Here is a 57,019-nt window from a genome sequence, read left to right as displayed (position 1 = left end):
CCATCCGCTCGAAGGGCTATCAGTTCAGCAAGCACGCGTGGGATTGAGGCCGCGCGTGAGCGGACGAGCTGCGTAGCGCGCGGCCCGCGATGCCCGGCGCGCGCTCGGGGCTACTGCGCCCGTGCCGTACCGGTATCCGTATCCGGTCCGGCCTGCCATCCACCGCCGAGCGCCTTGTACAGCGCGACGAGATCGGTCGTCGTCTGCAACGCGCCCTGCTCGGCCTGCTGCCGGCCCTCCGACCATTGCCGATCGGCGTCCAGTACGTCGAGGAACGGCGACAAGCCCTTCCGGTATCGATCGCGCGCGAGGTCCAGCGCGCCCTGTTCGGCCCGCACCGCGTCGTCGAGCGCGGCCGCGCGCGCCTGATCGGTGCGGTACACGGCCAGCGCATTGTCGACGTCGCGCAGCGCGACGAGCACGGCTTGCCGGTAAGCGAGCGCCGCTTCGGCCTGGCGCGCCTGCGACAGCCGCAGGTTCGACACGAGCTGCCCGCCGGAGAAGATCGGCAGCGATACGGCCGGCCCGAACGCATAGAACAGGTGCGACCAGTGCGCGAGTTCGCGCACGTGCGATGCGCGCAGGCCGACCTGCCCGGTCAACGAGATGTCCGGATAGAACTGCGCGACCGCGACGCCGACGTCGGCGGTGGCCGCGTGCAGCTCGGCCTCCGCGCGACGGATGTCGGGGCGTCGGCGCGCGAGTGTCGACGGCAGGCCGACCGGCACGGTCGGCGGCACGTCCGGCAACGCGCGCGGCGCGTCGAGCCAGTCGTCGAGCGCGCCCGGCGCGCCGCCGACCAGATACGCGAGACCGTTGCGCAGCAGCACGATCTGCTGGTCGAACTGCGGCAGTTGCGCGCGGATCTGCGCGAGCCGCGCGTCGGCGCTGCGCACGTCGAGATCGCTCGCGAGACCGTGCGCGGCCTGCTCGCGCGTCAGGTCGACCAGTTCGCGCTGCGCGCGTTGCAGGTCGTCGGCCAGCGCGCGTTGCGCTTGCGCGCCCCGCAGTTGCAGATAGGTCTGCGCGACTTCGGCCTCGAGCGACAGCAGCGCATCGTCGCGGCCCGCGACCGCCGCGCGCGTCTGCGCGCCGGCCGCTTCGACCGAGCGGCGCACGCGCCCGAACAGGTCCAGCTCCCACGATGCGTCGAACCCGGCCTGCCACAGGTTGACCGGCGATTCGAGCGCATCGAGCGCGCCGCGCGCGCCTTGCTGCACGCTCTCGCCGGTGCCCGGCCCGAACCGGTCGAGCGGCGAGCCCGGCGCGCCGAGACGATCGACGCGCTGGTCGATGCCCTGCTCCTCGACGATGCCTTTCAGGCCGAGCTGCTCGCGCTGGTAGCTCGCGTTCGCGCGCACGTCCGGCAAGCCCTGTGCGGCAGCGGCCCGCACCTGCGCGCGCGCCTGCACGATGCGCAGCACGGCGGCCTGCACGTCGAGGTTGTCGTGCGCCGCGCGCTCGACGAGCTGGTCGAGCAGTGGATCGCCAAACGCGCGCCACCAGCGCGGATCGGGATCGGCGTCGACCGTCGGCGACGACCGTGCGGCGACGCCGGACGCGGGGGCGGCCGCCTGCCCGTCCGCCCGCATCGCATGCCAGGTGTCCGGGACGTCCGCTTGCGGCGGCTGGTAGTCGGGTCCGACGGTGCAGCCCGCGACGATCGCGCATCCCGCGAATAGCGTCACCGCGCGGCACACGATGGGGCGAATCAGGTGGCGGCGACGATTGTTCCGATGCATGCGCATGTCAATGCCCTCCCGCGCCGCCCGCGGCCTTCGCCGGCGAGAACAGGAACGTCAGCGGAATGCTGAACGCGCAAAACACCGCGAGGATCGCGAACACGTCGATATACGCGAGGATCGTCGCCTGCGCGATGAACGTCTCGTACAGCCGCCCGGTGGCCGTCTGCAGCGCGGATGACGGCGGCGCCCCCGTCAACGCGCCCACCGCGCGCGCGTTCTCCTGCAGCGCATCCTGGAAGTTCTGCGACAGCGTCGACATGTGCGTGGACAGATGCGCCATGCGCGCCTGCGTGCGCTCCCGGATCAGCGCGGTCGACACCGAGATGCCGATCGAGCCCGCGACGTTGCGGAACATCGTGAACAGCGCGGACGCGTCGTCGTTGAGCCGCTGCGGCACGGTCAGGTACGCGAGCGTCGTGATCGGCACGAACATGAAGCCGATCGCGAGCGACTGCGCGCAGCGGATCATCATCAGGTGCGTGTAGTCGATGTCGGGCACCAGCGTGCGTGAATAGATCAGCGAAACGCACAGCAGCACGAAGCCGAACCCGACCAGATAGCGCGTCTGCACGTGCGGCATCAGCCGGCTCACGAGCGGAATCTCGAGCGTGATCAGCAGCGCGCCGGGCGACAGCACGAGCCCCGCGAGCGTCGCCGTGTAGCCGAGCCGCTGCTGCGCGAGCTGCGGCACGATCACCGCGCTGCCGTACAGCACGGCCGCGAACGTCGCGATCGTCACGCAGCCGAGCGCGAAATTGCGGTCGCGCAGGCACGACAAGTCGACCACCGGCTTCTTCGTGCGCAGCAGCCACAGCGTCGCGCCGACCAGCCCGAGCGCGGACAGCACGGCGAAGACGCGGATGAAGTTCGAGCCGAACCAGTCCTCGTCCTCGCCGCGATCGAGCATCACCTGCAGGCAGCCGAGCCCGATCGCGATCAGCCCGATGCCGATGTAGTCGATGGAAATCCCGCGTTCGGCGCCGCGCCGCCACGGCGGATCCTCGACGAGCTGCATCACCGCGAGCACGGTCAGCGCGCCGATCGGCACGTTGAGCAGGAACACCCAGCGCCACGAGAAATGGTCGGTGATCCAGCCGCCGAGCGTCGGCCCGAGCACCGGCGCGACGACGATCGCGATCGCCGAGATCGAGAACGCGCGGTTGCGCTGCGCGGGCGGGAACGTATCGAGGATGATCGACTGCTGGTTCGGCTGCAGCCCGCCGCCGAACAGCCCCTGCAGCACGCGGAACACGATCAGTTCGCCGAGGTTGGTCGCGACGCCGCACAGGAACGAGCACACGGTGAACGCGGCGATGCACAGCAGGAAGTAGCGCTTGCGGCCGAGCAGGCGTCCGAGGAACCCCGAGATCGGCAGCACGATGCCGTTCGCGACCAGATACGACGTGAGCGTCCAGGTCGCCTCGTCGTAGCTCGCCGACATCGTGCCGGCGATGTGCGGCAGCGCGACGTTGACGATCGTCGTGTCGAGCACCTCCATGAACGCGGCGAGCGTGACGACGATCGCGATGAGCCACGGGTTCGCGGCGGGACGCCACGTGCCATCGGATGCGCCGCTGCGCTCGGGTGGCCGGTTCATCGGCGGGCCTCGTCAGGCAAGAACGGCATGCGGGTATCGGGCATCGGATCGCTCCGGTCGACACCGGTCGCGGCACGGCGGCCGGTCATTTCAGGTGGACGGTCGGCACGGCCGACAGGCCGAGACCGAGCGGCGGACGGTTCGGCAGCGGGCCGTCGAGCACGATCTTCACCGGCACGCGCTGCACGATCTTCACGAAATTGCCGGTCGCGTTCTCGGTCGGGAATGCGGAGAAGCGCGAGCCGCTGCCGAGCTGGATGCTGTCGACGTGGCCGTGCAGATCGAGATCGGGATACGCGTCGACCGACACGTCGACGCGGTCGCCGACGCGCATCCGCTCGAGCTGCGACTCCTTGAAATTCGCGGTGATCCACACGCGCGGCGTGACGATCGAGAAGATCGACGTGCCCGCTTGCAGGAACGAGCCCAGTTGCACGTTGCGCCGCGTGACCCAGCCGTCGGACGGCGCACGCATCTCGCAGTACGACAGGTTCAGGTTGGCCGTCTCGAGCTGCGCGCGCGCCTGCAGCACCTGCTGGCGGCGCTCCTCGACGGCCGTCTCGGCCTGCCGGATCTGCTGCGGCACGAGGCTCGCGGTGCGCGCCTGCGCCTGGGCCATCGCGACGTTCGCGTCGGCGGTCGCGCGCTGCGCGTCGGCCGCGTCGATCGCCTGCTGCGAGGTTGCGCGCGCATCGACCGCGCGCTGCCGTGCCTGCGCGGCGAGCGCCTGCCGGTACGCGGCTTCCGCGGATTCGATCTGCGCGCGCGCCTGCCGGTACTGGGCCGGATACTGCACGCGCGCGATGTCGAGCTGCACGCGCGCCGCATCGAGCTGCGCCTGCGCGAGACCGCGCTGCGCCTGCGCGGCGTCGACCTGTGCGCGGTAGTCGCGCGGATCGATCTCGACGAGCACGTCGCCGCGCCGCACGAACGTGTTGTCGTCGACCGCCAGCCGCGTCACGTAGCCGGACACGTGCGGCGCGACCGCGACCGCGTTGCCGTCGGTGTACGCATCGTCGGTGCTTTCCTGGTTGCGCGTCGCGAACCACCACACGAGCCCGCCGACGAGCAGCACGAACACCACCGCGCCGAGGATGATCAGCGGCTTCTTGCCGGGCCGCTTGCGTTCGCCTTCGCCGTTGTTGCCATCTCCGTCGCCGCCGGTGCGGCCGCCGCGATCGTCGTGCGGATGGTGGTCGCCGCCACCGCCGCCCGGCGCGTCGGTTGGCCGCTCGCCGTTGCCGCCCGGCGCGGCGCCCGGGCCGCCGGCGCCGGACTGGCCGTCGCCCGCCCGCGCGACGGCGGGCGGCCGGCGCTCGAACGCCGGCCACGGCACGCGCAGCGGCGTCGACGGTACGACGCCGGCCATCGCCGGCGCAAGCGCGTCCGGCGCGCCGGCGCCGTCCCGTCCGGGCGTCGACGCGCGCCGGAACGCGACGCCGAATCGCTGACGAACGGATAACGGGCACAAGATCGCATCGGGCATGAAACGGAGCTCCAGGCGGCGGGCGCGGGCGTCATTGCCCGCGCCGACCTCAAGCGCGCGATCAAGCAAACAGCGGGCCCGGCAACGGGCTGCGTTCGACCGCGGCACGCCCGATGCGCGCTGCGTACGCTTCAACCGCCCCGACAGGACGCTCGAACCATGACACGCTCGACCTCACTCGACACCGACACACGCGACGAAGATCGCGGCGACAGCACGCCCGGCCCCGAGGGCAAGCGCCGCGGCACGACCACGCCGCCGCCACGCAGCGCGCACGACCCCGCCGAAGGCAAGCCGGCCGGGAAGGAAAACGGCACGTCGCCGCATCGTCCGCCATCCGGCGAACACGGCCGCACGTGATCGCCGCGCCTCGCGCGGCCCGCCCGCCGTCCCGAAGGGGCCGCACCGGACGGCGGCAGAAATGACAAGCCGTTGAAAATTCGCGGGCGACGATCGACGCGTTCGCCCGAATCGTCCACACGCCGCCCCGCGCGACGGCGACGCAGGAACGCACGTTGCGGCACAGGCGCATGGATCTTTCAATCACCCACCCCCTGCCCTGCATGACGCTACGCGACCCGTCCGATTTCCCCGTCCGCGCGGTGCCGCTCGCGCCGCTGGCGAAGGAACGCGCCACGATCGTCTGCGTTCGCAACCGGCGCGTGCTGCTGGTCGCGCGCGGGCGATCGTCGCGCTGGACGCTGCCGGGCGGCGTGATCCGGCGCGGCGAATCGGCACTCGACGCCGCGCATCGCGAGCTTCGGGAGGAAACGGGACTTGTCGATCTCGAACTCGCGTATTTCTTCTACGTGGACGGCAGCGTGAAGCGCCATCACGTGTTCGTCGCGAGTCTGCCGCGCGGCGCGCACGCGTGCCCGGGCCGCGAAATCGAGCTGTGCCGCTGGGTCGGCATCGACGCGGTATCGCACTGGCCGGCGAGCGCGCCGACCCAGCGCATCATCCGTCAGTTCGCGGGCCTGTGCATCGCCAGCGGCTTGCAACCGGACGCGGTCACGCGCCTTTCGTCGTCTCGTTGAGCCCGGCGGCCGGCGACTGCGGATCGCGCGCGAGCCCTTGCGCGAAGACTTTCAGCCCTTCGAGCAGCGGCGTCAACGCATCCCACAGCGCCGCGTCGTGCAGCAGGCGATAGATGCCGCGCACGCCGGGCGCGACATGCTCGTGCTGCGCCGGCTGCCACGCGCCGACGTGATGCAGCGCGTCGGCCGCCGCGAACGCGGCGCGACCGAACTGTTCCGGCGGAATGCGCGACAGCGCCGTCACCAGCATCGCGAGATTCTGCATGCCGCTCTGCATGCCGGGCTTGTCGAGCGCGTCGACGAACGTGTCGGCGAGTCGCGCGTTCGCGCTGACGACCTCGTTCGCGAAGCGCAGGAAGCCGTGCCGATGCAGGCTGCCGAGCAGGTGTTCGAGCGCGTCGTGCGCGCCGGGCTCCGGATGCGGGGGCGTCGTATCGGGGGGCTGGCGGTCGGTCATGGGCTTGCTCCGGTTGAGGCGCCAGGCTGCCGCCGTACCGGCAGCCGTGCGTGCGCCGAATGCGTGTCGTACTCGTTCGCCGGCCCCCCGCCAGTGCGGGCAGCCGCGGCCGCGTCAGTGCGAATGACCGTCGGGCGACGCCTTGTATTCGCTGCGCGCGCCCATCGCGTCCTCGACGTGATGCACGCCGTGCAGCGCGGCGACGCCGTCGATCAGCGCCTGCCGTTCGGCCTCCTCGACCTGTCCGGTCAGGCACACGTTGCCGTGCTCGACGCTGACGTCGATGTCGCGCGGGCGACCGACGAGCCGGCCGAGCGCCGCACGCACGCGCTCGGCGACCTGCACGTCGTTCGCATCGCCCGCGAGCCAGTCGGCCCGCAGGCCGGCGATCGCGCCGCGCGCATGGTCGGCCGCACGCTTCACCTGCGTATTCGCGTAATCGGTGACGCCGTGCCGGCCCGCGGCCGCCTTGTCGCGCAGATAAGCGCGACGACGCCGGCCGGACGACGGATCGAGGAAGTACATCGCGGCCGCCCCGCAGGCGACGGCCACCGCAATATTCAACAGCGGATTCGAAGGAGTTCTGGAGTTCATGGAAGCACCATACGCAATACCCGGAACGACCGGGCTTCGTCTCGGTGTGCAGCACGTGCCGTTCCCCGCTGCAGGCAGCGCGTGCACGCGGTCGCGCCGCGACGCGGCGCCGGAAACGACAAGCGTTTGAAAAATCATCGGGCCGCGCATCGCTCGACCGGGAGACCGGAAGATCGGGAGATCCGACGATCAGGATTCGGACGGCGCGTCGGCCGTTTCCGCGCGCTTCCCGCCCGGCTCGTCCTCGCCGCGCTCGGCCGCGCGCTGCGCCATCTCGACGTAGGTCTGCGCCAACGCGCGCAATTCCTCCTCGGACGCATCCTCGATCCCGATCAGCCGGTCGCTCGCCGCGCGCGTGACCGCGAGCAGCTCGTCGAGCTTCAGATGCAACGCCACGCTGTCGCGGTTCTGGTTGCGCTGCAACAGGAACACCATCAGGAACGTGATGATCGTGGTGCCGGTATTGATCACGAGCTGCCACGCGTCGGAGTAGTGAAACAGCGGCCCGCTGACGAGCCACAGCACGGTGATGGCGACCGCGCTGCCGAATGCCACCGGCGAGCCGGCCCAGGTGGTCACGCCCGACGCAAAGCGTTCGAACGCGCGGGTGACGGTGTTCCCGGCCGGCCGGGAACCGGCGCCGGGCTCGCACGCCTTGTCGCGACGGCCGCTCGGGGGTTCGTGGGGTTCGCGCATGAAAGCCTCCGGATTCGATCGTTTGTTTGAATGCGCGCATGAGCCGCCTTGCCGCCCGCCGCGAACCGGTCGCAAGCTGGGGACTTGGGGTTCGGTCCCGTGTGCGCGCCGTCGAGACAAGCATCGCGCGTGCCCGGCCGCACGGCCCGCGCGGGGTTTACTGCGGCGTGTGCGTGTCCTCGTCGTCCGGGAAATAGCGCGTGTCGGTCAGTTGCGCGATGCCGTCGAGATCCGGAAAGATCGTCGCGATGCTCACGCCGACGCCGGCCAACTCCTGCCGGATCGTCGCGAACCGGCCGCCCGGCACGACGATCCGCATCAGGCGGCCGGCGAGGTCCGCGTCCTCGTCGAGCGGCACGAAGCGCTCGCCACGCGGGTCATAACGGTGGATCGTGAACCAGCCGTCCTGCGCGGTGATCCTCGGCATCACGTGACGCGGCCGGAACACCTTGGTGCGCGTGACCTCCAGCGGCGCGCGCCGTTCGGCGGCGGTCGCGATGTCGTCGGCGTCGTGCGACAGGCACCACACCACGCCGTCTCCGCCCGATTCGCTCGCGCGCCTGACCGCGAACCACAGCGCGGCCAGCGCGTTGCCGGACCAGTCGAGCAAGCGCGTGCGCATCCCGTGCTGCTGCGCGAGCGCGAGCCAGTCGCACGCATCGAGGTTCTGTCCGGGTTCGAGATGCGGCAGCGCGCGCCGCGTGAATTCGTCGAGCATCCGCGCTTCGACGTCGGGCGACGCGCGCTGCCGCGCAATACCCGGCACGAGCGGCCAGCCCGCGTTGCACTGGCCGCGAAACAGCCGCAGCGCCATCGTCTGCCGCTGCGCGCCGATCACGGCCATGTAGTCGGCCACGCTGTCGATCGCGCAATCTTCGGCCGCACGCTTATCGTCCATGCATCGTGCCTCCTGCCGCGGCTGCCCGTGCGCGCGGCCATTGCGTCGGCGCGGGTCCGGGATCGGCGCGTGCATCGCCGCTCGCCGGCCGCGGAACGGCCGGGACGGCCGGCTGCGTATCGCCCTGCGTATCTCCGTGTCGCATCGCGGTTCACCGCGTCGTGCCGTGCTCCCTCTGCCAGCGCTCCATCAGCGCGATCTCGTCGCGCTGCGCGGCGACGATCCGGCTCGCGAGCTGACGCAGCGTCGAGTCCTTGCCGTATTTGAGCTCGACCTGCGCCATGTCGATCGCGCCCTGATGATGCGGCGCCATGTGCGCGACGAAATCGCGGTCGGCGTCGCCCGTGTATGGCGCGCTGTCCATCGCTTCCATCATCTTGCGATCGGCGCGCTTGAACGCCTGCGTGGACGTGTCGGGCACGCTGGCGGGATTGGGAGGACGCAACTGTGCCGCCACGGGCAGCGCCGCTGCGCACGCGGCCAGCAACGCGCAGGCTGCACCGCGGCGTATGAACGAACGGTTGAATGCAGACATGTGACGATTCCTCGACAAGAAAGTGAACGGTTCGCGTGCGGCATCCTCGCTCGTCAGCACACGTCGTATCGGCCACAGGCGGGCAACCGATGTGCCCGACGCACGCAGCGCGGCACGTGCCTTGCGCGGCCGCCTCGCATCGGCTCATCCGGGACCAAGGAGAAACGGCATGGCGACAGTGGCGGATTTCATCGTCGAGCGGCTGTACGACTGGGGCGTGCGCCGCATCTACGGCTACCCGGGCGACGGCATCAACGGATTTTTCGGCGCGCTGAACCGCGCGGACGGCAAGATCGAATTCATCCAGGCGCGCCACGAGGAGATGGCGGCCTTCATGGCGTCCGCGCATGCAAAATTTACAGGCGAGCTCGGCGTATGCGTCGCGACGTCGGGCCCGGGCGCCGCGCACCTCGTGACGGGCCTCTACGACGCGCGGCTCGACCACATGCCGGTGCTCGCGATCGTCGGCCAGCAGGCGCGCGCGGCACTCGGCGGCCACTACCAGCAGGAAGTGGATCTTCCGGCGCTTTTCAAGGACGTTGCAGGCGCATTCGTTCAGCTTGCGACGGTGCCGGGCCAGGTGCGCCATCTGGTGGACCGCGCGGTGCGCACCGCGCTCGGCGCGCGCGCGGTCACCGCGCTCGTGCTGCCGAACGACCTGCAGGAACTCGACTACGCGCCGCCGAAACGCGCGCACGGCACCGTGCATTCGGGGGTCGGCTATACCGCGCCGAAAGTCGTGCCGTATGCGGACGACCTGCGACGCGCGGCCGACGTGCTCAACGCGGGCTCGAAAGTCGCGCTGCTGGTCGGCGCCGGCGCGCTGAAGGCGACCGACGAAGTGATCGCGGTAGCAGACAAGCTCGGCGCGGGTGCCGCGAAAGCACTGCTCGGCAAGGCCGCGCTGCCGGACGACCTGCCATGGGTCACCGGCTCGATCGGGCTGCTCGGCACCAAGCCGAGCTACGCGCTGATGACCGAATGCGACACGCTGCTGGTCGTCGGCTCCGGTTTTCCGTATTCGGAATTCCTGCCGAAGGAAGGCCAGGCGCGCGGCGTGCAGATCGACCTGAAGGCCGACATGCTGAGCCTGCGCTACCCGATGGAAGTCAATCTGGTCGGCGACAGCGCCGAGACGCTGCGCGCGCTGCTGCCGCTCTTGAACGAGCGGCGCGACACCGCGTGGCGCGACCGGATCGCGAAATGGAACCGCGACTGGCACGACACGCTCGCGGCGCGCGCGGCCGCGAAGGCGAGCGCCGGGCGCGGCGTGAATCCGCAGCGCGCGTTTACCGAGCTGTCGCCGCGCCTGCCCGACGACGTGATCCTGACGAGCGATTCGGGCTCCTGCGCGAACTGGTATGCGCGCGACCTGATGATGCGGCGCGGGATGATGGGCTCGCTGTCCGGCGGGCTCGCGTCGATGGGCGCCGCGGTGCCCTACGCGATCGCCGCGAAATTCGCGCATCCGGTGCGCCCGGTGATCGCGATGGTCGGCGACGGCGCGATGCAGATGAACAACATGGCCGAGCTGATCACCGTCGCGAAATACTGGCGCCAGTGGCCCGATCCGCGCTGGATCTGCATGGTGCTGAACAACGAGGACCTGAACCAGGTCACGTGGGAGCAGCGCGTGATGGAAGGCGACCCGAAGTTCGACGCGTCGCAGCAGATCCCGAACGTGCCGTACTACCGCTTCGCGACGCTGCTCGGCCTCAAGGGTATCTACGTCGACGATCCGGAACAGCTCGGCGCCGCGTGGGACGAAGCGCTCGCGTCCGACCGGCCGGTCGTGCTCGAAGTGAAGAGCGACCCGGAGGTGCCGCCGCTGCCGCCGCACGTGACGCTGCAGCAGGCGAAGCATTTCGCCGAAACGCTGGTGAGGGGCGACCCGCGCGAGGGCAACGTGATCGTCGAGACCGCGCGGCAGGTGTTGTCGGCCGTGCTGCCGGGCGACCACGGCGACAAGGCCGGCAAGGGCAGCAAGGACGGGAAAGGCGAATCGTAAGGCCGCGGGACGGCGCGACGTTCACGGTCGGTTCTGGCGTTTTGCGATGATGGCCGGCACGCCGCCGCTGTCGCTGTCGCGCCGTTCCGGAACTTGATCCGCACAGCAAACGACCTTCCGCCCGCCACACGCGCGCGTAAAAACGCGTCACTCGATTTACAAGCCGGCTGTGACGCACCGGCCGTTGCGCGCGGCATTCCGCACCCCCGCACGACTGCATACGTGCGAGCCGCGCGCGCACGAAACTTGCTCTGCCGCGAACGGTTGTCGTCACGCCGCCGAATGCGGCAAGGAGTCGCGTTGCTCGTCCCGCTGTCCAGGAACACGCGTCATATCGCATGCATCGCACCGTTCGCTTGGGCGGCCGCGCCGATCGTCGCGCGCGCGGCCGCCGAGCGTGCCGAGCCCGGCAATCCGGCCGCGCCGCTGCCGCTCGCGTACGTGATCCACGCGGCAGGCCCCGCCGCGCAGCCGGTCTTCGTGCTCGGCTGGGCGCTGCTCGCGCTGTGCTCGTTCGTGTGCGTCGCGATCGCGGTGCTGCTGCTGATCGCGCTGTTTCGTCGTCGCGCGCAGGCGGGCGGCGGCTACGGCAGCGGGCTGACGATCGTGACCGTGGGCACCGTGATCTCGATCCTGCTGCTGTTCGGCGCGCTCGTGTACATGCTGCGCGTGCTGGGCGCGATCGCGGCGCCGCCGCGTCCGCCCGCGCTGACGATCGTCGTCACCGCGCAAGACTGGTGGTGGGCCGTTCGTTATCCGGACGATGCGAACGGCCCGGGCTTCGTCACCGCGAACGAAATCCGTATTCCGGTGGGCGAGCCCGTCGCGATCGAACTGAAGAGCGCCGACGTGATCCATGCGTTCTGGGTGCCGCAACTCGCCGGCAAGACGCAGACGATTCCCGGCCAGACCAACCGCCAATGGCTGCAGGCCGACCGGCCGGGCATCTACCGCGGCCAATGCTCGCAATACTGCGGCGCGCAGCATGCGCACATGGCGTTCGAAGTCGTGGCCGAGCCGCCGGACGCGTTTCGTGCGTGGCTCGCCGCGCAGCGCCAACCGGCCCAGGCACCCACGGCGAGCGCCGGCGCCGAACGACGCGGCCAGCGCGTGTTCGCCGCGCGCTGCGCGGGCTGCCACGCGGTGCGCGGCACCGACGCGACGGGCGACGCGGGCCCCGATCTCACGCACGTCGGCACGCGCCGGCTGCTCGCGGCCGGCACGCTCGACAACACGCCGGACAACCTGCGCCGCTGGATCGCGCATGCGCAGCAAATCAAGCCGCAATCGCTGATGCCGTCGATCGCGCTCGCGCCGCGCGACGCCGACGATCTCTCCGCGTATCTCGCGACGCTGCACTGAACCGAGGATGCCGATGGCCATTGCCCGCGACACGCCCGCCCCGCTCAGCCGCGTACCCGATCTCGGCGACGCGCCGCCCGGTTCCGCGCACGAGCGCGCGCTGGCCGAGCTGTGGGAATCGGAACCCGGCTGGCGCGGCTGGCTCGGCACCGTCGATCACAAGCGCATCGGGCTGCGCTACATCGTCACCGCGTTCGCATTCCTGCTGCTCGGCGGCGTCGAGGCGCTCCTGATGCGCATCCAGCTCGCGCGGCCGAACGCGACGCTGCTCACGCCCGCGCAATACGATTCGCTGTTCACGATGCACGGCGTCACGATGATCTTCCTGTACGCGCTGCCCGTGCTGTCCGGCTTCGCGAACTATCTGTGGCCGCTGATGCTCGGCTCCCGCGACATGGCGTTTCCGCGGCTGAACGCGTTCTCGTACTGGGCGTTCCTGTTCGCCGGGCTGTTCCTGTACGCGAGCTTTCCGCTCGGCGCGGTGCCGGACGGCGGCTGGTTCAACTACGTGCCGCTCACGTCGCTCGACTACAGCGCCGGCGCGAACATCGACATCTACGCGCTCGGGATGATCCTGCTCGGCATCTCGACGACCGGCGGCGCCGCGAACTTCGTCGTCACGTTGCTGCGGATGCGCGCGCACGGCATGTCGATCGACCGGGTGCCGATCATCGTGTGGGGCACGCTGACCGCGTCGGTCGCGAACCTCGTCGCGGTGCCGTCGGTGAGCCTCGCGTTCCTGCTGCTGTGGCTCGACCGCAATGCCGGCACGCATTTCTTCGACGTCGCGCACGGCGGCCGTCCGCTGTTGTGGCAGCACCTGTTCTGGATGTTCGCGCATCCGTGGGTCTACGTGGTCGTGCTGCCGGCAATGGGGATCGTGTCGGACGCGCTGCCGACCTTCTGCCGACGCCCGCTCGTCGCATACGAGGCCGTCGCGGTATCGACGGTGGCGACGATGCTGATCGGCTTCGAGGTGTGGGTGCACCACATGTTCGCGACGGGCATCGCGCCGCTCGCGCTCGCGTTCTTCGGCGCCGCGAGCATGCTGATCTCGATTCCGAGCGCGGTCGCGGTGTTCGCATGGATCGCGACGATCTGGACCGGCCGCCCCGTGTTCCGCACGCCGTTCCTGTATTTCGCGGGCTTCGTGCTGATGTTCGTGGTCGGCGGCGTGTCCGGCGTGATGACCGCGGCCGTGCCGCTCGACTGGCAGCTCACCGATACGTACTTCGTCGTCGCGCACCTGCACTACGTGCTGCTCGGCATCAACGTGTTTCCGGTGCTCGGCGGCGTCGCGTACTGGTTCCCGAAATTCACCGGGCGGATGATGAACGAGCGCTTCGGCAAGCTGACCTTCTGGGTCGTGCTGGTCGGCTTCAATCTCGGGTTCTTCCCGATGCATATTTCCGGGCTGCTCGGGATGCCGCGCCGCATCTATACCTATCCGTCCGGGATGGGCTGGGACACGTCGAACCTGCTGACGACGATCGGCTCGTTCGTGTTCGGGATCGGCATCGTGATGTTCGTCGTCAACGCGCTGGTGAGCGCGCGGCGCGGCGTGCGCGCCAGCGAGAATCCGTGGGGCGCGGCGGGCCTCGAATGGTCGGTCGCGTCGCCGACGCCCGTGTACAACTTCGCGGTGTTGCCGCTCGTCGCGTCGCGGCATCCGCTGTGGGAAACGCGCGACGATCCGGCGCGCACCAGCCTGCGGGTCGGCTACCGGCTCGCCGATGGGCGCGAGGCGCTCGCGGTCACGCCGCTCGCCGCCGCGCCGAGCGCGATCCTGAAGATGCCCGAAGACAGCTGCATGCCGTTCGTGCTCGCGCTGCTCGCGACCGCCGTGTTCGCGGCGATGCTCGCGCGCTCGCCGACGCTCGTGTGCGTGGCAGTCGCCGGTTGCGCGATCGCGACCGCCGCGTGGCTGTGGCCGCGCCGCGAACTCGGACAACGCGCGCGCCTGCCGGCCCGCGCCGACACGCAGGCGCCTGCCGCGGCCGCCGGGCGTCATCCGGACGAGCCGCCGTCGGCGACGGCGCCGGCAGCCGCGCCGGCCGCGTGCATCGAGCCGCTGCCGGTCGGCAGTTGCGGCGAACGCGCGGGCGGCTGGTGGGGCATGCTCACGCTGATCGTGACCGAGGCCGGGCTGTTCGGCTACCTGCTGTTCTGCTACTTCTACCTGCAGTCGCAGTGGTCCGCACCGTGGCCGCCCGAAGGGATGCCGAAGATCGGGCTCGCGGCCGCCAACACGGTCGTGCTGCTGTCGAGCAGCGTGTTCGTGTGGCTCGCCGAGCGCGCGGTGCGGGCCGGCCGGCAGGCGCGCGCGGTCGCGCTGCTCGTCGTCGCGCTCGTGCTCGGCACCGTGTTCGCGCTGGTTCAGTTGCACGAATGGCGCGATCACCCGTACGGCCCGACCGCGCACCTGTACGGCAGCCTCTACTTCACGATCACCGGGTTCCACCTCGCGCACGTCGTGGCCGGTCTCGCGATCCTCGCGCTGCTCGCCGCGTGGACGGCCGCCGGTTTCTCCGGCCGCGAGCGACGCGTCGCGCTGACGGTCGGCGGGCTCTACTGGCACTTCGTCGACATCGTGTGGCTGTTCATCTTCACCGCGCTGTATGTGTCGCCGTTCTGGCTGAGGAGCACGGGATGAGCGATGCACGACGCGCGTGGACACCGTTGCTCGCGATCGCGGCCGGCCTCGTCGGCGCGCCCGCGCTGTGGTTCGCGCAGATGCTGGTGTCGGAGACGCTCGCGTCCACCGCGTGCTATCCGCTCGGTGTCGCGCAGGCCGCGCCGCGCTGGGCGCACGTCGGCGTGTGGCTCGCGCTGATCGCCGCGGGCGCGTTCGCGCTGGCCGCGGCCTGCGCGACCTGGCTCGCGCACGCGTGGCGGCACCGGCACGATGCCGATGCGCGTGCCGCGACGCGCGACGGCAGTACGCGCTTTCTCGCGCGCTGCGGCATGCTCGCGGCGCTCGGTTTCGTGATCGGTCTGGTGTTTACGGGGATCGTCACCGCTTTCGTGGGGCCTTGCAGTCCATGGCGCTGATCCCGTTCGCTTCGTTTCCGTTTCCGTTCCCGTTCCGAGTTCTGGGCCACCGCGCGGGTGTCGCGTTTGCGGTATGCATCGCGCTCTGCGGATGCGACATGCAGCGCGACGACAACGCGGCCGCGGCCGGCGACACGGCCGACGCCGCGTCGGCGGCGGAAGCGCCCGAGCCCGCATCGGGCTGGCGGTTCGTGCGGATTCGCGCGTCGGCGGCCGATGCCGGCGCGTCGATGTCCGCTCGCGTGAAGGACAACCGTCGGCTGTCACGCGACCGGGACGCGTCAGTGGCGGATGCGACATCGTCCGCGGCGCCCACTCCGCCGCCCGATGCTGCGTCTGCCTCGACTGCCCGCCGCCCGATAATCGCCGCGGCGGCCGCGAGCGCCGACGCCGCGACGCTCGCACGCGGCCGCTATCTCGCGCTCGCCGGCGATTGCGCCGCGTGCCACGACGCGGCCGACCATACGCCGTACGCGGGCGGCCAGTCGGTGAATTCGCCGTTCGGGCCGATCTATGCGCCGAACATCACGCCGGACCCGACGCACGGCATAGGCCACTACACGCTACGGCAATTCGACGATGCGATGCGGCGCGGCGTGCGCGCGGACGGCAGCCGGTTGTATCCGGCCATGCCGTACCCGTCGTTCGCGTACCTGAGCGACGACGACGTGCGCGCGCTGTATGCGTATTTCATGCGCGGCGTCGCGCCGTCCGCGAATGCGGCGAAACTCACGCAACTGCCGTTTCCGTTCAACCAGCGCTGGGCGCTCGGGCTGTGGGGCCTCGTGTTCGCGAACCGCGACCGGTTCACGCCGCAGCCGTCGCAATCGGCGCAATGGAATCGCGGCGCGTATCTCGTACAGGGGCTCGGCCATTGCGGCGCGTGCCATACGCCGCGCGGGCCGGCCTACAACGAACGCGGCTACGACGAACGCAGCCCCGCGTTCCTGACCGGCGGCATCAACGACCACTGGTTCGCGCCGAACCTGACCGGCGCGGTTCCGGACGGCCTCGGCCGGTGGCCGGCCGACGACATCGCCGCGTTCCTGCGCACCGGTCATGCGGCGCGCGGCGCGGTGTTCGGCGCGATGGCGCCGGTCGTCGGCGAAAGCACGGCGTTGCTGACGGAGGACGATCGTCGTGCGATCGCCGTGTACCTCAAGTCGTTGCCCGCGCAACCGACTGCCGCGACGAATCCACTGGGCGTGGGCGTGCCGCGGCTGACGGGTGCCGGCCCGCGTCCGGAAGGCGGCCAGCAGGCGCCGGGGGCCGGCGTGTATGCGGAGTTCTGTGCACGCTGCCATGGCGCCGAAGGTAAAGGCGTGCCGGATCACGGGCCGGCGCTCGCGGGCAGCTCGATCGTGCTCGCGGCCGATCCGACGAGCACGATCCGGATCGTGGTCGAAGGTGCGCGGCCCACGCCTGGCAAGCCGGGGCCGGTGCAGCGGATGCCGGCGATGCGCGGCGCGCTGACGAGCGGCGAGATCGCGGCGGTGGTCAGCTACGTGCGCGGTGCGTGGGGGAATCGGGCGGCGCCGGTGTCGGAGCAGGATGTGAGGCGATTGCGGGGGGCGATCAAGCGGTAGCGGCGTGCTGCTCGCGGGGCTTCCCCTGCGATGCCGGCCGGATCAATGCGGACCGGCCCGGCACGAATGTTTCAGCCCGGCCCTGACGATATCAGCCGTGGGCCGCCGCGGTAGAGCGCTTCACGCTTCGCACCGGACTCGCGCGCCAGCGCCGTCATGCCGCGCGCCTTCGCGACGTTCCCGAGCGCGGCCTGGATCAGTCGAGGATCCCTATCTTCGAACGCCTGCGCCAGGTAGTGACGAATCGCTTCTTCGTCCTTCAGGTACTTCGAGCCATCGAATTCGGCCAGTTCGCTGATTTTCATCTTCAATCCTCCAGTGCTGATCGCGGCGCTGCCGACCGGGTCGAAGGCCATCGGTCCGTTCCGCTACCGGCTCGCAACAGCCTGCGCTTCCGGCGCCTGCCATCCACCGCCGAGCGCCTTGAACGCCGCGACCGCCGCGCGCGCCGCTTCGGTTCGCGCCTGCACGCGTTCGTCCGATGCGCGCAGCAGGCTTTCGTCGGCCTGCAACACCTCGATCAGGCTGACCACCCCTTTCTGGTAAGCCGCGAACGATGCGGTCCGCGCGCGGCCGAGCGAATTCACGCCGTCGCCGAGAATGGCTGCCTGCTCGTCCCGCTTGACGAGCGCCGAGAAGGCATTCTCGACGTCCTCGGTCGCGTGCAGCGCCGCGAGCCGATACGCGGCCAGCATTTCGGCATCCTGCCCTTTGGCCTGCGCGATCTGCGCATTGATCCGGCCGAAGTCGAACAGGCGCCAGCGCAGGCCGAGCACGCCCGCCGCCTGATTCGCGCCGCCGGCAAACAGGTTGCCCGCGCCCATCGTCGTCGCACTGCCGATCAACCCGCTCAACGAGAACTTCGGGTAATACTCGGCGATCGCCACGCCGATGCGCGCGTTCGACGCCGCCACGCGCCGCTCGGCGACGATCAGGTCGGGCCGGCGCCGGAGCAGTTCGCCGGGCGTGCCCGTCGCCACGATCCGAGGCGCAACAGGCACGTCGCCGCCGGCGAGCAATTCCGCGCGATGCGTGCCGGGCTGCGCGCCGAGCATCACGTCGAGCGCATTCATCGCCGCGTCCAGCGCCGCTTCGAGCACCGGCACCGTCGCGCGAACCTGCGCGAGCGCGCCTTCGGCCTGCCTCACCTGAAGCTCCGCCGCGAGGCCCTTTCCATAGAGCAGGTTGAGCGTCGACAGCAGATCCTGCTCGGTCCGCACCTGGCGCCGCGCGACGTCGAGGCGGCCCTGCAACCCGCGAATCGTGATGTAGGTGTCCGCGGTTTGCGCGGCGACGGCGAGCCGCGTCGCGACCGCCGCCGCTTCGGATGCCTGATAATCGGCGAGCGCCGCTTCGCGGCCGCGGCGCAATCCGCCGAATACGTCAAGCTCCCAGCTCGCGTTGAGATCGGCCTCGTAGTCGTTGCCATGACGGTCGAAACCGGGTGTTGAATTCAACACGCGCCCCAACGGCGTTTCGACCGACTGGTAGACGCGCGCGGCCTGCCCGCTCACGTTGCCCGACGGCAGCAGCGCCGCGTTCGCCGCACCGAGCCCCGCGCGCGCCTGCGCGACGCGCGCCGCGGCCTGCGCAAGATCGAGGTTCTGCGCGAGCGCCAGCGTGATGTATTGCGTCAGTTGCGGATCGCCGAAGCCCGTCCACCACGTCGCGAGGTCGGCGTCGGCCGCCGCGTGGCGCTGGTCCACGGCGCGCTGACCCTGGAACTGCTGCGGCATCGCCACGTCCGGCCGCACATAGTCGGGACCGACGGCGCACCCCGCCGACAAGATGGCGGCCAGCGCCGCGGCAACGATGGGTTTGGGTAGCATGTGGGCTTTAGCAAGAATCCGGTAGTGACTATAATACCAAATAGTCACTCGTTGTCCATTCCTGTCCGTTGCAGCCCATGAAAAAAATCGACCCTTCCCCGGCGCCCGCGCGCGGCCCGGCCGACCACGACGTCCGCGACCAGATCGTGGCCGCCGCCACCGAGCACTTCAGCCGGTACGGCTACGAAAAGACGACCGTGTCGGACCTCGCGAAGGCGATCGGCTTCTCGAAGGCCTATATCTACAAGTTCTTCGAGTCGAAACAGGCGATCGGCGAGATGATCTGCGCGCACTGCCTGCACGAGATCGAGACGGACGTGCGCGCGGCTGTCGCCGAGGCCGAACTGCCTACCGAAAAGCTGCGGCGAATGTTCAAGGTCTTCACCGAGGCGAGCCTGCGGCTGTTTTTCCGCGACCGCAAGCTGTACGACATCGCGGCGTCGGCCGCCACCGAAAACTGGCCGTCGGTGCAGGCCTACGAGGCGCGCGTGCAGAAGCTGCTGCAGGACGTCCTGCAGGAAGGCCGGCAAAACGGCGAGTTCGAGCGCAAGACGCCGCTGGACGAAACCGCGACCGCGATCTACCTCGTGATGCGGCCGTACCTGAACCCGCTGCTGCTGCAGTACAACCTCGACACGACCGACGCCGCGCCCGCCCAACTGTCCAGCCTCGTCCTCCGAAGCCTCGCACCGTGATGTGCTCCCATTTGTGACCATTGACTATATTGGTCACTAGATACACAATGAAAGCCCCGATCACTTCATCACTGGGTCTTTCATGGTTCGGCGTCGCCTCGCTTTCTTCGCAGTCGCTTCCGCACTGCCCGTCGCGCTAGCCGCCTGCAGCGGAAAAGCGCCGTCCGATCCGCGCACGGAGGCGCCGCTCGTGCGCACCGCCGTCGTGCAGGCGGCCGTCCCCGCGTCCCGCTCGTTTACCGGAACCGTCGCCGCGCGCGTGCAGAGCGATCTCGGCTTCCGGGTAGCCGGCAAGGTGCTGGAGCGGCTCGTCGATACCGGGCAAACCGTGCGGCGCGGCCAGCCGCTGATGCGGCTCGACCCGGTCGACCTGAAGCTCGCGGCGCGCGCCCGCGACGAGGCGGTCGCCGCCGCACGGGCCCGCGCGCGGCAGACCGCCGAGGACGAAGCCCGCTACCGCGACCTGCGCGGCACCGGTGCGATATCGGCATCCGCGTACGACCAGGCCAAGGCCGCGGCCGATGCCGCGAAAGCGCAGTTGAGCGCCGCCGAGGCCGACGCCGACGTCGCGCGCAATGCGACCGGCTATGCGCAACTCGTCGCGGACGGCGACGGCGTGGTGATGGAAACGCTCGCGGAGCCCGGTCAGGTCGTTAGCGCGGGGCAGCCGGTGGTGCGGCTCGCGCACGCCGGCAGCCGCGAGGCCGTGATCCAGCTGCCGGAAACCCTGCGCCCGGCGATTGGGTCGCTCGCGCAGGCCGGGCTGTTCGGCAAGCCGGACGTCGGCGTCCCCGCGACGCTGCGCCAGCTTTCCGATACCGCGGATGCGAGAACGCGTACTTTCGAAGCGCGCTACGTGCTGCAGGGCGCGCTGGCCAATGCGCCGCTCGGCGCGACCGTCACGATCCGCATCGCGGACGACGCGCGCACGGCTTCGCAACCCGGCATGCAGGTGCCGATCGGCGCGCTGCTGGACGCGGGCAACGGGCCCGGCGTGTGGGTCGTCGCCGGCGAACCGGCCAAGGTGACGTGGCGGCCGGTCAAGGTCGAACATCTCGACGACGACGGCGCGCGCGTGTCCGGCGACGGCGCGCTCAAGCCAGGCGAGCGCGTCGTCGCACTCGGCGCGCAGTTGCTGCACGAAGGCGAAGCGGTCCGCGTGTCTGCGCCGCCCGCCACCATCGCGAGCGAAGGAGCACGGCCGTGAGCGAACGCCGCTTCAACCTGTCCGCGCTCGCCGTGCGCGAGCGCGCGATCACGCTGTTCCTGGTCTGCCTGATTTCGCTGGCCGGCCTCGTGTCGTTCTTCAAGCTGGGCCGCGCGGAAGATCCGGCGTTCACGATCAAGGTGATGACCGTCATCACCGCATGGCCGGGCGCCACCGCGCAGGAAATGCACGACCAGGTGGCCGAAAAGATCGAAAAGCGCATGCAGGAGCTGCGCTGGTACGACCGTACCGAAACCTATACGCGTCCGGGCCTCGCGATCACGACGCTGACGCTGCTCGACAGCACGCCGCCGTCTGAAGTGCAGGAGCAGTTCTACCAGGCACGGAAAAAGATCGGCGACGAGGCGACCAACCTGCCGACCGGCGTGATCGGCCCGATGGTCAACGACGAATACGCGGACGTCACGTTCGCGCTGTTCGCGCTGAAGGCCAGGGGCGAACCGCAGCGCCTGCTGGTGCGCGACGCCGAAGCGTTGCGTCAGCGGCTGCTGCACGTGGCGGGCGTGAAGAAGGTCGACATCATCGGCGAGCAGGCCGAGCGCATCTACGTGCAGCTGTCGCACGACCGGCTCGCGACGCTCGGCGTGAGCCCGCAGGACGTATTCGCGGCGCTCAACGGCCAGAACGTGCTGACGGCGGCCGGCTCCGTCGAGACGCGCGGGCCGGAGATCTTCATTCGCGTGGACGGCGCGTTCGACAAGCTGCAGAAGATCCGCGACACGCCGATCGTCTCGCAGGGCCGCACGCTGAAGCTGTCGGACATCGCGACCGTCGAGCGCGGCTACGAAGATCCGTCGACGTTCATGATCCGCAACAACGGCGAACCCGCGCTGCTGCTGGGCATCGTGATGCGCGACGGCTGGAACGGGCTCGACCTCGGCCGCGCGCTGGACGGTGAAGTCGGCGCGATCAACCGCGAACTGCCGCTCGGCATGAGCCTGACCAAGGTCACCGATCAATCCGTGAACATCAGCTCGGCCGTCGACGAGTTCATGGTCAAGTTCTTCGCCGCGCTGCTCGTCGTCATGCTGGTGAGCTTCGTCAGCATGGGCTGGCGCGTGGGACTCGTCGTCGCCGCGGCCGTGCCGCTGACGCTGGCCGTGGTGTTCGTCGTGATGGCCGCCACCGGCAAGAACTTCGACCGCATCACGCTCGGCTCGCTGATCCTCGCGCTCGGGCTGCTCGTCGACGACGCGATCATCGCGATCGAAATGATGGTCGTGAAGATGGAGGAAGGCTACGGGCGCGTGGCCGCGTCGGCCTACGCGTGGAGCCACACGGCCGCGCCGATGCTGGCCGGCACGCTGGTGACCGCGGTCGGCTTCATGCCGAACGGCTTCGCGCGCTCCACCGCCGGCGAATACACGAGCAACATGTTCTGGATCGTCGGGATCGCGCTGATCGCGTCGTGGGTCGTGGCGGTGGTGTTCACGCCATATTTCGGCGTGAAGATGCTGCCCGAGTTCAGGAAGATCGAAGGCGGCCACGACGCGATCTACGACACGCCGCGCTACAACCGCTTCCGCCAGCTGCTGACGCGCGTGATCGCGCGTAAATGGCTGGTCGCGGGGTCCGTCGTCGGCCTGTTCGTACTCGCCATTCTCGGCATGGCGGTCGTCAAGAAGCAGTTCTTCCCGATCTCCGATCGCCCCGAGGTGCTCGTCGAGGTGCAGATGCCGTACGGCACGTCGATTTCGCAAACGAGCGCCGCCGCGTCGAAAGTCGAAGCGTGGCTCGCGAAGCAGAAGGAAGCGCGGATCGTCACCGCGTACGTCGGCCAGGGCGCGCCGCGCTTCTATCTGGCGATGGGGCCGGAGCTGCCCGATCCGTCGTTCGCGAAGATCGTGGTGCGCACCGACAGTCAGGACGAACGCGACGCGTTGAAGGCGCGCCTGCGCCGCGCCGTCGCCGACGGCCTTGCGCCCGAAGCGCGCGTGCGCGTCACGCAGCTCGTGTTCGGCCCGTATTCGCCGTTCCCGGTCGCGTATCGCGTCACCGGCCCCGATCCGGACACGCTGCGCGGCATCGCGTCCGACGTCGGGCAGGTGATGAACGGCAGCCCGATGATGCGCACGGTCAATGCCGACTGGGGCACGCGCGCGCCGACGCTGCATTTCACGTTGCAGCAGGATCGCCTGCAGGCGGTCGGGTTGACGTCCAGCGCGGTCGCGCAGCAGCTGCAGTTCCTGCTGACCGGCGTGCCCGTCACCGCGGTGCGCGAGGATATCCGGACCGTGCAGGTCGTCGCGCGTTCGGGCGGCGACGCGCGGCTCGACCCGGCGCGGCTCGACGACTTCACGCTCGCCGGCGCGAACGGGCAGCGCATTCCGCTGTCGCAGGTCGGCAAGGTCGACGTACGGATGGAAGAGCCGATCCTACGCTGGCGCGATCGCGTGCCGACGATCACGGTGCGCGGCGACATCGCCGACGGCTTGCAGCCGCCGGACGTATCGGCCGCGATCACGAAGCAGCTTCAGCCGATCGTCGCGCGGTTGCCGAGCGGCTACAGGATCGAGGAAGCGGGCTCCATCGAGGAATCCGGCAAGGCGACGAAGGCGATGCTGCCGCTGTTCCCGATCATGCTCGCGATCACGCTCGTCATCATCATCTTCCAGGTGCGCTCGATCTCGGCGATGGTGATGGTGTTCATGACGAGCCCGCTCGGGCTGATCGGCGTGGTGCCGACGCTGATCCTGTTCGGGCAGCCGTTCGGCATCAACGCGCTGGTCGGGCTCATTGCGCTGTCGGGAATCCTGATGCGCAACACGCTGATCCTGATCGGGCAGATCCATCAGAACGAACAGGCCGGGCTCGATCCGTTCCATGCGGTCGTCGAGGCGACCGTGCAGCGCGCGCGGCCGGTGATCCTCACCGCGATGGCGGCCGTGCTCGCGTTCATTCCGCTCACGCATTCGGTGTTCTGGGGCACGCTCGCGTACACGCTGATCGGCGGCACGTTCGCCGGCACGATTCTCACGCTGGTGTTCCTGCCGGCGATGTACGCGATCTGGTTCAGGATCGGGCCGGGTCGTGCCGCCGGCTCGCATCGCGGCGAACCCGAACCGGCGTCACTGACCGACTCCACGCTCGCGGCCGCGCTCGACGCACGCAACTGACGCGCCCACCATTCACACTCGAAGGAAACAATCATGTCGAACCCTACCGTTGTCGTCGTGACGGGCGTGTCTTCGGGCATCGGTCGCACCACCGCAGAGCAGTTCGCCAGACGCGGGTGCCGGGTGTTCGGTACCGTGCGCAGCATTGCCCGAACCGCGCCCGTCGCCGGCGTCGAGTTGATCGAGATGGACGTGCGCGACGATGCGTCCGTTCAATCCGGAATCCGTACGATCGTCGAGCGCGCCGCGCGTATCGACGTGCTCGTCAACAATGCGGGCACGAGCCTGATCGGTGCGGTGGAGGAAACGTCGGTGGTCGAAGCGGCGGCGCTGTTCGACACCAACGTGTTCAGCATCCTGCGCACGGTGCAAGCTGTGTTGCCGCACATGCGCGCACGGCGCGGCGGACGCATCGTCAACGTCAGTTCGGTGCTCGGGTTCCTGCCCGCGCCGTACATGGGCCTCTATGCGGCGTCCAAGCATGCGGTCGAGGGATTGACCGAAACACTCGATCACGAGCTGCGCCAGTTCGGCATTCGCGCGACGCTGGTCGAACCGTCGTTTACGCGGACCAGCCTCGACGTCAATGCGCCGCACGCGAGCGAGAAGATCGCCGACTACGACCGCGAACGGACGCTTGCGGCGCGCGCGATCGTCGACAACGTGAAAGCCGCGCCCGAGCCCGACGGGGTGGCGAGCACCATTGTCGAGGCCGCGCTCGGCGCGTGGCGCATGCGACGCGCGCCTTCTGGAGAGGCGTCTCTCCTGAGCAAATTGAGGCGCTTCATGCCGGCCGGCCCGGTCGATTCGAGCCTGCGCAAGAAATTCCGGCTCGGGTGACGGGACGATCGATGCAAGCGCCTTATCGTCGCAAGGGGGCCGCAAGGACGGTTCCCTCGCAACGATACCCGTCGATCACCGCCGCAGCACCGCCACCGCCTTGATCTCGACGATATAACCGGGCGCGCCGCCGAGCATGTGCGCGCCGACGGCCGTCCATGCCGGCCGCGGATGCGCATGGAAATAGCGGTCGCGCACCTGCATGAACAGCGGCAGGTCGCGCATGTCGGTGTGGAACGTCGTGAGGTCCACGACGTCGTCGAACGAAGCACCGGCCGCCTCCAGCACGTGCTTCAGATTCTCGAACGCCTGCACGATCTGGGCTTCGCGGTCTTCGACCCGCTGCATCGCGGCGTCGCGGCCGATCTGGCCGGATATGTAAAGCGTATCGCCGACCCTCACTCCCGGCGCATAGCCGATTTTTTCGTACACGGCCTCCATGCCGGCCGGGATGATCGCTTCGCGTTTGCTCATGAGTGTCTCCGTGACCGGGCTTGCCGCGCCGGCCCGTTATGTGATGGTCGTCGTGCGCCCGGCAGCGGCGCGTGCACTGTGAAGCACAGCAAATCGGCAGGCGCGCCCCTCAACCCGTATCCCCACCCGCGACCGGCAGCACCGTCCCGGTGATGTAGCTCGCCTCGTCCGACGCGAGGAACAGGATCGGCGCGATCTGCTCGTCGAGGCTGCCGTAGCGCTTGAAGTACGTCGATTCGGTCACCTGCCGCACGGCCTCGGCCATCCACGCTTGCTCCTGCTCGGTGTCGCCGGCCGCATTGCGCGGCACGCGGCGCGGCGGCGCACTGGTGCCGCCCGGCGCGGTGGCGACGACGCGGATGTCGTGTTCCGCATATTCCATCGCGAGCGCCGACGTCAGCGCGTTCACGCCGCCCTTCGCGGCCGAGTACGGCACGCGGCGAATGCCGCGCGTCGCATTCGACGAGATGTTGACGATCGTGCCGCCGCCGCGCGCGATCAGGTGCGGCAGCACGGCGTGACACGCATAGAGCGTCGGCATCAGCGAGCGGCGGATCTCCGCGTCGATCTGCGCCGGCTCGAACTCCGCGAACGGCCGCATCCGGATCGCGCCGCCGACACCGTTGATCAGGATGTCGATGCCGCCGAACGTCTTCACCGCATACGCGATCGCCGCATGCGCGCCTTCGTACGTTTCGAGATCGGCGACGAAGCCGGCCGTCTCGCCACCGGTCGCTTCGGCCGCCACGTCGGCGACGAAATCCGCGCGATCGACGAACAGCACCTTGCCGCCCTCGGCCGCCGCGCGCAGCGCGACACCGCGGCCGATGCCCTGCGCCGCGCCGGTGACGACGACGACCTTGCCGGAGAATCGTTGCATGGTCATGCCGCCTTTGCCGTGACGTTGGGGGTGAACTTCTCGTAGTGGAAGCTGTTCGGCTTCACGCCTGCATCGTCGAAATACTGGCGCACCGCATCGACCATCGGCGGCGGCCCGCACAGATACACGTCGACGTCGCCGTCGTTCAGCGCGTCGGCCGGGATGTGCTGCGTGACCCAGCCCTTGCGTGCGTGGTTCGACGCCGAATCGGCAACGACCGTCGCGAAGCTGAAGTTCGGCAGCTTCGCCGCCAGCGCTTCGATCGCGTCGACCAGCACGAGATCGAGATCGCGCGTGACGCCGTAGATCAGGTGCACCTTCTGCCGCGACCCGCTGCGCGCGAGCACGTCGAGCATCGACAGGAACGGCGCGAGGCCCGTGCCGCCGGCGAGGAACAGCAGCGGCCGCTGCACGTCGCGCAGATAGAAGCTGCCGAGCGGCCCGTGCAGTTCGAGCGTGTCGCCGGGCCGCGCGGATGCAAGCCACGTGCTCATTACGCCGCCGGGAATCTTCTTGATCAGGAATCCGACCTTCGCGTCGCCCGGCGCGGACGAGAACGAATACGACCGATGCTGGCCGCTGCCCGGCACACCGATGTTCACGTACTGGCCCGGCAGGAACACCGGCGCATTCGCGCCGACGTCGAGTTCGAGCACGACGGCCGCATCATTGTGCTGCTCGACCTTCGTGACCGTCGCGACAAAGCTGCTTTGCCCGGTCTTGCACGCGACCGACGACGTCGGCACAGCGATCACGCAATCGCTGTGCGGCACCATCTGGCACGTCAGCACGAGGCCGCCGTCCTTTTCGTCCTCGGTGAGCGCATCGTCGATGTAATCGTCGCCGAGGTCGTAGTGCCCGCTTTCCGCGCGGCACTTGCAGGTGCCGCACACGCCGTCGGAGCAATCCATCGGCAGGTTGATCTTCGCGCGGAAGGCTGCGTCGAGCACCTTCTCGCCGGCCTTGCAGTCGATGAAGCGGGTCACCCCGTCCTCGAAATTCAATGCAATCCTGTAACTGGACATCGCGTCACCTCCACTTCCTTTCATGGCAAACCAACGGCGTCAGACGTGATAGACGTCGAGCACCTGCCGGATGTAGTCGTTCTTCAGCACGATCTTCTTGTGCGAAATCAGCAGCGCGTCGCCCGCCCGGCGCAACGTGACGAACATCGTGCCGAAGAAGTGATCGGTCACGCGATAACGGTGGTTCAGCGTGTGGAAGTTGTAGCGCACGTCGACCTCGTCGTCGCGTTCGGCCAGCACCTCGACGTTCGTCACGTTGTGGCTGGTGCGCGGCTCGGGCGTCGATGCGCCGCTGCGCTCGGTCTTGATCCGGAATACGCGATCCTCGAGTCCGCCGCGGTCCGCGTAGTACATCAGCGAGACCTGGCGCTGCGGATCGTCGGTCGGCCGATCGTCGTCGTCCCACGCCGGCATCCAGTACGTGACGTCCTCCGTGTAGCAGGTCAGCCACGCGTCCCACTCGCGATCGTCGAGCAGGCGCGCCTCGCGATACAGCGCCGCGCAAATCGTCCGGTAATCGAAGCTCATGCCGCCACCTCCCCGCGTTCCTTCTTCAGCGCATCGCGCATCACGTTCACCCAGTGTTCGTGCTGACACACGAACAGTCCTTCGTCCTCGCTGCGCTCGCCCGAAATGCGCGGGTTCAGCCCCATCTTTTTCGCGTTCTCGTCCGGCCCGTCGATCCACAGCGGCGCGCCGCGCGACAGGTCGTTCCACATCGCCGTGATGCCCGCATAGCCGGCCTGGCACGCACGAAACTCCTCGAGATCGTCGGCCGTGCCCATGCCGCTCACGTTGAAGAAATCCTCGTACTGGCGAATCCGCGTCGTGCGATCGGCTTCGCTCTCGCCCTTTGGCGCGAAGCAGAAGATCGTGACTTCTGTTTTGTCGACGCCGAGCGGCCGCACCACGCGGATCTGCGTGCTGAACTGGTCCATCAGGAACACGTTCGGGTACACGCACAGGTTGCGCGTCTGGTTCACGATGAAATCGGCCTGAACGTCGCCGACGCGCGCACGGATCTCGTCGCGGTGCTGATACACGGGCCGCACTTCCGGGTTCATCGTCTGGGTCCACAGCAGGATGTGGCCGTGGTCGAAGCCGTACACGCCCGCGACCGACTTGCTCCAGCTGTTCGCATCGACCGCCTTGGTGCCGTCCTCCTTGCGGCGGCTCATCGTCGCCGCATAGTTCCAGTGCACGGTGCTGACGTGGTAGCCGTCGCAGCCGTTTTCCATCTGCATCTTCCAGTTGCCTTCGTAGATGTAGGACGAGGTGCCGCGCAGCACTTCGAGCCCGTTCGGCGCCTGGTCGACGATCTGGTCGATGATCACGCGCGCTTCGCCGAGGTAGTCCTCGAGCGGCAGAACGTCGGCGTTGAGGCTGCCGAACAGGAAGCCGCGATAGTTCGCGAAGCGCGCGACCTTCTTCAGGTCGTGCGAGCCGTGCGTGTTGAACTGCACCGGATACTCGGTCGTCTTCTCGTCCTTCACCTTCAGCAGCTTGCCGGTGTTCGAGAAGGTCCAGCCGTGGAACGGGCACGTGAAGCTGCCCTTGTTGCCGTGCTTGCGGCGGCACAGCATCGCGCCCTTGTGCGCACACGCGTTGATCACCGCATGCAGCTCGCCGCCCTTGTCGCGCGTGATGACGAGCGGCTGGCGGCCGATCCACGTCGTGTAGTAATCGTTGTTGTCCGGAATCTGGCTTTCGTGCGCCAGGTACACCCAGTTGCCCTCGAAGATGTGCTTCATCTCGAGTTCGTACAGCTCCGCGTTCGTGAAGATGTCGCGGCGGCAGCGGAAAATGCCGGCCGCCTTGTCATCCTGCACGGCGGTTTCCAGCAGGTGATCCAGTTCGTTGGCAGCGTCGATCGTGACGGACATGATGGCTCCTTCCATGCGCGTGCCGCGTCCTGCAAGCACGCTCGCATCGATATCGGTTGAATCTCGGGGGACCGGCCAGCAGCGGCGACGCACGCACGCGCGCCACCGTGCTGCCGGACTGGTTATGCCGTGGCTGAGGCGCGCAGGCGGTCGACGATCTGGTTGTCCTTGCCCTGTACGCGCGGCGTCAGCACGAAGTTGAATTCGATGTCCTGGTACGCATCGGTCTTCATGCCGAGCGCCGTGCCGCCGGTCTTGTCGGTCACGGGCGGAATCAGCTCCTCGCGCGTCGCATACGCGAAGTCGTCCCAGATCAGCGGATCGCCGTCGATGTTGAACTGCGTGGTCAGCTTTCGATGGTCATCGCTCGTCACGAAGAAGTGCACGTGCGCCGGGCGGTTGCCGTGTCGGCCGAGCCGGTTCAGCAGTTGCTGCGTCGCGCCCTGCGGCGGGCAGCCGTAGCCGACCGGCATCAGCGTGCGGAATTCGTATTGGCCGTCGGCGCCCGTCTTCACCGCACCGCGCAGGTTGAAGTCGCTCTGCTTGCCGGTCGGGTCGAAGTGCGAATAGAAGCCGTGCGAATTCGCATGCCAGCATTCGACCAGCGCGCCGGCCACCGGCTTGCCGTCGAGATCCTTCACCGTGCCGTGGATCACGAGCGGACCCGCGCCGTCGTCCGCGTCGAGGTCGATCTTCGCGACGCCGTCGCGCACCGGGGCGCCCGCCACGTACAGCGGCCCCTCGATCGTGCGCGGCGTGCCGCCGTCGAGGCCGATCGCCTCGTCCTCGGCATCCATCCGGATGTCGAGATACTTCTCGAGACCGAGGCCGGCCGCGAGCAGCGCCGCTTCACCATCCTGACCCAGCTTGTTCAGATAGTTCACGCCGGCCCACACTTCGTCGGGCGTGATGTCGAGATCGTCGATCGCCTTGAACAGGTCGCCGAGCAGGCGCAGCACGATCTGCTGCGTGCGTGCGTCGCCGTTCGTGCCGCTTCCGCCAGTCCCGCCCGCGTTCGATGCGGCCTTCAACAGATCCTGCACTTCCCGGGTATCGAAAACTTTGACGCTCATGATGCTGTCTCCATGTGTATTGGGGGGATGGCGGTCTTTGCCTGGCTCGATTACCGCGCGACTTTCGTCAGCCCGTCGCGGGTGAAACGCCTGACCTTGTCCTCGTCGAGCACGATGCCGAGACCGGGGCCGTCCGGCACGGTCAGTTCGAAGTCGCTGTAGTCCAGCGGCTGGGTCAGGATTTCTTCGGTGATCAGCAGCGGCCCGAACAGTTCGGTGCCCCACTGCAGGTTCGCGACGCTCGCGAACAGGTGCGCGGACGCCACCGTGCCGAACGCGCCTTCGAGCATCGTGCCGCCGTACAGCTCGATGCCGGCCGCGTCCGCGATCGCGGCCACGCGCTGCGCGGCGAAGAGGCCGCCGCTCTGTTCGATCTTGATCGCGAACACGTCCGCGCCGTGCTGCTTCGCGATGTCGAATGCGCTGTCGGGGCCCTGCAGGATTTCATCGGCCATCAGCGCGACGGGGAAACGGCGCATCAGGCGCGTCAGCGCCGCGGCCGACGCGACCGGCTGCTCGACCAGTTCGCAGCCCGCATCGGCCAGCGCCGGAATCGCGCGCGCGGCCTGCGTTTCGCTCCACGCCATGTTCACGTCGACGCGCACCGATGCGCGATCGCCGACCGCGTGCTTGATCTCGGCCACGTGGCGGATATCCGTTTCCGGCGCTTTCGCGCCGATTTTCAGCTTGAATACGTTGTGGCGGCGCAGGTCGAGCATCCGTTCGGCTTCGGCGATGTCGGTGGCCGTGTCGCCCGACGCGAGCGTCCACGCGACCGGCAGGCGATCACGGCGACGCCCGCCGAGCAGTTCGCTGACCGGCACGCCGAGACGCTTGCCGTGCGCGTCGAGCAGCGCGGTTTCGAGCGCGCTCTTCGCGAAATGGTTGACCTTCGCGAGCTTGCCGACGAACGCCATCAACGTCTGAACGCGCGTCGCGTCACGGCCGATGATCGCCGGTGCGAGGTAAGCATCGATCGCGAGCTTCATCGCTTCCGGGCTTTCCGGGCCGTAGGCCATGCCGGCGATCGTCGTGCCTTCGCCGATACCGGTCACGCCGTCGCTGCAGAACACCTTCACGAGCATCAGCGTCTGGCCGTGCATCGTGGCCACCGACAACTTGTGCGGGCGGATCGTCGGCAAGTCGACGAGACGGGTTTCGATGCGTTCGATGGTGGGGGAGGACATGGGACACGCTGCGTGGGGGCTGTTCATGGAACGGATTTATACGCGGCGGGGAAATCGGGCGTCCAATACTTTTGGGCGGGATTTTCGATACCTAATTGGTATTGAAATCACCCCCTGAATGCGAAATATTGCGGTGCGCCATACCTGTATTGGTTAGATAGGCTGGCTCGGAGGCTTGCTGGAGCGCGGTCGCGCGGGTATGGCATATCGCTTGGTCGGAGGGTGCGGCGCGGCTGGTCTCGGCAGGGGAAAACTGGCTGTAACCGGCGGACTGCCCGAGTCGATTAGGGTTTTCCTGACGAAAAAACGGTGGATCGACCGTCCGGCCCCCCCGGCTTTGGGCCCGATTTCTGCGGACGATCAGAATGACGTCGGTATGCAGGTGCCGATGATCGTCGCCGATGCTCCGCGTCCATCAGAAGCTGACGGCTACTATCGGCCACGACCGGTCATTCGGAAACTCACTAACCATGACCGCTTCGAGACACAGCGCGGTCACCTGTTGGCGCGGTCGCCTGCCGACCAAGCGCCGACCAATGCCTATGCCTTTGGCGCACCGCCACGCCTGCAATCCGATGCAGCGCCAGCGCTTCGCCGACGAAACCCGACGCCTTCATTTCTTCGACAAACGCTTTCAGCATCGAAGCCGCCTCAGGGCCACGGCTTTTCGGCGTACCCATTGGTTGCTGAATCGTGATCGCTCAGCAGTCTGATCGCCATGTTGACGTTCCTCCATGGCCGATCCAGCTCACGAACCACCCTCTGCTAGAATATCCAGCGACCTTATCCGCGCTTGCGAAGCGTAATCCGAGCGCGACTAATGAAACAACGCCCAATCTGAAGAAGTCGCGATACTCGGCGTTGCGACAACACGGGGAATACCAGGGGAGGCAGTTATGCGGCTTAAAAAAGCTCGGGTGACCAACTATCGCAGCGTTGTGGATAGTGGCTGGTTTGATATTGAAAGCGCCAAGACGATCATGGTAGGCCCCAACGAGGCCGGCAAGACCGCAGTGCTGCAAGCCCTTCAACAAATTAATCCCCCTGCTGATGTCGCCAAATTTGACGCATTGCGGGACTACCCACGCTCCAAGTACAACGACATCACCACTGGCCGTGTTGACCCGAAAGATTTGACCGTGGTCGAAGTTGAATTCGAACTCGATGCAGACGATAAAGCTGCCATTCCAGAGAGCATGCGCAAAGCGCGGTACGTGCGTGGTCGCAAACTGGATAACAAATCTTGGCACACCCTGCGTGATGCCCCTGCTTTGCCGACCTATGCGGGGATCGAAAAGGAGCTCACCCGCCTCTGCGCGCACATCGATGCGCAAGCAGAAGCCAAAGCACCGGGCGGGGTGCCGCCTAGCGCAGGCCTGACTGCTATCACGACTGGATGGACGACCACGACCGCAATCGAGGGGGACCGCGCAACGGCATTAAAAGCGTGGCTAGACGCCGCGTTGCCACTGATTGAGGAGGCCAACGAGACGGAAGAGAAGCGATTCGACAGCCTTGTGGCGGCTACGCGCGTCCATGTTGATCGACAAGAAGCGCTCAGCGTATTGGACAAGCGGGTACCAATCTTCGTGCTGTTTAACAATTACTTCCGGGTGAAACCTCTGATCCAATTGGATCATCTGGCGCAGCGACTCGCGACCAACGTGCTTGATGATAGTCAGTATGACTATGGCAACGTCTGCCTGCTTAAGCTGCTGGGTTTTACAGCCCAACAACTTTCCGACTTGGGGAAAGCTGTGCCACCGCCGGCAAATCAACCGGCAGCACTCCAAACGTACCGCGATCAGTTGGACAAGCGAAGCTACCAGTTGAATGCCGCCAGCGTGCAGTTGACCGACGAGATCCGCGCCGTATGGCGCCCACGGCAAGGACGCGCCGAAGCCGACAAATTGCGCATCGTTGCAGACGGCCAATATCTAAAGGTGGTCGTGGAAGACGACCTGGGCGTCGAGATCGAACTGCATCAGCGCTCTGAGGGGTTCCAGTGGCTTGTATCGTTCTTCGTGGTGTTTTTTGCCGAAGCGGCCGGGAAGCATCAGAACGCGATTCTTTTGCTGGACGAACCGGGGCTCTCTTTGCATGGCCTCAAACAACGGGAATTCCGTTCGACCATTAGTCGCCTCGCGGAAAAGAACCAGGCCATCTATACCACCCATTCCCCTTTCCTGGTTGGACCTGATGAGCTGGATCTCGTTCGGGTGGTCGACATGACTGAACGCAGATCCGGAACGAAAGTCCACACCACAGTCATGTCAGGTGACCCAGCAGCCCTGCTGCCCTTGCAAGAGGCGCTAGGGTACGACCTTGCTCAAAGCCTTTTTACCCAGGAACGCAATCTGGTACTCGAAGGCCTGACTGACTACTGGTATCTCGATGCCACGTCGGCATTGCTGCGTGCAGCGAACCTAACCGCCCTCAATGAGAAAATTGCGCTGGTGCCCGCCGCCAGCGCCGGCAAGGTAGTATATTACGCGACAATCCTCTACGCGCAGCAGTTCAAGGTGGCCGCATTGCTCGACTCTGATTCAGCCGGAGATCAAGCTGCACAGCAGGAGACGCTAACGCACACTTTGGGCAATAAGGGCATCCTACGGACCAAGGACGCCTATACCGGCCTGGTCGCCAATCCCGAAATCGAAGATTTGCTACGGGACACGTTAGTCGCGGTTGCCAAAGACAGTCTGGGCATCGACGTGACAGCGGAAGCGGCAAATCAACCTGGACGGCCCATCGTCGATCTGCTAAGCGCCGCGAATAGCTCGTTCTCCAAGTATAAGCTTGCCAAGGCCTATATTCGTTGGACACGTGACCATACAGCGAACGACCTGTCATCAGCGGAACTGGCACAATTCCAAACCTTGATTGAAAAAATCCACAAGGCGTTGAAGTAGGTCATCGGTCTTGAGCCGAACTATCGCTTCCCTCGCTGCATGTTTTTGCCACTGGCACGTCGGGCGGTCGACGACGAACTACTACGTCTCGCCGCCTTGATCCGCACACTCCTTGCTTGACACTCTCGCGCCTACCAACTGCCAAAGTCGCGAGCGGGCGGAGGATGTCGATCCGCCGCACGCGTGCTTCACTTCAGGACCAGGCGAACGTTAGTTCTCCTGACCTGCCCCCACAAACAGGGCCAGCTGGAGTCTAGTAGGGGGGGCGAACAAGGTAAGCGCTTATGCTCTGCAGGGCATAAACGCTTACCTTGTTCATACCCCCTTACGCTGACCATGGCGGCGTACAACCTGACACGCCTGCGAACGTTGGGATTCGTGCGTCCGGCGAGCGCGTGATGAAGAATCGGGCGGGAAATGTGCTCGCCAGACCGATTTCACCGCCAATTCGGGGGCGAATTCGGCTCGATGGAACGCATCGCGAAGCCGTTGAGCGAATTCATGCCATCTGCGGGAAACGTCCGAGTCCGGTCGATGGGTATTTCAACGGCCTGTTAAGAAGCCCGCTGACGCCTATTTCGAAGAGCTCGGCGGGCCCGTTTTCGGCACTCAAATCTCGCTGAGGCCAATCGAACGAACTGGCCGCCATACCTAAACAACGACAACAGTGCCGTGACTGGCAAGCGGGCTGCGCCACAGCGTCCACGCAGTCGGTTCACACCGTACCCATTGAGCCGACGTCGACGGCAATCGCTTGATTCAAATCACCTTTCAGCGCAGCTTGGCCGATTTATTTAGCTACTCAAGATACTTGCCAGAAGTGTGGCGCGAAGTGAAACCACTTTCAATTAGATGTCGAAATGACGTAAATTACTTCTGCCACGCAGCACATAGCCTGAATGGAAATGAAATTGAAAAAATAGGGTATTGAAAATGTCATCAACAAATGTATATGTAAGCACAGATTCGATAGCTGTTTCCATGCAGCTCACCCGATGCGGACCAAACAACTGTCGATCTGATCTCGCTGTTGCTAAGCTGGAGCCGAACTCGAATCGCGTAAGCGTGTTAGGAATAGGACGAAGCGATCTAGGCAACGCGATGCTAGATCTCGCGTTTTTCGCAAATGGGTCGTACATCGCATCCCTTGGCGTTTTGGTTCGCGGAGAAACGACAGCAGATAGTTTTAGCAAAGGAATTTGGTGGCGGTGGAGAACGTCGGCTGGAGAAATATTCAACTGGACTGACGATCATGACCCCCACGAGACAATTGTCAGCATCAATTCGGAAAATATTGAATTTTCAATTTGCGGAGAAAGTTCATTTCTTGGTCGAGATGATATTGCTGTCAAAATTCGGAGAATTCGCTAATGGGTACGAGCTTATACGTCAAGAATGAGTCATCGTCGGACATTGCCGTCAAGATAATCAACCAGGGTCCATCGGATGTCTACAACGAAAAATTTGTGGCCAAAAATTCGACGATCCCGGCCGGCAAAGAAGTCGAGATCGTCGAGGTCATTCGTGGCTTGACCTACCATTTTCGATATCCGATCGACACTACCGAGCTTCAGCTGTCTATCGACGGCCACTTCATCGGCGCAGTCGTCATCATGCTGAGTTGGCGCGGCGAGCCAGTCAAAAGCGAAATCAAATGGGCACTTCGCGGCGCAAGCTCCGACATTACTGAGTTTGCCGACGACGATGTCCCGCGGCATATTTCATACCGCACATCACGACATCAGGTTTCGGCTTCGATCGTCGGAGAGTCGCATGGCCTAGGTTTGTATGACGCAAAGGTAGCTATTTCAGCGACACCTTTGGGACAACAAAGTGATATCACTATCGACATCAATTTGCAGGATAGCCCATTTCGCAAACCGTGTTATTCCATTTCGATAGAAAACGGATTCTTTGAAGAAATAGAATCTGGCACAAAAACAACTATCCGCAAGACGGTTATCGCAAACGACGGAGTTACGCTGCACGCGAAGGCATTCTGCGCGGCTGGCGCACGTATTCGCGCATACACCGACGAAGGAGTCCTGTTCGACGTCCCACTGAATGGGCTTAGCGGCGAATCTCTGAACCTTTCCCTTTATTCTCGGCTGGCCCCAAATGCCACTACCGAGATCGAAAGCGAGGAAATTCCTTTCACGCTTATCTCCCCTGCGGGAACGGCACCGACCAGCATTGGAAACCTCCGAATTCTTTCAGGCACTGACGGAGACGGTGAATCACAGGAATCAGAGATCGATCTAAACAATCCTGAGCAACGATCGACCGCGCTAAATCTGTTCGGTGGAGCTTTAGCTTACATCACCGAACACAGACGATATATCTGGAACAGCTTTAATCTCTGGAATTCCGGCGAGCTTGTTAGGGTCAACCTTCGTCGAACGAGAGGCGGGTCCGTTCGGGCCTATTTTTCTGGGTTTCACCGAAACAACCCTGTTTTTACCGCCGGCGGATTCGGAACAAGCAGTACTCGATTTGTTGCATTGATGAATGGCGTAGGATCGTTTCCCGGTGCGGTCAGAGCTATACAGACTGGCTTACTCCCCCATGTATCTTCGATTGCATTAATGTCGGCACCCACGGCTTACGAGCTGATTTCTGATTGGCAGACTGGATCGGAAGTCAACTATAGCAGAGCGGCAACCAATCTTGCCGCCAGCTACGGAAGCTATCAGCTCGGCAATATGGCGTCGATTTTCTTTATGAGCTCCTTTCTCTCGCGCCTTGTGACCCCCATCGGGTCAAATCGCCCAAACCGAGTCAGCCTTCTGTATCTTTTGGGTATCCAATTTGGCGTCCAGCAAACATTTTCGTGGGCTCTAGATAGTTTTACAAATCGCCAATCGAACAATGATAAAAAATGAACGCTAGGTAGATGAAACGCCGCTACGCCCGTCAGGAGCGTAGCGGTTTTCCATTGATGTTACTCAGCCGAAGGGACGCTCGCGATCGCCTGATCGACCTCGCTTTCGGCGTAGCTCACTTTCATGAGCACCTCGCGCAGGATTTCGCGGGGCCGGCACTCCCCTTCGGGGTTCCCCAGCATCGCATTCCCCATCGCCTTGCCGAAGCGTTCGGCAACCTCGTAGGCGAACAGACCCGGATGACTGCTGTGGCACGTGAACCAGTCCCCCACCCGATCAACGAACAGCGCATGGCTGGCCGCGGCCTCAATGAAGCCGAGCTCGCCGTTGAACGCATCAAGATCGAACAAACTGTCGCCGAGCAGTCCGCGCGCCCCAATCGCGATATAGGGGTATGAACAAGGTAAGCGCTTATGCTCTGCAGGGCATAAGCGCTTACCTTGTTCGCCCCCCATTGACGGCCGTTCATTCGCACTCCATCGCGGACGTGTGGACGTCCGCTCCGTCCCAGACAACGGACGCGAGGACTACTAGCCCAATATCGCTAATGGAGTTTCGACGCGAGTATCGGTGGAAAGACCCTTATGGGCGGGAAATCGGATTGACGATCCGCGCAAGTACTTCCGGATGGTTTTCGGCCAACCGTACGAATATGCGGGTCGCCGCCTCATATTTTTTTCGCTTGTAGTCACAGAGAAACAGCTGCCTGTCTGCGCGATCAGGTTGCTTCTCGATTTCTTTCCCGACATGAAAGCATTCACCGCCGCATAGTGAACGCGCCCAGCATTCGGTGCAGTGTGACGTCTTCCCCGGTGCGCGGATTTCTGCGACGCGGACCGATTTCTGGGACTTATTGATGTCCTCAGGGAACAATTCGTAGGCCTCGTTGCCGAGATAGCGGTGACAGGCCTGCATGCGGCCGTATACGTCAAATGCGATATGGTTTCGCGTTGCTCCGCACACGACGTCCTTTACCCGGCCCAGTGCAAGGTTCGAAATTACTTCAGAAAACCATGCATGACGCACGATGCGGCCTCCGATAAAGTCACTCTCAATTTCGCTCGCTAAATCGTCAACTTCCGATAGAAGCTCGTCACGCAGAGATTCATCTACCGCGCCAACTTCAAACTCGTGAGACCCAGTGGATATATCGTTAAATCCTAGGTCTCTCAAAAATCGATACGTAGTTATCAGCCTTCCCGGTGTCAATTTATATGTCGCTCGAGCGGCCCGTAGTGGGTGCGGATAGTATTCGAAGAACTGATCGATATTGCGTTGAATCGCACCGAAGCTCCCGCTTCCATTCAGTAACTTCCTAGTCTGATTATGCCAGGCCGGAGGCCCGTCAAGGCTAAGTGAGACGCGGAGGTCGTTGCGAATAATGCTTCGCTTAACTCGTTCCTTTCCAAGGTTCAACCCGTTAGTTGTTACCAAAAGGATCAGCGACTTGTTATTCGCTTGTGCTTTTGCACGTGCAAATCTCGCTAGCTTATCCAATAACTGAGGATAGAGAAACGGTTCCCCGCCGATGAACGCGAGATTAACCCGATCTCCCACGCTTAATTGTCCTAGCGTGCACAGAATCTTCCCAATCGCGTCTTTGTCAATGTCCTGCGTCTTGCGAATCTCCGTCTCGGCTGCCTCCTGAAAATTGTAGCAGTAGGTGCATCGGAGGTTACATTTGAGTGTGGGGCTTATTGCAAGGTGGGTGATTGGTAGGTTCGCTTCGTCGAGCGGAAGGCGCTTCACGCTTCGGAGCGCGACAAGCTGTTTGGCCGCCGCAAAGTCAGATTCGCCGAATTGATCCAGAGCCGTGATTCGGCCGTCTAGTAATTTAGAAAGTAGCGCCCCGACAGGTGAGCTGATATTGAATATGCTATTAGTTGGAATGTGATACGCGTAGTTTTGGCCGGATACTTGCAGCATGCGAACGTCAACTGCATCTCTTCGTCTGTCCCAGACCTCGGAAAGCAGCGGATCTGATTTCTGATCGGTAGTCGGAAGCATCTCATTTTCTCCTGCGGACGCGCACGGGGCACTTTTCACGTCGAGCAAAGGCCGTCTTCGACTCCGCGCTCGCCACTTGGCCCACACCCGCAGGCGATAACTGCCTTAAGCTTTTCGACGTCCAGCTTGGACCCGACTCGTTGCAAGTCGTTGAGTGCCTCTTGCTTCTCTTTTTCGGTTGTCATCGTTGCAAATTTTTTAAGTACGTCCTTCAGTTCAGCTTTCAATTCCGGCGTCATGGTTGGCCTCCCGATTAGAAGAAGTAGATAAAGAATGAGCTAAGGCGCTGGAAAGTCAAGGAAGAGTGACGCTTATCGGAAATCACGCGTAAGCAATGGCGGCATTCATCGCTCGCGGGCAAGAACCAGCGGATGGCCGATGGTTCTTGAAAACGGTCGTAGTGCTTCCGAAGCCGGGTACGACCGCTCCGGGTCGATCACTGTCTCTCAGGAGAAGCGCGAGCGCAGGTTTGCGTGCCGAGCTTTCAGATATGGCACAGGTCTCGCCGCACCGGCAATACCTGCAGTGTGATCAGACGACACACAGCGCAATCCGCACCGCAACTGTCCAGTTTCCGCACACCGAATCGCAAACGCGCCCCACTCCATGCGCCCGCCGCGCGTGGGAAGAAACCCGGATACCCCCGTTTCGTGCCGCTCGCCTACTCTCGCGCGCACGCTGGTCGACGCGCAAGCAACACCCGATCCGGCCGATCCGAATTTCCCCAGGAGCGCAAATGGATAGCAACACCCCCGCACTGTTCGACACCGACATCTGGCGCGGCAAGACCTTCAATGGAAACTGGCACGCCAGCCCGCACGCCGCCGACGTAATCGAACCGGCAACCGGCAACGCGCTCGGCCGCATCGGCGTCGCCGACGCCGCAGCCATCGCCGAAGCATCGGCTACCGCACACCGCACCCAGCCCGCCTGGTTCGCCCTGCCCTACGACGAGCGCGCGGCCATCCTGCGCCGCGCGGCGGCCGTCGCCGAAACGCACTTCGATTCGATCGTCGACTGGCTCGTGCGCGAAAGCGGCTCGACCCGCGCGAAGGCAGCGTTCGAAACGTCGGTTACGATCAAGGCGCTGCACGAAGCAGCCGGGCTGCCGTCGCGCGCGGCCGGCGAAGTACTGCCGTCGGCGGCCGGCCGGCTGTCGCTCGCGCGCCGCCGCCCGCGCGGCGTGGTCGGCGTGATCTCGCCGTTCAATTTCCCGTTGTATCTCGCGATACGCGCGGTCGCGCCGGCGCTCGCGCTCGGCAACGCGGTCGTGCTGAAGCCCGATCCACGTACCGCCGTGTGCGGCGGCGTCGCGATCGCCCGCGTGTTCGAGCTCGCCGGCTTGCCCGAAGGCGTGCTGCACATGCTGCCCGGCGATGGCGCGGCCGGCGCGGCGCTGGTCGCCGATCCGCACGTCGCGATGATCCAGTTCACCGGCTCCACCGCGGCCGGGCGCAAGGTCGGCGAAGCGGCGGGCCGCCACCTGAAGAAGGTATCGCTCGAACTCGGCGGCAAGAATTCGCTGATCGTGCTCGACGATGCCGATCTCGACCGCGCGGTCGCGAACACCGCGTGGGGCGCGTATCTGCACCAAGGCCAGATCTGCATGGCGACCGGCCGCGTGCTCGTGCAGCGTGCGATTCACGACCGCTTCGTCGCGAAGCTCGTCGAGAAGGCGCGAAGCCTGCGCGTCGGCGATCCGGCCAGCGGCGACGTCGGCCTCGGCCCGCTGATCAACGCCGCGCAACGCGACCATGCGGCGAGCGTGGTCGACGCGGCCCGCCGTGCGGGCGCACGGGTCGAGACGGGCGGCAATCATCGTGGCCTGTTCTTCGAGCCGACCGTGCTGAGCGGCGTCGCGCCGGGCAATCCGGCATTCGACGAGGAGATTTTCGGGCCGGTCGCGATCGTCGTGCCGTTCGATACCGACGAAGACGCGATCGCGCTCGCCAATCAAACCGAATACGGACTGTCGATGGCGATCCTGTCGGCCGACGTCGGCCGCGCGCTGAGGATCGGCGAGCGGTTGAACACCGGGCTGTTGCACATCAACGACCAGACGGTCAACGACGAAGTGATCAATCCGTTCGGCGGCGTCGGCGCATCGGGCAACGGCACGAGCATCGGCGGTGCGGCAAACTGGGAGGAATTCACGCAGTGGCAGTGGCTGACGATCAAGGGCGAAGCGCCGCTGTATCCGATTTGACGAGGAGACCGACATGTACACCGACAACGATACACGCGCCGTCACCGCGGCCGTCGCCCGCGCCGCCGGCGCACCCTTCTCGATCGAAGCGGCCCGCATCCGCGCGCCGCGCGGAGACGAGGTGCTCGTGCGCGTCGTCGCGACCGGCCTGTGCCATACCGACCTGATCGTGCGAGACCAGTACTACCCGGTGCCGCTGCCGGCCGTGCTCGGTCACGAAGGCGCCGGCGTGGTCGAGGCGGTCGGCCCGAACGTGAAGACGCTCGCCGCCGGCGATCACGTCGTGTTGACCTACGGCGCGTGCGGCCATTGCGCGTCGTGCGTCGGCGGTCACGGCGCGTATTGCCGGCAGTTCTTCGCGCTGAATTTCGGCGGCGCCGACGCCGACGGGCAGACGGCCATCCGCGACGAAGCCGGCCAACCGCTGCACGATCATTTCTTCGCGCAGTCGTCGTTCGCGAGCTATGCGCTCGCCCGCGAGAACAACGCGATCAAGGTGCCGAAGGACGCGCCGCTCGAACTGCTCGGCCCGCTCGGCTGCGGGATCCAGACCGGCGCGGGCGCGGTGATCAACTCGCTCGCGGTGCGCCCGGGCAGCAGCTTCGCGAGCTTCGGCGCCGGCGCCGTCGGCATGAGCGCCGTGATGGCCGCGCGCATCGCGGGCGCGACGACGATCATCGCGGTCGACATCGTGCCGTCGCGGCTCGCGCTGGCGCTGGAGCTCGGCGCGACGCACGCGATCAACAGCCGGGAAGTCGACGTGGCCGACGCGATCCGCGAGATCACCGGCGGCGGCGTCGACTACGCGCTCGAATCGACCGGGCTGCCGGCGGTGCTGTCGCAAGGAATCGACGCGCTCGGCTCGCGCGGCACGATGGGCGTGGTCGGCGCGCCGAAGTTGGGTACGAAAGCCGAATTCGACGTGAACAGCCTGCTGCTCGGCGGTCACACGATTCGCGGCATCGTCGAAGGCGACAGCGTGCCGCAGACGTTCATTCCGCAGCTCGTGCAGCTGTATCTGCAAGGGCGGTTTCCGTTCGACCGGCTGGTGAAGTTCTATCCGCTCGACCAGATCAACCAGGCGGCGGAAGACAGCAGCAAGGGGATCACGCTCAAGCCGATCCTGCGGTTGCCGCACTGAGCGCGCGGGCGCCCCACGTGCCGCCGACGCGTCGCGGCGGCACGTGGGGCGCCCTCGGGGAATGCCGCATTCCGGGCACCGCGCTATATTACGCATTCGCTCGACACGCCGGCGCGGCACGCGCGCCCGGACCTTCGACCCACATGGAGCGCAGCGTGAACATGGCCCCCGAATCCCCTGCACGACCGGTCGACCTCGACCGGCTCCGCGCCCGCTTCGCCGCGGGCGAGCCGCTGCCGGAAACGGCGTTGCCGGCCAGCGTCGCGCGCTCGTGGCTGCGCTCGCGCGACGCCGGGCTCCGGCCGTGGCAAACCGCCCGCTATGAAATGCAGCGCGAGCGCGACGAATCGCGCGCGGACCGCCGGCTCCATCGCTGCGTCGCGCAGGAAATCGAACCGCTGTGGGCCGCATTCGGCGGCACCGAATGGACGATCATGTGCGTCAATCCGCACGGCACGATCGTCCATGCGCGGCGCAGCCCGCAATGCGACGACGCGCTGCTGACGCCGATCGTCGCCGGGCGCAGGATCGTCGAGCCGAACATCGGCACGACCGCGCCGAGCTGCGTGATTCACGACGGCGCCGAAGCCGTCGTCGCGGGCGCGCAGCATTATCTCGACGAGTTGTCGCGGGTGTTCTGTCTCGCGGTGCCGCTGGTCGGCTTCGACGGCGAAGTGATCGGCGCGCTCGATATCACCGGCATCGGCAGGCGCAACGTCGCGCAACTGCGCGAACCGTTCCGGCACGCGTCGCTCGCCGCCGAGCAGCGGCTCTATGCGATGCTGCGCGACTGCCATCTGTTGCAGGTGCAATTCGATCCGCGCTGGCTCGGCACGCCGCTCGCCGGCGTCATCGCGCTCGACGAAGCGGGCCGCGTGCGCGCTGTGAGCCGCCTGGCACGCCAGATGCTCGACCTCGCACCTGCCGGGCCGGTGGCGCCGCATGATCTGCGGCAACTGCTTCCCGGCGCGACGCCCGCGCAGCAGCGTCGTTTGCTGACACCGGCGCGCACGCCGCAACGGATCGCGCGCGACGATGGTAGCCACGTATGGGTGCGCACCGTGCGCGCGCCGCTCGATCGCGCGGCCGCAACGCGCGACGCCGATGTGCTCGAAGACGCGGAGGACGTGTGCAACGCGGCGCCGGCGGGCCGCCCTCACGCCAACGCCAGCCTGCACGAACAATCGCTCGATGCGATCCGGCGCGCGCTCGACGAGCACGACGGCAACGTGTCGGCGGCCGCGCGGCAACTCGGCATTTCACGCACGACGCTGTACGCGAAACTTCGGCAGCGCGATGCGGCGGGGCTCGGGCACGACGGGTCGCGTTGACGATTCGGGGATAAGGTGGACCCGGTGGCGCTGAGTCACTGCGCGTCGCTATCGGGATGACGAAGACGGCTTCGATCGAATGGTTCAAACGCGGCGTGCGCGTCAACGCGCTGTGCCCGGGGCTGATCGATACGCCGTTCCATCATCGCGGCATCTGGCCGTCGGAGGAAGCACGGCTCGCCTTCGCCGAATCGACGCCGGCCGGCCGTTGGGCGTCCGCCGCCGAGATGGCGACGGTCGTCGCGTTCCTCGCGTCGGACGATGCCAGCTATGTGTCGGGGCACGCGCTCGTGGCCGACGGCGGCTATTCGATCGCGTGATGCACCGGCGGCGTGCCGGGCTGCGGCTTCAACGCGCGGGGGCCGCGACCGCCGCTTCCCGTTTCGCGTGCAGCCGCAACGCGGCCCACGCGACACCGGCCGCGAAGATTCCGACCACGCCGCCGAAGGTGCCGATCCACGGCAGCCCGAAGTCTCCCGCGATATGGTTGCCGAGCAGCGCGCCGGCGCCGATGCCGACGTTGTACAGCCCCGAGTAGATCGACACGGCCAGGTCGGTCGCGTCCGGCGCCAGCTTCAGCACCCATGCCTGCATCGCCAGCCCGAAACAGACGATCGCGCCGCCCCACACCAGCGTGTGCACGGACAGCGTGACGATGTTCAGCGCGCACGGGAACAGGATCAGCAGGCAGCCCGACAGCGCGACGATCGACGCCAGCAGGAAATCGTCGGGCCGGTGCGGGTAGACGCGATTGAAGCAGACCGCGGCCGGCAGCCCGGCGATGCCGAACAGGATCAGCACGTACGTGATCCGGCTGTTGCTCGCATGGTTGATGCTCTGTACGAACGGTTCGATGTACGTGTACGACGTGAAGTGCGCGGACACGACCAGCACGGTGATCGCATACAGCGCGACCAGCGCCGGCTTGCGCAGGAACACGCCGATGCTGCTCAGCGATCCGGCGCCCTGGCTCGGCAGCAGCGGCAACGTGGCCCGCAGCAACAGCAGCGTGACGCCCGCCGAGCCCGCGATGATCAGGAACGTGACGCGCCAGCCGAACGCCTCGCCGATCACGCGGCCGAGCGGAATCCCGGCGACCATCGCGATCGCCGAGCCCATCGCGATCAGGCTGAGCGCACGGCTCTTGCGGTCGCTCGGCGCGAGCCGCACCGCGAGCGGGATCGAAATCGACCAGAACACCGCGTGTGCGCACGCGATGCCGAGCCGGCCGATCATCAGCACCGTGAAATTCCACGCGACGCCGGTCACGACATGGCTGCCGATGAACACCAGCAGCGCCACGCTCAACAGCTTGCGGCGCTCGACGTGGCGCGTGACGAACGTCAGCGGCAGCGACACGACCGCGACGGCCCACGCGTAGATCGTCAGCATCAGGCCGACGGCGGTCGGCTGCATCTGCAGGCTGTCGCCGATCGCGCTCAGCAGCGCGACGGGCACGAATTCGGTGGTATTGAAGATGAAGGCGGAAAGCGCGAGGGCCAGAACGCCCCACCACGATTGTTCGGAACTGACGGCGTCGGGGGTTGCCATACGGGGATTCGACGAAGGTTGGGCGCGCGCGGGCGGCCCGCCCGGCGCATCGGCGCGATTGTACCAGCGCCGTTCGACACGCCGCCGCCGCGCGCGGCGCGTGCGGCGCGGGACATGGCGGTGACACGGCCGTGCGTCGATAATGTGACGAATTGGGTTTTGCCGACGATTTGCCCGAATGCCATCGGGCCAGGAGATTCACATGCGCATTGAAACGTCATTTCTGTTCGATCTCGACGGCACGCTCGTCGACAGCGTCTATCAGCACGTCCTCGCGTGGAAGGAAGCGCTCGATGCCGAAGGCATCGAACTGTCGGTGTGGCGCATCCACCGCAAGATCGGGATGAGCGGCGGCCTGTTCCTGAATCAGCTGTTGCGCGAGACGGACGGCGACATCGACGCCGACCGTGTCGAGCGGCTCGCGCGGCTGCACGCGGCCGCGTACCAGCGGCTGCGCGCGCAGGTCCGGCCGCTGCCGGGCGCGCGCGAGTTGCTGGCCGCGCTGTCGAACGCCGGCATTCGCTGGGCGATCGCGACCAGCGGGCGGATGGAAACCGCGGCGATCAATCTCGAGGCGCTCGGCGTCGATCCGGCGAAGAACGTGGTCGTCACGCGCGATCAGGTGAAGTATGCGAAGCCGGACCCCGACCTGTTCCTGACCGCCGCCGCGAAGCTGAACGTGCCGATCGAGCATACGGTGGTGGTTGGCGACAGCATCTGGGACATGCTCGCCGCGAGCCGCTGCCGCGCACTGGGGGTCGGGCTGCTGGCCGGCGGGTACGGCAGCGACGAGCTGGAGCGCGCGGGTGCGCTGCGCGTGTACGACGATCCGGCGGATCTGCTGTGGCATCTCGACGAGATTGCCGCACGGCCGTAGGCGCCGGCGGGGCGCGCCGGGCCGCGTCCGGCCGGGCAGCCGCACGCGCACGTTCGCGGCGCCACTGCCCCGTTTCGATTCATCGAATCAAAACAATCCAAATCGCCATTGACGATCGCGATTTAAATATTTTTTACCGATGCCCGTTTTCCCGTCTTTTTAAAACAGACGGGAAGATTCTTGAAAAAACGAATCGCCTCTCATATAACGAATACACTTCGCTTCCGGTTCACGATCGCAGTATCCGAATCGTGAAAACGCAAGCGGCATACGGAGCCGAACCGGCCAGCCGGCGCAACCCCGCGTCGCCAGACGTCCCGCGCATGATATGGGGCCTGCATCGCGATACTGCGTCACCGCGCCCTTTCCGCCATTTATTCGGGGCCCTATAAATGCGCACGGATCTTTCGCCTTCATAACGCTTCGACAGAAGCATTACATCGATTCATTCAATCGCACGATCGCACGTGTCGGGCGCGGAGCATTTTCGCGCCGGCGTTTCGTGAAGGCGTGCGCTCCCGCTCGATCGGCGGGCATTGTTTTGTCCGGTTTGACGGAAATGGACGACGCGAGGATTTCGATGAATCAGATCAGCGAACAGCCAATCGCCGACATGCGCGCGCCGCACCTGGCGCCCGCGCTGCCTATCCGCGTGCTGCACGGCGAAACGGTGAGCGACTACGAGCAGAAAGTGCAGGCGACCTACGCCGGCAGTCCGGACGACTGGCGCAAGGCGATCGGCGAGTACCTGTTGTTCCAGTTCGGCGTCTACGACGATCCGCGCTCCGCGCCGCCGATCTCGCTCGATGAATCGGGCATTCGCTACTTCGAACGCCAGCTTCGCCTCGCCGGCTTCGACGATCCCGTTCCCGCACGCGTCGAGCGCATTCTCGACATCGGCTGCGGCTGGGGCTACATCCTCAAGTATCTGGCCGGCCGCTTCCCCGGCTGCATGCGCCTCGACGGTATCAACGTCAGTCGCGAGCAACTCGAGTACTGCGCACGCTTTCATGCGCAGCACGGGCTCGCGGAACGCATCAACCTGTATCAGTGCAACGCGCAGGACGTCGATCGACTGCCCGATCCCGCGACGCCGTACGATCTCGCGATCATTCGCGGCGTGATCTCGCATTTCCCGAACGCGCTGTACGAAAAAGCCATGCGCGCACTGCATGCGCGCGTGCGCGGCGGCGGGTCGGTGATCATCTCCGATAATCTGTACAACGTCGCACTCAACGAATACGAGTCCGACACGCCGGACGAGATCGACCGGATCGCGTGCAAGCACCGGAAGACGCCCGACTATTTCAGGCAGGTGCTGATCGACGCCGGGTTCGCGATCCGCGACATGCGCGTGCTGCCGTCGAACATCGACGTGGCGCGCTGGCTGATGGACGCCAAGGCCAACATCGACCGCCATTTCCCGCACCGCGCACCAGACACGCTGGAAGAATTGCGCGTGCTCGCCGAAAACTGGTCCGTCGCGCTGATCAAGAACAAGGTGTCGACCTACAGCATCGTCGCGGTCAAACCGGACGCGTAACCCGGAGATCCGCATGCAAGCATCCGGAACGCCGCACGCCGACAGCGCCCCGCCGAGCGCGACGCATACGCTGGTGCTGCCGCTGCCGCGGCTCTCGCTGCCCGTTGCCCGGCACCCGCGGCACGCAGCGATCGAGCAGCAGCTCGCGATCGACGACTATCCGACCATCCTGCGGCACTATCGCAGCGACGCGGCGGCACGCCGTTTTCTCGCGCAGCGCATTCCCGCATATGGCAGCCTGTGCTACCCGAATGCGCGGCCTGATCGCGTGTACACGATTCATCGCATGATGAACGTCACGACGCTGATGGACGACGCGTTCACGCATCTGGCGCGCACCGGCGACCAGGCGGGGCTCGACACGTTGCGTGATCATTTTCTGGCGGCCGTCGACGGCACGCCGCCGCCGGCCGATGTGCCCGCCGCGCGACTGCTGCACGACACGCTGCGCTTGATGCGCACCCGGTGCGACGCGCGCCCGGCCTTCTGGCAGCGCTTCGTCGAATGCATCCGCGACCAGATCCGTACGCAGGCCGATCCGACGGCGACCGACGCATCGCGCCTGTCGCTCGACGACTATCTGGCGTTTCGCCGCGTCGAGGGCTTCGGCCACTGGATCACGCTGCTCACCGAATACGCGCTCGACATCGACATGGAGCAGCGCCTCGCGCAACACGCGGCGCTGGCCGACGCACGGGACAGGACGATCGATTCGGTGATCCTCGTCAACGACCTGTTTTCGTTTCGCAAGGAACGCTCCGCGCACGAGCGATTCAATGCCGTCTGGATCCTGATGCGCGTCGAGCAGTTGAACGTGCAGGCGGCGCTCGACCGGCTCGCGGCACTCTGCACGTCGAACGAGGGCCGCCTGATCGACGCGCGCGAAGCGGTCGCGACCGGCGCGCTGGCGGACGACCCCGACGCGCAGGCCTACGTGACGGAGCTGGGCTACATGAGCGCGGGCAACGCGGAATTTCACGCGTTCAGCACCCGCTACCACGGCGACGATCTCGGCGGCGGCCGCTTCGCCGGCGGCGAAGTCGCGATGACGCCACTGCCGACGCTCGAGGAAATCGCGGCGGCGGACCGGCATGCTTCGCCCCGATGACTGGAGACGCGCATGCACGCATCGATCCCTGTTGTGCCCGAACCCGCGGCCGCTTCCCGACATCGCTATCCGGACGGCTGGTTCGCGCTGGCCTACAGCCGCGACGTCAAACGCGGCGCACTCGTCGTCACGCGCTTCATGGGCGAGGACGTCGTGCTGTATCGAACGGCATCCGGCCTGATTCGCGCGGTCGCGCCGCATTGCCCGCATCTCGGCGCGCATCTCGGGCATGGCGGCGTCGTGCGCGACGAGGAGATCGTGTGCCCGTTCCATCACCTCGCGTTCGCGCCAGACGGCACCTGCGTGCGCGCCGGGCGCGACGGCAAGCCACCCGCCGCCACGCTGCGGCAGCACCACGTGCTCGAATGGAACGGCGTCGTGCTCGCATGGCAGGACCGTACGGGCGCGCCGCCGTCGTGGTCGCTGCCCGAACTGGACCTCGCGGGCTATTCGCGGCCGCGCGGCCAGTGCCACACGCTGAACGGAAGCCTGCAGAATCCGGCCGAGAACGGCGTCGACGTCAACCATTTCAGCCCCGTGCACGGGTGGTCGAATCCGGTGCTCGAGCCGCCGCAAGCCGATGGCCACCGGATGACGATGCGCTCGACGCTCGTGCTGCTCGGCCAACGGCTGTTGCTGGATATCACGATGCACGGCCTGGGCTGCATGGCCGCGCGCATGGAACTGCCGGACCTCGGGCTGCATGCGCGGGTCGTGCTGTTCCCGACGCAGATCGAACCCGATCGGTGGACCTGCCGTGAATTCGTGGCGCTGCGCGTCGAACGCGCGTCGGCGTGGCCGTCGCCGCTGCGCCGGGCCGTGCACGAGATACTGGCGAGCGCCGCGTACCGGTTGTGGTTCGTGCCGCAATTCAAGCGCGACCTGCGCATCTGGGATCACCGCGACTACGACGCGCGCCCGACGTTGATGGCGGGCGAGATGCCGATCATGACGTTCCGGCGCTGGGCCGCGCAGTTCTACCCGGCTTCCGGCGGCGACGCGCCTGACGGACAACGCGACGCCGTGCCGGCGGCTGTCGCGCACGCCGATCGGGAATTCGCGCGATGAACGCCGTGCCAATGCAGGAGCGCGCGATGCATGCAACCGGCCCCTTCGACGAAACCGCGCCGCTGCCCTATCCGGACGGATGGTTCGCGCTGTGTTTCAGCCGCGAGTTGAAGCGCGGCACCGTGCTCACGACGCCTTTCATGGGACGCGATGTCGTGCTGTACCGGACGGCATCCGGCGTCGCGTGTGCGGTCGACGCGTATTGCCCGCACCAGGGCGCGCATCTGGGCCACGGCGGCGTGGTCGACGGCGAGCAGATCGTCTGTCCGTTCCATCACTACGCGTATGGCCCCGACGGCCGGCGCACCACCGCCGGCTGCACGAAGGGCGGGCAGGCGCTGACGCTTCGCACCCGGCATGTACGCGAATGGAACGGCTTCGTGTTCGTGTGGCAGAACGCCGACGGCCTCGTGCCGACGTGGGAACTGCCGGAAGTCGACATGACCGGCTTCTCGGCGCCCGTCGGTCAGGCTTTCACGCTGCGCGGCGTGATGCAGAACCTGCCCGAAAACGGCTACGACCTCGAACACTTTGGCGCGCTGCATCGCTGGAAGGACATGAAGCCGCATGCGCCCGTGATCGATGGCCCGCGCATTTCGATGCAGGTGGACATGGCATGGAAGAACATCAAATGGAGCACGCTGATCGGCGTTCATGGGCTCGGCTGCGTGTCGTCCGACCATGAAATGAAGGCGATCGGCCTCGAAGCGAAGATCTTCGCGTGCGGCGTACAGATCGCGCCGCTGCGCTGGACCTTCCGGGACGGCATCTCGTTCCGCTTTTCGTGGCTGTCGCGGTGGCCGGCGCCGTTGCAGCGAATCGTCTACGCCGCGCTCGGCCGGTTGCTGCATCGACTGTGGCTGGTGCCGGTGTTCAAGGAAGACATCATGGTGTGGAGCCATCGCGACTACACGGGCTACGGGACACCGGTCGCAGGCGACGGGCCGTATCCGGTGTTTCAGCGATGGGCGCGGCAGTTCTATCCGGGCGAGGGTCGCGCAGCGGCGCAACGGCGTGCCGCGCATGTGGACGCGTTCGTCGAGAAATAGCGGGAGCCGGCGGTTCCGCTTCGGGACGCTTTGCGCTAAACCGTCCGCCTAACCAGCATCGTCCGGATCTCCGAAATCGCCTTCGTCGGATTCAGCCCCTTCGGGCACACGTCCGTGCAGTTCATGATCGTCCGGCAGCGGAACAGCCGGTACGGATCCTCCAGATCGTCCAGCCGCTCCGCCGTCGCCAGATCGCGCGAATCGGCGATGAACCGGTACGCCTGCAGCAGCCCGGCCGGCCCGACGAACTTGTCCGGGTTCCACCAGTAGCTCGGGCACGACGTCGAACAGCACGCGCACAGAATGCATTCGTACAGCCCGTCGAGCTGATCGCGCTCTTCCGGCGATTGCAGCCGCTCGCGCGCGGGCGGCGTCGTGTCGTTGATCAGGTATGGCCGGATCGAGTGGTACTGGTTGAAGAAGTCGGTCATGTCGACGATCAAATCGCGTACCACCGGCAGCCCCGGCAACGGCCGCAGCACGATCTCGCGCGGCAGCGTCTGCATGTTGGTCAGGCACGCTAGGCCGTTCTTGCCGTTGATGTTCATCGCGTCGGACCCGCAGATCCCCTCGCGGCAGGAACGGCGATACGCGAGCGTCTCGTCGTCGCGTTTCACGCGGCCGAGCACGTCGAGCAGCATGCGGTCGTCCGGATTCACGTCGATCTCGTAGCGCTGCAGGTACGGCTGCGCGTCGCGATCGGGGTCGTAGCGGTAGATATGCAGGGTACGCGGATCGCCCATCGGTTCCTCCCGGCGCGGGCCGGCATGGGTGGGTTGACGAGATGCTGCGGGGCGGCTGTCGCGGCCTGCGGCGCCGCAAGCGCCATGCCGGTCAGTCGTCGTCCACGCGCTTGTCGACCAGATAGCGGCCGCGCTCGAGCCCCGCGCGCAGCGCCTCCACCTCGGTCAGCCATTCGGGGGCGACGGCCTCCGGTACCATCAACTCGATGCGCGCACCGTTGACGTACACCTGTACCTCGTCGCGCCATGCGCCGCGCTCGTTGGGTCTTGCCCATACCAGGATTTCGTGGCCGCGATACGGGTCCCGAACCTGTGCGTCCTGTTGATGTGCCACGGTGGCCTCCTGTCTTATCTGCGATGGCGATGAAAAAAATGCGCGCCGCATGATCGCCGTGCGCGCCGCCGGCCTCGTGCGCACGCGCCGTGCCCGGCCGGCACGCTGCTTGCGTCCCTTTTCCGCATTGAACTATTACCGCCCCCGCCTCGCGCAGGGCCGGATGGGATGCACATCATGATCGGCCACCTCGAATTGCTGGGACGCCTGCTGCTGGCCGCGCTGCTCGGCAGCGTGATCGGGCTCGAACGCGAACGCCTGAACTGGGCCGCCGGGCTGCGCACGCACATGCTCGTATGCGTGGGCTCCGCGCTCGTGATGCTGGTGTCGACGTTCGGCTTCGAGGACGTGCGCGGGCTGAACGGCGTCGTGGTCGATCCGTCGCGGGTCGCCGCGCAGGTCGTGTCCGGCATCGGCTTTCTCGGCGCGGGCTCGATCCTGCTGCGCGGCGAAGTGGTGCGCGGGCTGACGACGGCCGCGAGCCTGTGGGCGGTGGCCGGCGTCGGGCTCGCCGCGGGCGGCGGCATGGTGGTTGCGTCGGTCGGCGCGACGGCGATCGTGCTCGCGATCCTCGCGGGCGTGAAGCCGCTCGAGCGCCGCTTCATCGCGCAGCGCCAGCAGCGCACGCTGCTGCTCGTGGCGGAACGCGGCGGCCTGACGCTCGGCACGCTGCACGAGGCGCTCGGCCCCGGCCGCGTGCGCGTGAAACGGTTCATCGTCCAGCAGTCGGACGACGATCCGGACACCGACGACATCTCCGTCTCGTTCTCGCGCACGAGCGGGCCGGAATTCGCGGCGATCTGCGAAACGCTGCAAAACATCGCGTGCGTACGGACCTGTCAACCCGACACCTCGTCAAGGAGTTTCGTGTGACCCAGACCGACCTGCTCTCCTATCTCGTGACGAGCCAGCTCGCTGCCCGCATGCGCGGCGGCGCGTGGCTCACGACCAGCCAGCTGGTCGGCGCGTTGCGCGCGTGGCTCGCGTGCCGGCACGCCGACTGCGAGTGGCTCGACCGGATCAGGATCGCGCATGCGTCGGCGACGATCGCGCAGGAGATCTACGACATCGCGATCACGCACGGCGACCCGCAGAGCGGCGAACGCGTGCGGCTCGACGCGCATTCGCCGGAATTGCAGGCGCTGCGCGCGCGCTGCGACGCGCTGTTGCAGCGGATCGACGGCGACCGGGACGTCGGCGCACGATGATCGTGGCGGACCGCGTGACCCGCGCCGACGACCGGCGCGTCGACCCCGCGCCGGCGAACGCCCCTTCGCGGCACGGCCTGCTCGAACGCGGGCGCAACTGCGACACGATCCGCCACGCGGACCGCTTCGCGATGCTGGTCGACGGCGACGCGTACTTCTCGACGCTGCGCGCCGCGCTGCTGCGCGCGCGCCATACGGTGTTCATCGTCGGCTGGGACGTGGACAGCCGGATGCGGCTCGCGCCGGGCGGCGCCGACGACACGTTGCCCGATACGCTCGCGGCCTTCCTGCACGCGCTCGCGTCCGCCCGCCACAATCTGCGCATCTACGTGCTCGCGTGGGATTTCGCGATGATCTACGCGCTGGAGCGCGACTGGCCGCCCGTGTATCGGGCTGGCTGGCGCGCGCATCGCGGCATCCGGTTCCGGCTCGACGATGTGCACCCGCGCGGCGCGTCGCATCACCAGAAGCTGGTCGTAATCGACGACCGGCTCGCGTTCGTCGGCGGCCTCGACCTGACGCGCGCCCGCTGGGACACGCCCGCGCATGCGGCCGACGACCCGCGCCGCCGCGACGAGCACGGCATGCCGTACGGGCCGTTCCACGACGTGCACGCGATGTTCGACGGCGACGCGGCCGCCGCGATCGGCGAACAGGCACGTGCCCGCTGGCTGCAGGCGTGCGGGCGTCCGATCGCGATCCGCGCGCAGCGGCATCTCGACCGGCCCGACGACCCCGATCCGTGGCCGCCCGACGCGCGCGTCGACGTACGCGACGTGCGGCTCGGCATCGCGTATACGGCGCCGCGTCACGGCGGCCGCGAGCCGGTCACCCAGGTGCGCGCGCTCGTCGAGGACACGATCCGCGCCGCGCAGCGGCACCTGTATGTCGAGAACCAGTACTTCACCGCGGCGGTGGTGCGCGAAGCGTTGTCCGCGCGCCTCGCCGACGCGCACGGGCCGGACGTGACGGTCGTCGCGCCGCGCGTGCAGAGCGGCTGGCTGCAGGAAGCGACGATGGGCGTGCTGCGCGCGCGGCTGCACGCGACGCTCGCGTCGGCCGACCGCTTCGACCGCTACCGGCTGCTGTATCCGCACGTCGACGGGCTCGGCGACGGGTGCGTGAACGTGCACAGCAAGGTCGCGATCGTCGACGACGAATGCATCGTGATCGGCAGCGCGAACCTCAATAACCGCTCGATGGTGCTCGACACCGAATGCTGCATCGCGCTGGTCGCGGCCGGCGATGCCCGCGTTCGCGCGGCGATCGCCGGCATGCGCGAGCGGCTGCTGGCCGAGCACCTCGGTACGACGCCCGCGGCGGTGGCCGACGCGTTCGTGGGCGGAGAACGGCCGAACATCGTGCTCGACCGGCTGCGCGCGAAACAGAGCCGCACGCTGCGCACGCTCGACCCGGCCGTGTCGCCGCAGTTCGAGGCGCTCGTGCCGGTCAGCGCGCGGCTCGATCCCGAGCAGCCGATCGAGCCGGACCGGTTCGTCCGCGAATTCGTGCCGCACGAGCAGCATCGCTCGCTCACCGCGCGCTTTTTCGTGCTGGGCGCGGTGGTGCTCGCGATCGCCGCGCTCGCGCTCGCGTGGCGCTTCACGCCGCTGGGCGCGCACCTGAACGTCGCGTCGCTGTCGCACGCGGTGGCCGGCATCGCGCGGCTGCCGGGCGCGCCGGTGCTGCTGCTCGCGGCCTACGTGATTGCCGCGACCTTCGCGGTGCCGATCACGCTGCTGATCGCCGCGACGGGGCTCGTGTTCGGCGCGTGGCCGGGCTTCGCGTATGCGGGCGTCGGCTCGATGGCGGCCGCCGCCGCGACCTACGCGCTCGGCCGCTGGCTCGGGCGCGACGCGGTGCGCCGGCTCGCCGGCGCGCGCGCGAACCGGCTGAGCGAGCACATCGGCCGGCGCGGCGTGGTCGCGATGGCCGTGCTGCGGCTGCTGCCGATCGCGCCGTTCACCGTCGTGAATCTCGTCGCCGGCGCATCGCACATCGGGCTGCGCGACTACCTGATCGGCACCGCGCTCGGGATGCTGCCCGGCATCGTGCTGACCGTCACGTTCGCGCATCAGCTGACCGCCGCGCTCAGCCATCCGGAGCCCGGCGCGTTCGCATGGCTCGCGGCGATCGGCCTCGCGCTGGTCGGCGTGTCGATCCTGCTCGTGAGGGTGCTGCGACGATGGCGCTGAGCCAAGACCCGGCCCCGCCGCCGCACGTCGTCACCGCCGACGCGGCGCCCGCCGCCGCGCCGGGCGGGCGCGACCTGCGGATCGCGACCTACAACATTCACGGCGGCTACGGCGCGTGGCCGGCGCGCGCGGTCGACCGGATCGCGGCCGTGATCGACGAACTCGACGCGGACGTGATCGCGCTGCAGGAAGTGCCGCTCGGCGGCACGCGTGTGCCGGACGTGCTCGCGCACCTGCGCGACGCGACCGGCATGCACGCGGTGGCCGGCCCGACGATCGATACGCCGGAGCGCCGCTACGGCAACGCGGTGCTGTCGCGCTGCCCGATCCGCGCGGCGCGCACGCTCGACCTGTCGTTCCACCCGCGCGAGCCGCGCGGCGCGCTCGACGCCGACATCGATTGCAGCGCGGGCCCGATCCGCGTGGTCGCGACGCATCTCGGGCTGTCGGCGAGCGAACGCAGCGCGCAGGTGCAGCGGCTGCTCGCGGCGTTCGACACGGGCGCGATGCCGGTGGTCCTGCTCGGCGACATCAACGAATGGTTCGTGCGCGGCCGCGCGCTGCAGGCGCTCGTCACGCGGTTCCGGCGCGCGCCGGCGCCGCGCACGTTCCCGACCGTGTGGCCGATGTTCTCGCTGGACCGGATCTGGATTCATCCGGGCGAGCTGCTGGTCGACGTGGTCGTGCATCGCAGCGCGCGGGCGCGGCACGCGTCCGACCACTATCCGCTGGTGGCCCGGATGCGCGCGACGCCGGCGACGGGCACGGCGCTTGCGCGATGAGCCGTTTTTCGATCCGACGGAGGCAGCTCATGCGAATCGACGCACTCGACGGAAAGGATCTCGATTACTGGTGCGCACGCGCGTTGTGCGCCGATGACGAAGACACGCTGCGCTTCACGGCCGTCGCGCCGACCGTCGTCGTGACGGCCGCGTGCGACGCGTTCCGGCATCTCGACGCGCCGTTCGCGCCGTCGGCATCGTGGGCCGACGCGGGCGCGGTGCTCGATCGCGTGGAGGACCTGCGGATCGCCCGCCACGGCGACGACGTCGAATGCGACGCGACCTTCGTCGACGGCCCGTCGACCTGCGGCGCGCGCGGCCGCGATGCGCGCGTGGCGCTGCTGCGCGCGTTCGTGCGCGCGCGCTTCGGCGACGAGGTAGACGAGCCGCCGTCGTTCCCGCACCGGATCGAACACGGCAAGGTGGTGCGGTATGACCCCGGCGTGCCGATTCCAACTTCGGACGACGATGCGGCGACGGGGGACAGTTCGGACATCCGCTCGGTGCCACGCATGTAGACCATGCGCGAGTCCGGCGGTCATGTAAAAACGACAGGCCCTTTCAGGCCGGCTTTCCGCACACGCCGTGCCCGCAGGGAATCGCGCAGCAGGCACGCAGATTGCGACGCACCGGCTTTACCGCTCGCGCCACCCGCTCACGCCACGCCATGGACTCCACACCGCCGTTCGCTCCGCACCTCTACTTCTGCGACGCCCGCCTCGTCGGACCGCTCGACGCCTGGCCGCAGACCTTCGCGCATATCGCGGGAATGGGCTTCGATCACGTGCTGGTCGGTGCGT

Annotated in this window: 51 protein-coding genes and 2 pseudogenes (2 of these 53 cut by a window edge); 29 read left to right on the top strand and 24 right to left on the bottom strand. The window is 66.9% G+C overall.

Going from position 1 to position 57,019, the window contains the following annotated elements:
• Positions 1-47: the end of a response regulator gene (locus HWX76_RS19850; RefSeq protein ID WP_124593662.1), read on the top strand. The gene continues 664 nt to the left of window position 1, outside the view; the window shows 47 of its 711 coding nt (coding positions 665-711); the start codon falls outside the window, past its left edge; the stop codon is at positions 45-47.
• A gap of 63 nt (positions 48-110) precedes the next feature.
• Here HWX76_RS19850 and HWX76_RS19845 read toward each other — a convergent pair whose 3' ends face one another.
• From HWX76_RS19845 to HWX76_RS19835, 3 genes are all read right to left on the bottom strand, one after another.
• On the bottom strand, positions 111-1,742 hold the full coding sequence (locus tag HWX76_RS19845; RefSeq protein ID WP_244137991.1) for an efflux transporter outer membrane subunit: 1,632 nt from the start codon (positions 1,740-1,742) through the stop codon (positions 111-113).
• 7 nt (positions 1,743-1,749) lie between these two features.
• Positions 1,750-3,342, bottom strand: coding sequence for a DHA2 family efflux MFS transporter permease subunit (locus HWX76_RS19840; RefSeq protein ID WP_050017806.1), 1,593 nt, complete (start codon positions 3,340-3,342; stop codon positions 1,750-1,752).
• Between the two features lie 85 nt (positions 3,343-3,427).
• Positions 3,428-4,828: an HlyD family secretion protein gene (locus HWX76_RS19835; RefSeq protein WP_124630975.1), complete on the bottom strand. Its 1,401-nt coding sequence runs from the start codon at positions 4,826-4,828 to the stop codon at positions 3,428-3,430.
• 159 nt (positions 4,829-4,987) lie between these two features.
• On the opposite strand from HWX76_RS19835, the gene HWX76_RS19830 reads away from it, so the two are divergent.
• Positions 4,988-5,188 carry a hypothetical protein gene (locus HWX76_RS19830; RefSeq protein ID WP_089490375.1) on the top strand — a complete coding sequence of 67 codons (201 nt, stop codon included), beginning with the start codon at positions 4,988-4,990 and terminating at the stop codon, positions 5,186-5,188.
• A 203-nt stretch (positions 5,189-5,391) separates the two neighbouring features.
• On the top strand, positions 5,392-5,865 hold the full coding sequence (locus HWX76_RS19825; protein WP_176016232.1) for an NUDIX hydrolase: 474 nt from the start codon (positions 5,392-5,394) through the stop codon (positions 5,863-5,865).
• Here the strand turns inward: HWX76_RS19825 and HWX76_RS19820 are convergent.
• The 5 genes from HWX76_RS19820 to HWX76_RS19800 all read right to left on the bottom strand — a co-directional run bounded on the left by HWX76_RS19820 (position 5,840) and on the right by HWX76_RS19800 (position 9,045).
• Positions 5,840-6,322 carry a DUF1641 domain-containing protein gene (locus HWX76_RS19820; protein ID WP_176016231.1) on the bottom strand — a complete coding sequence of 161 codons (483 nt, stop codon included), beginning with the start codon at positions 6,320-6,322 and terminating at the stop codon, positions 5,840-5,842. The genes HWX76_RS19825 and HWX76_RS19820 overlap by 26 nt on opposite strands.
• A gap of 114 nt (positions 6,323-6,436) precedes the next feature.
• Entirely contained in the window at positions 6,437-6,916 is a 480-nt protein-coding gene (locus HWX76_RS19815) for a BON domain-containing protein (RefSeq protein WP_050013925.1), read from the bottom strand.
• Between the two features lie 189 nt (positions 6,917-7,105).
• Positions 7,106-7,612, bottom strand: coding sequence for a low affinity iron permease family protein (locus HWX76_RS19810; RefSeq protein WP_176016230.1), 507 nt, complete (start codon positions 7,610-7,612; stop codon positions 7,106-7,108).
• A 157-nt stretch (positions 7,613-7,769) separates the two neighbouring features.
• Positions 7,770-8,510 (bottom strand): FRG domain-containing protein, encoded by a 741-nt coding sequence (locus HWX76_RS19805; RefSeq protein WP_089490483.1) that lies wholly within the window; start codon positions 8,508-8,510, stop codon positions 7,770-7,772.
• Between the two features lie 151 nt (positions 8,511-8,661).
• The gene (locus tag HWX76_RS19800; protein ID WP_089490371.1) at positions 8,662-9,045 is read right to left on the bottom strand and encodes a DUF305 domain-containing protein; all 384 of its coding nucleotides are present in this window, start codon (positions 9,043-9,045) and stop codon (positions 8,662-8,664) included.
• 169 nt (positions 9,046-9,214) lie between these two features.
• Between HWX76_RS19800 and HWX76_RS19795 the strand changes: the two genes are divergently transcribed.
• From HWX76_RS19795 to HWX76_RS19775, 5 genes are all read left to right on the top strand, one after another.
• Positions 9,215-11,053: a thiamine pyrophosphate-requiring protein gene (locus HWX76_RS19795; RefSeq protein WP_124593670.1), complete on the top strand. Its 1,839-nt coding sequence runs from the start codon at positions 9,215-9,217 to the stop codon at positions 11,051-11,053.
• Positions 11,054-11,353: 300 nt separating this feature from the next.
• Positions 11,354-12,415, top strand: coding sequence for a cytochrome c oxidase subunit II (gene coxB, locus HWX76_RS19790; protein WP_176016229.1), 1,062 nt, complete (start codon positions 11,354-11,356; stop codon positions 12,413-12,415).
• Positions 12,416-12,428: 13 nt separating this feature from the next.
• Entirely contained in the window at positions 12,429-15,068 is a 2,640-nt protein-coding gene (gene ctaD / locus HWX76_RS19785; protein ID WP_176016228.1) for a cytochrome c oxidase subunit I, read from the top strand.
• Positions 15,065-15,466: a hypothetical protein gene (locus HWX76_RS19780; protein WP_050013932.1), complete on the top strand. Its 402-nt coding sequence runs from the start codon at positions 15,065-15,067 to the stop codon at positions 15,464-15,466. Before ctaD ends, HWX76_RS19780 begins: the two co-directional genes overlap by 4 nt.
• The gene (locus HWX76_RS19775; protein WP_176016227.1) at positions 15,457-17,052 is read left to right on the top strand and encodes a cytochrome c; all 1,596 of its coding nucleotides are present in this window, start codon (positions 15,457-15,459) and stop codon (positions 17,050-17,052) included. The genes HWX76_RS19780 and HWX76_RS19775 overlap by 10 nt, the downstream gene beginning before the upstream one ends.
• A gap of 107 nt (positions 17,053-17,159) precedes the next feature.
• On the opposite strand, the pseudogene HWX76_RS19770 reads toward HWX76_RS19775, so the two are convergent.
• Positions 17,160-17,357: pseudogene (locus HWX76_RS19770) on the bottom strand (addiction module antidote protein); the annotation flags it as partial.
• 63 nt (positions 17,358-17,420) lie between these two features.
• Positions 17,421-18,881, bottom strand: coding sequence for an efflux transporter outer membrane subunit (locus HWX76_RS19765; RefSeq protein WP_176016226.1), 1,461 nt, complete (start codon positions 18,879-18,881; stop codon positions 17,421-17,423).
• Positions 18,882-18,958: 77 nt separating this feature from the next.
• Here HWX76_RS19765 and HWX76_RS19760 point away from each other — a divergent pair, with 77 nt between their 5' ends.
• The 4 genes from HWX76_RS19760 (at position 18,959) to HWX76_RS19745 (ending at position 24,760) form a co-directional block, all read left to right on the top strand.
• Positions 18,959-19,576: a TetR/AcrR family transcriptional regulator gene (locus HWX76_RS19760; protein ID WP_050013935.1), complete on the top strand. Its 618-nt coding sequence runs from the start codon at positions 18,959-18,961 to the stop codon at positions 19,574-19,576.
• Positions 19,577-19,658: 82 nt separating this feature from the next.
• Positions 19,659-20,783, top strand: a complete 1,125-nt coding sequence (locus tag HWX76_RS19755) for an efflux RND transporter periplasmic adaptor subunit (protein ID WP_089490367.1) — start codon at positions 19,659-19,661, stop codon at positions 20,781-20,783.
• Positions 20,780-23,920: an efflux RND transporter permease subunit gene (locus HWX76_RS19750; protein WP_176016225.1), complete on the top strand. Its 3,141-nt coding sequence runs from the start codon at positions 20,780-20,782 to the stop codon at positions 23,918-23,920. The genes HWX76_RS19755 and HWX76_RS19750 overlap by 4 nt, the downstream gene beginning before the upstream one ends.
• A gap of 33 nt (positions 23,921-23,953) precedes the next feature.
• A complete protein-coding gene (locus HWX76_RS19745) occupies positions 23,954-24,760 on the top strand; it encodes an oxidoreductase (RefSeq protein ID WP_176016224.1) in 807 nt (268 codons plus the stop codon).
• 75 nt (positions 24,761-24,835) lie between these two features.
• Here HWX76_RS19745 and HWX76_RS19740 read toward each other — a convergent pair whose 3' ends face one another.
• The 8 genes and pseudogenes from HWX76_RS19740 to HWX76_RS36715 form a co-directional block, all read right to left on the bottom strand.
• The gene (locus HWX76_RS19740) at positions 24,836-25,234 is read right to left on the bottom strand and encodes a RidA family protein (RefSeq protein WP_089490480.1); all 399 of its coding nucleotides are present in this window, start codon (positions 25,232-25,234) and stop codon (positions 24,836-24,838) included.
• Between the two features lie 109 nt (positions 25,235-25,343).
• Positions 25,344-26,120: a benzoate diol dehydrogenase BenD gene (gene benD, locus HWX76_RS19735; protein ID WP_124555871.1), complete on the bottom strand. Its 777-nt coding sequence runs from the start codon at positions 26,118-26,120 to the stop codon at positions 25,344-25,346.
• Entirely contained in the window at positions 26,117-27,139 is a 1,023-nt protein-coding gene (gene benC, locus HWX76_RS19730) for a benzoate 1,2-dioxygenase electron transfer component BenC (RefSeq protein ID WP_176016223.1), read from the bottom strand. The genes benD and benC overlap by 4 nt, the downstream gene beginning before the upstream one ends.
• 39 nt (positions 27,140-27,178) lie before the next feature.
• Positions 27,179-27,667, bottom strand: a complete 489-nt coding sequence (gene benB / locus HWX76_RS19725) for a benzoate 1,2-dioxygenase small subunit (protein WP_050013942.1) — start codon at positions 27,665-27,667, stop codon at positions 27,179-27,181.
• Positions 27,664-29,022, bottom strand: a complete 1,359-nt coding sequence (locus HWX76_RS19720) for a Rieske 2Fe-2S domain-containing protein (protein ID WP_176016222.1) — start codon at positions 29,020-29,022, stop codon at positions 27,664-27,666. The genes benB and HWX76_RS19720 overlap by 4 nt, the downstream gene beginning before the upstream one ends.
• A gap of 122 nt (positions 29,023-29,144) precedes the next feature.
• A complete protein-coding gene (gene catA, locus HWX76_RS19715) occupies positions 29,145-30,095 on the bottom strand; it encodes a catechol 1,2-dioxygenase (RefSeq protein WP_124593682.1) in 951 nt (316 codons plus the stop codon).
• A 50-nt stretch (positions 30,096-30,145) separates the two neighbouring features.
• Positions 30,146-31,282, bottom strand: a complete 1,137-nt coding sequence (locus tag HWX76_RS19710) for a muconate/chloromuconate family cycloisomerase (RefSeq protein ID WP_176016221.1) — start codon at positions 31,280-31,282, stop codon at positions 30,146-30,148.
• A 554-nt stretch (positions 31,283-31,836) separates the two neighbouring features.
• Positions 31,837-31,980: pseudogene (locus HWX76_RS36715) on the bottom strand (ABC transporter substrate-binding protein); the annotation flags it as partial.
• A 219-nt stretch (positions 31,981-32,199) separates the two neighbouring features.
• Between HWX76_RS36715 and HWX76_RS19700 the strand changes: the two are divergent.
• Positions 32,200-34,194 (top strand): AAA family ATPase, encoded by a 1,995-nt coding sequence (locus HWX76_RS19700; RefSeq protein ID WP_208458931.1) that lies wholly within the window; start codon positions 32,200-32,202, stop codon positions 34,192-34,194.
• A gap of 1,370 nt (positions 34,195-35,564) precedes the next feature.
• On the top strand, positions 35,565-37,076 hold the full coding sequence (locus tag HWX76_RS19695; RefSeq protein WP_176016218.1) for a hypothetical protein: 1,512 nt from the start codon (positions 35,565-35,567) through the stop codon (positions 37,074-37,076).
• Positions 37,077-37,135: 59 nt separating this feature from the next.
• On the opposite strand, the gene HWX76_RS19690 is transcribed toward HWX76_RS19695, so the two are convergent.
• The 3 genes from HWX76_RS19690 to HWX76_RS19680 all read right to left on the bottom strand — a co-directional run bounded on the left by HWX76_RS19690 (position 37,136) and on the right by HWX76_RS19680 (position 39,322).
• On the bottom strand, positions 37,136-37,426 hold the full coding sequence (locus HWX76_RS19690) for a hypothetical protein (RefSeq protein ID WP_124592646.1): 291 nt from the start codon (positions 37,424-37,426) through the stop codon (positions 37,136-37,138).
• A gap of 232 nt (positions 37,427-37,658) precedes the next feature.
• Positions 37,659-39,083, bottom strand: coding sequence for a radical SAM protein (locus HWX76_RS19685; protein WP_176016217.1), 1,425 nt, complete (start codon positions 39,081-39,083; stop codon positions 37,659-37,661).
• Positions 39,084-39,118: 35 nt separating this feature from the next.
• Positions 39,119-39,322, bottom strand: coding sequence for a hypothetical protein (locus HWX76_RS19680; protein WP_124592648.1), 204 nt, complete (start codon positions 39,320-39,322; stop codon positions 39,119-39,121).
• 497 nt (positions 39,323-39,819) lie between these two features.
• Here HWX76_RS19680 and HWX76_RS19675 point away from each other — a divergent pair, with 497 nt between their 5' ends.
• The 4 genes from HWX76_RS19675 to HWX76_RS19660 all read left to right on the top strand — a co-directional run bounded on the left by HWX76_RS19675 (position 39,820) and on the right by HWX76_RS19660 (position 44,081).
• Complete coding sequence (locus HWX76_RS19675; protein ID WP_176016216.1) at positions 39,820-41,289, top strand: benzaldehyde dehydrogenase; 1,470 nt, start codon at positions 39,820-39,822, stop codon at positions 41,287-41,289.
• A gap of 13 nt (positions 41,290-41,302) precedes the next feature.
• Positions 41,303-42,430, top strand: coding sequence for an NAD(P)-dependent alcohol dehydrogenase (locus tag HWX76_RS19670; protein WP_050013951.1), 1,128 nt, complete (start codon positions 41,303-41,305; stop codon positions 42,428-42,430).
• A gap of 161 nt (positions 42,431-42,591) precedes the next feature.
• Positions 42,592-43,761, top strand: a complete 1,170-nt coding sequence (locus HWX76_RS19665; protein ID WP_244137992.1) for a helix-turn-helix domain-containing protein — start codon at positions 42,592-42,594, stop codon at positions 43,759-43,761.
• A 56-nt stretch (positions 43,762-43,817) separates the two neighbouring features.
• Complete coding sequence (locus tag HWX76_RS19660) at positions 43,818-44,081, top strand: SDR family oxidoreductase (RefSeq protein WP_244137990.1); 264 nt, start codon at positions 43,818-43,820, stop codon at positions 44,079-44,081.
• A 28-nt stretch (positions 44,082-44,109) separates the two neighbouring features.
• On the opposite strand, the gene HWX76_RS19655 is transcribed toward HWX76_RS19660, so the two are convergent.
• A complete protein-coding gene (locus HWX76_RS19655) occupies positions 44,110-45,312 on the bottom strand; it encodes a sugar transporter (RefSeq protein ID WP_176016214.1) in 1,203 nt (400 codons plus the stop codon).
• 202 nt (positions 45,313-45,514) lie between these two features.
• On the opposite strand from HWX76_RS19655, the gene HWX76_RS19650 reads away from it, so the two are divergent.
• From HWX76_RS19650 to HWX76_RS19630, 5 genes are all read left to right on the top strand, one after another.
• On the top strand, positions 45,515-46,189 hold the full coding sequence (locus tag HWX76_RS19650; protein ID WP_050013954.1) for an HAD family hydrolase: 675 nt from the start codon (positions 45,515-45,517) through the stop codon (positions 46,187-46,189).
• 580 nt (positions 46,190-46,769) lie between these two features.
• On the top strand, positions 46,770-47,732 hold the full coding sequence (locus HWX76_RS19645) for a class I SAM-dependent methyltransferase (RefSeq protein WP_089490476.1): 963 nt from the start codon (positions 46,770-46,772) through the stop codon (positions 47,730-47,732).
• A 13-nt stretch (positions 47,733-47,745) separates the two neighbouring features.
• Entirely contained in the window at positions 47,746-48,840 is a 1,095-nt protein-coding gene (locus tag HWX76_RS19640; RefSeq protein ID WP_050013955.1) for a methyltransferase type 12, read from the top strand.
• Between the two features lie 12 nt (positions 48,841-48,852).
• The gene (locus HWX76_RS19635) at positions 48,853-49,908 is read left to right on the top strand and encodes a Rieske 2Fe-2S domain-containing protein (protein WP_176016213.1); all 1,056 of its coding nucleotides are present in this window, start codon (positions 48,853-48,855) and stop codon (positions 49,906-49,908) included.
• Positions 49,905-50,957, top strand: a complete 1,053-nt coding sequence (locus HWX76_RS19630; RefSeq protein ID WP_176016212.1) for a Rieske 2Fe-2S domain-containing protein — start codon at positions 49,905-49,907, stop codon at positions 50,955-50,957. The genes HWX76_RS19635 and HWX76_RS19630 overlap by 4 nt, the downstream gene beginning before the upstream one ends.
• A gap of 35 nt (positions 50,958-50,992) precedes the next feature.
• Here HWX76_RS19630 and HWX76_RS19625 read toward each other — a convergent pair whose 3' ends face one another.
• Positions 50,993-51,700: a succinate dehydrogenase/fumarate reductase iron-sulfur subunit gene (locus HWX76_RS19625; protein ID WP_176016211.1), complete on the bottom strand. Its 708-nt coding sequence runs from the start codon at positions 51,698-51,700 to the stop codon at positions 50,993-50,995.
• 91 nt (positions 51,701-51,791) lie between these two features.
• On the bottom strand, positions 51,792-52,034 hold the full coding sequence (locus HWX76_RS19620; RefSeq protein ID WP_050013959.1) for a DUF6566 family protein: 243 nt from the start codon (positions 52,032-52,034) through the stop codon (positions 51,792-51,794).
• Between the two features lie 177 nt (positions 52,035-52,211).
• Here HWX76_RS19620 and HWX76_RS19615 point away from each other — a divergent pair, with 177 nt between their 5' ends.
• The 6 genes from HWX76_RS19615 to HWX76_RS19590 form a co-directional block, all read left to right on the top strand.
• Positions 52,212-52,907 carry an MgtC/SapB family protein gene (locus HWX76_RS19615; RefSeq protein ID WP_050013960.1) on the top strand — a complete coding sequence of 232 codons (696 nt, stop codon included), beginning with the start codon at positions 52,212-52,214 and terminating at the stop codon, positions 52,905-52,907.
• Entirely contained in the window at positions 52,904-53,242 is a 339-nt protein-coding gene (locus tag HWX76_RS19610; RefSeq protein WP_050013961.1) for a hypothetical protein, read from the top strand. Before HWX76_RS19615 ends, HWX76_RS19610 begins: the two co-directional genes overlap by 4 nt.
• Complete coding sequence (locus HWX76_RS19605; RefSeq protein ID WP_176016210.1) at positions 53,239-55,437, top strand: VTT domain-containing protein; 2,199 nt, start codon at positions 53,239-53,241, stop codon at positions 55,435-55,437. Before HWX76_RS19610 ends, HWX76_RS19605 begins: the two co-directional genes overlap by 4 nt.
• Positions 55,428-56,219: an endonuclease/exonuclease/phosphatase family protein gene (locus tag HWX76_RS19600; protein ID WP_176016209.1), complete on the top strand. Its 792-nt coding sequence runs from the start codon at positions 55,428-55,430 to the stop codon at positions 56,217-56,219. The genes HWX76_RS19605 and HWX76_RS19600 overlap by 10 nt, the downstream gene beginning before the upstream one ends.
• A 29-nt stretch (positions 56,220-56,248) precedes the next feature.
• Complete coding sequence (locus tag HWX76_RS19595; protein ID WP_050013964.1) at positions 56,249-56,737, top strand: phage protein NinX family protein; 489 nt, start codon at positions 56,249-56,251, stop codon at positions 56,735-56,737.
• Positions 56,738-56,886: 149 nt separating this feature from the next.
• Positions 56,887-57,019, top strand: partial view of a maltotransferase domain-containing protein gene (locus HWX76_RS19590; RefSeq protein WP_176016208.1) — the 5' portion only. The gene runs 3,260 nt beyond the window's last position; 133 of the gene's 3,393 nt are visible here — the first part of the coding sequence; its start codon is at positions 56,887-56,889; its stop codon lies off the right edge, out of view.

Source organism: Burkholderia sp. BCC0398 (genome assembly GCF_902833245.1).
GTDB lineage: Bacteria > Pseudomonadota > Gammaproteobacteria > Burkholderiales > Burkholderiaceae > Burkholderia > Burkholderia sola.
This window is presented reverse-complemented; position numbering and strand designations above follow the sequence as displayed.

What these genes read in the sequence shown, in the direction of transcription:
- HWX76_RS19845 (WP_244137991.1), bottom strand. Translation starts at nt 1,742, where the DNA reads ATGCATCGGAACAATCGTCGCCGCCACCTGATTCGCCCCATCGTGTGC.
- HWX76_RS19840 (WP_050017806.1), bottom strand. Translation starts at nt 3,342, where the DNA reads ATGAACCGGCCACCCGAGCGCAGCGGCGCATCCGATGGCACGTGGCGT.
- HWX76_RS19835 (WP_124630975.1), bottom strand. Translation starts at nt 4,828, where the DNA reads ATGCCCGATGCGATCTTGTGCCCGTTATCCGTTCGTCAGCGATTCGGC.
- HWX76_RS19830 (WP_089490375.1), top strand. Translation starts at nt 4,988, where the DNA reads ATGACACGCTCGACCTCACTCGACACCGACACACGCGACGAAGATCGC.
- HWX76_RS19825 (WP_176016232.1), top strand. Translation starts at nt 5,392, where the DNA reads ATGACGCTACGCGACCCGTCCGATTTCCCCGTCCGCGCGGTGCCGCTC.
- HWX76_RS19820 (WP_176016231.1), bottom strand. Translation starts at nt 6,322, where the DNA reads ATGACCGACCGCCAGCCCCCCGATACGACGCCCCCGCATCCGGAGCCC.
- HWX76_RS19815 (WP_050013925.1), bottom strand. Translation starts at nt 6,916, where the DNA reads ATGAACTCCAGAACTCCTTCGAATCCGCTGTTGAATATTGCGGTGGCC.
- HWX76_RS19810 (WP_176016230.1), bottom strand. Translation starts at nt 7,612, where the DNA reads ATGCGCGAACCCCACGAACCCCCGAGCGGCCGTCGCGACAAGGCGTGC.
- HWX76_RS19805 (WP_089490483.1), bottom strand. Translation starts at nt 8,510, where the DNA reads ATGGACGATAAGCGTGCGGCCGAAGATTGCGCGATCGACAGCGTGGCC.
- HWX76_RS19800 (WP_089490371.1), bottom strand. Translation starts at nt 9,045, where the DNA reads ATGTCTGCATTCAACCGTTCGTTCATACGCCGCGGTGCAGCCTGCGCG.
- HWX76_RS19795 (WP_124593670.1), top strand. Translation starts at nt 9,215, where the DNA reads ATGGCGACAGTGGCGGATTTCATCGTCGAGCGGCTGTACGACTGGGGC.
- ctaD (WP_176016228.1), top strand. Translation starts at nt 12,429, where the DNA reads ATGGCCATTGCCCGCGACACGCCCGCCCCGCTCAGCCGCGTACCCGAT.
- HWX76_RS19780 (WP_050013932.1), top strand. Translation starts at nt 15,065, where the DNA reads ATGAGCGATGCACGACGCGCGTGGACACCGTTGCTCGCGATCGCGGCC.
- HWX76_RS19775 (WP_176016227.1), top strand. Translation starts at nt 15,457, where the DNA reads ATGGCGCTGATCCCGTTCGCTTCGTTTCCGTTTCCGTTCCCGTTCCGA.
- HWX76_RS19765 (WP_176016226.1), bottom strand. Translation starts at nt 18,881, where the DNA reads ATGCTACCCAAACCCATCGTTGCCGCGGCGCTGGCCGCCATCTTGTCG.
- HWX76_RS19760 (WP_050013935.1), top strand. Translation starts at nt 18,959, where the DNA reads ATGAAAAAAATCGACCCTTCCCCGGCGCCCGCGCGCGGCCCGGCCGAC.
- HWX76_RS19755 (WP_089490367.1), top strand. Translation starts at nt 19,659, where the DNA reads ATGGTTCGGCGTCGCCTCGCTTTCTTCGCAGTCGCTTCCGCACTGCCC.
- HWX76_RS19745 (WP_176016224.1), top strand. Translation starts at nt 23,954, where the DNA reads ATGTCGAACCCTACCGTTGTCGTCGTGACGGGCGTGTCTTCGGGCATC.
- HWX76_RS19740 (WP_089490480.1), bottom strand. Translation starts at nt 25,234, where the DNA reads ATGAGCAAACGCGAAGCGATCATCCCGGCCGGCATGGAGGCCGTGTAC.
- benD (WP_124555871.1), bottom strand. Translation starts at nt 26,120, where the DNA reads ATGACCATGCAACGATTCTCCGGCAAGGTCGTCGTCGTCACCGGCGCG.
- benC (WP_176016223.1), bottom strand. Translation starts at nt 27,139, where the DNA reads ATGTCCAGTTACAGGATTGCATTGAATTTCGAGGACGGGGTGACCCGC.
- benB (WP_050013942.1), bottom strand. Translation starts at nt 27,667, where the DNA reads ATGAGCTTCGATTACCGGACGATTTGCGCGGCGCTGTATCGCGAGGCG.
- HWX76_RS19720 (WP_176016222.1), bottom strand. Translation starts at nt 29,022, where the DNA reads ATGTCCGTCACGATCGACGCTGCCAACGAACTGGATCACCTGCTGGAA.
- catA (WP_124593682.1), bottom strand. Translation starts at nt 30,095, where the DNA reads ATGAGCGTCAAAGTTTTCGATACCCGGGAAGTGCAGGATCTGTTGAAG.
- HWX76_RS19710 (WP_176016221.1), bottom strand. Translation starts at nt 31,282, where the DNA reads ATGTCCTCCCCCACCATCGAACGCATCGAAACCCGTCTCGTCGACTTG.
- HWX76_RS19695 (WP_176016218.1), top strand. Translation starts at nt 35,565, where the DNA reads ATGGGTACGAGCTTATACGTCAAGAATGAGTCATCGTCGGACATTGCC.
- HWX76_RS19685 (WP_176016217.1), bottom strand. Translation starts at nt 39,083, where the DNA reads ATGCTTCCGACTACCGATCAGAAATCAGATCCGCTGCTTTCCGAGGTC.
- HWX76_RS19680 (WP_124592648.1), bottom strand. Translation starts at nt 39,322, where the DNA reads ATGACGCCGGAATTGAAAGCTGAACTGAAGGACGTACTTAAAAAATTT.
- HWX76_RS19675 (WP_176016216.1), top strand. Translation starts at nt 39,820, where the DNA reads ATGGATAGCAACACCCCCGCACTGTTCGACACCGACATCTGGCGCGGC.
- HWX76_RS19670 (WP_050013951.1), top strand. Translation starts at nt 41,303, where the DNA reads ATGTACACCGACAACGATACACGCGCCGTCACCGCGGCCGTCGCCCGC.
- HWX76_RS19665 (WP_244137992.1), top strand. Translation starts at nt 42,592, where the DNA reads ATGGCCCCCGAATCCCCTGCACGACCGGTCGACCTCGACCGGCTCCGC.
- HWX76_RS19660 (WP_244137990.1), top strand. Translation starts at nt 43,818, where the DNA reads ATGACGAAGACGGCTTCGATCGAATGGTTCAAACGCGGCGTGCGCGTC.
- HWX76_RS19655 (WP_176016214.1), bottom strand. Translation starts at nt 45,312, where the DNA reads ATGGCAACCCCCGACGCCGTCAGTTCCGAACAATCGTGGTGGGGCGTT.
- HWX76_RS19650 (WP_050013954.1), top strand. Translation starts at nt 45,515, where the DNA reads ATGCGCATTGAAACGTCATTTCTGTTCGATCTCGACGGCACGCTCGTC.
- HWX76_RS19645 (WP_089490476.1), top strand. Translation starts at nt 46,770, where the DNA reads ATGAATCAGATCAGCGAACAGCCAATCGCCGACATGCGCGCGCCGCAC.
- HWX76_RS19640 (WP_050013955.1), top strand. Translation starts at nt 47,746, where the DNA reads ATGCAAGCATCCGGAACGCCGCACGCCGACAGCGCCCCGCCGAGCGCG.
- HWX76_RS19635 (WP_176016213.1), top strand. Translation starts at nt 48,853, where the DNA reads ATGCACGCATCGATCCCTGTTGTGCCCGAACCCGCGGCCGCTTCCCGA.
- HWX76_RS19630 (WP_176016212.1), top strand. Translation starts at nt 49,905, where the DNA reads ATGAACGCCGTGCCAATGCAGGAGCGCGCGATGCATGCAACCGGCCCC.
- HWX76_RS19625 (WP_176016211.1), bottom strand. Translation starts at nt 51,700, where the DNA reads ATGGGCGATCCGCGTACCCTGCATATCTACCGCTACGACCCCGATCGC.
- HWX76_RS19615 (WP_050013960.1), top strand. Translation starts at nt 52,212, where the DNA reads ATGATCGGCCACCTCGAATTGCTGGGACGCCTGCTGCTGGCCGCGCTG.
- HWX76_RS19605 (WP_176016210.1), top strand. Translation starts at nt 53,239, where the DNA reads ATGATCGTGGCGGACCGCGTGACCCGCGCCGACGACCGGCGCGTCGAC.
- HWX76_RS19600 (WP_176016209.1), top strand. Translation starts at nt 55,428, where the DNA reads ATGGCGCTGAGCCAAGACCCGGCCCCGCCGCCGCACGTCGTCACCGCC.
- HWX76_RS19595 (WP_050013964.1), top strand. Translation starts at nt 56,249, where the DNA reads ATGCGAATCGACGCACTCGACGGAAAGGATCTCGATTACTGGTGCGCA.